The organism is Micromonospora sp. NPDC049662 (genome assembly GCF_040675055.1).
In the GTDB taxonomy this organism is placed as follows: Bacteria; Actinomycetota; Actinomycetes; order Mycobacteriales; family Micromonosporaceae; genus Micromonospora.
This window is the reverse complement of sequence record NZ_JBFAOC010000029.1, coordinates 1-57,671: the sequence shown is the minus strand read 5'-3', so window position 1 is coordinate 57,671 and position 57,671 is coordinate 1. Positions and strand designations below refer to the sequence as shown.

Below are 57,671 nucleotides of genomic sequence, written 5' to 3'. Positions count from 1 at the left end.
CGCCGGTGGGACCCGCGCGCCGGCGAGCTGACCGTCGACGTGGTGCACCACGGCGACGAGGGCCTGGCCGGGCCGTGGGCCGCCGCGCTGCGCCCCGGTGACCCGGTGCACTTCGTCGGCCCCGGCGGGGCGTACGCGCCGGACCCGGACGCGGACTGGCACCTGCTGGTCGGCGACGAGAGCGCCCTGCCGGCGATCGCCGCCGCGCTGGAACGGCTGCCGGTGGGCGCCCCGGCACACGTCTTCGTGGAGATCGCCGACCCGGCGGACGAGCAGAAGTTGCTCAGCCCCGGAGCGGTCACGCTCAGCTGGCTGCACCGTGGCGAACGCCCGGTGGGCGAGGCGCTGGTCGACGCGGTGCGCTCACTGGAGTTCCCGGCCGGCCAGGTGCACGCCTTCGTGCACGGCGAGGCGGCCTTCGTCCGGGAGCTGCGCCGGCTGCTGCGCGGTGAGCGCGGTGTGCCGCTGGACCGGCTCTCCATCTCCGGCTACTGGCGGCGGGGCATGGACGACGAGGGCTGGCGCTCGTCGAAGCAGGAGTGGAACCGGCAGGTCGCCGCCGAGGAGCCGGCCACCGCCTGAGCGCCGGCCAGCTCAGTCCTCGGCCGTCGTGGTGAGTCGTCGGGTGAGCAGCACCGCGTACCCGACGACCGCCACCGAGAGCAGGGACAGCATCAGCTTCGGTCCGTGCACCGCCGCGGTGATCAGGATGGCCGAGCCCACGCCGTAGCCGGCGATGCCCAGCCGACCGATGCTCGGCCGGTTCCACACCCAGTGCAACGCCAGCCCGCAGAGCACCCAGACGGTGAGCGTGGCCGCCAGCAGGAGCCGCAGCTCCATCGGCAGCCGGACCACCTCGTCGTCGGCCAGCCGGACCATCTGCCCGAGTGCCCAGCCGAGCAGCAGTAGCGCGCCGCCGAGCGGAATATGCAGGTAGGCGTACGTCTGGCCGCCGCGCAGCCGGCGCTGTGACTCGCGGGTGGTGACGAAGGTGGTGTAGACCCACCAGACGGCCGCCGGCACCAGGAAGGCCAGTCCCGCCGTGACGATCATGTGTGGCCGCGGATGGTCGGGCACCGCGAAGAGGAGGCTGGCCAGCGCGCTGCCCAGCACGATGATGGTGAACTGCCCGATCCGTTCCGGCAGGTGCTGGTCGTCGACCGGAAACCGGTTCAGCCAGCGCTTGCCGACCCACGGGGTGGCCAGCTCGATGAGCATCGCGACGATCCACAACGTCGGGCGCGTGTCGGTGGGTACGGCCAGCGAGGCCAGCCAGATCAGCCAGCTCGACCCGAAGCCGCACAGGTAGATCGTGGTCACCGTACGGGCCATCGGGCTGGTCGGGCGGGCCCGCAGATACAGCAGGAGCAGCACACCCCGCACGATCAGGTAGCCGACCGGCAGGAGCACGCTCTCCGGCACCTCGTCCACCCCGAGCGTGATCGTTCCCGCGCCGACCAGCGCGACCAGCACCAGGATCCGGTGCGGTACGTCGTCCGGGTCGAAGCGGGTGTCGTAGAACACCTGGCCCAACCAGGCCCACTGGACCACGACGAAGAGCCCCAGCACGGCCAGCACGGCGCTCGGCGACGGTGTGGGGTCGTCGCCCAACCGGCGTGTCACCGCCGCCAGCGCGTACACGAAGATGAGGTCGAGGAACAGCTCCAGCCAGGTGGCGTGCCGTTCGCCGGTCTCACTCGCGCGCGGGCCGGACCCCCGTATCCGCAGCCGGCCGGCCACCCAATCCGGCGGCCGGGGCGTGTTGGCGCGTACCCTGCGCATCTGGTCATGGTCCCCGCGCGGACCCGCCGGCCGGGCCGGAACGGGCGAGTCCGATGGCGGCCCCCGCCACACCGGCGTCCCCCGGACGGCGTCTCGTCGGCCCGGCAGGGCAGGATGTACGGCGAGGGGGTGGCGCATGGCTGGGCGGATCCGGGACGAGGACATCGCGCTGGTCCGGGAACGCACCTCGATCGGGGATGTGATCTCCGAGACGGTCACCCTGAAGTCCGCCGGGGGCGGCAACCTCAAGGGCCTGTGCCCGTTCCACGACGAGAAGAGCCCGTCGTTCAACGTCTCGCCGGCGCGTAACGTTTGGTACTGCTTCGGCTGCGGGGCCGGCGGCGACGCGATCAAGTTCCTGATGGACGCGGAGCACCTGAGCTTCGTCGAGTCCGTCGAGCGGCTGGCCGGGCGCGCCGGCATCCAGCTCCGCTACGTCGAGGACGACCGGGGCGCCCCGCGTCCGCGCCCGCAGCAGGGCCAGCGCCAGCGACTGGTCGCCGCGCACGCCGCCGCCGTCGAGTTCTACCGGGCGCAGCTCAGCACCGCCGGGGCGCGACCGGCGCGCGAGTTCCTGGCCCAACGTGGTTTCGACCGGGCCGCCGCCGAGCGCTACGGGTGCGGGTTCGCGCCGGAGGGCTGGGACCTGCTCACCAAGCACCTGCGTCAGCAGGGCTTCACCCACCAGGAGCTGGTCACCGCCGGGCTGTCCCGGGAGTCCCGCTCGGGCACGCTGATCGACCGGTTCCGTCGTCGGCTGCTCTGGCCGATCCGCGACCTGGCCGGCGACGTGATCGGCTTCGGGGCGCGCAAGCTCTTCGACGACGACGACGGCCCGAAGTACCTGAACACCCCCGAGACGCCGATCTACAAGAAGTCGCACGTGCTCTACGGCCTCGACCAGGCCAAGCGGGAGATCGCCAAGCAGGGCCGGGTGGTCGTCGTCGAGGGCTACACCGACGTGATGGCCTGTCACCTGGCCGACGTGCCGACGGCGGTGGCGACCTGCGGCACGGCGTTCGGCGCGGACCACATCGGGGTGCTGCGCCGGCTCCTGCTGGACACCGACTCGGTGGCCGGCGAGATCATCTTCACCTTCGACGGGGACGCCGCCGGTCAGAAGGCGGCGCTGCGGGCGTTCGGCGACGACCAGCGCTTCGTCGGGCGGACGTTCATCGCGGTCAGCCCCGACAACATGGACCCGTGTGAGCTGCGCCTGGCCAAGGGTGACCTGGCCGTGCGGGACCTGGTCGCCCGCCGTGAACCGCTCGTCGACTTCGCGCTGCGGCACGAGATCAGCCGCTTCGACCTGGACACCGTCGATGGCCGGGTGGAGGCCATGCGCCGGGCCGCGCCGCTGGTCGCGCAACTCAAAGACCGGGAGAAACGCCCAGAGTACGTCCGCAAGCTCGCCATGGACCTCGGGATGGAGATCGAGCCGGTGCAGCGGGCCGTGCTCGCCGCCGCCAACACTCCGCCGTCCGGTGGCCGGGACGCCGCGCCCGCTGCACGGCCCGCCCCGGCCCACCCCGAGCCGGCGGTGGACAGCCCACAGTCGATGGTCGAGCGCGAGGCGTTGAAACTCGCCCTGCAACAGCCCGTGCTGGCCGGGCCCATGTTCGACGCGGTCGAGGCCAGCGAGTACCGCCACCCGTTGCACGTGGCCGTGCGCGCGGCCGTGGCGGCGGCCGGCGGGGCCGCGTCGGCGACCGGCGGCGCGGTCTGGATCGAGAAGGTCCGCGACGCCAGCGAGGATCTGGCCGCCGCCGCGCTGGTCGGCGAGCTGGCCGTGGAGCCGCTCCGTATCGACGGCGAGCCCGACCCGCGCTACGTGTCGATCACCATGGCCCGGGTGCAGTTCGGGTCGGTGACGGCCCGCATCCGCGACCTCAAGTCGCGGATCCAGCGGATCAACCCGGTCAACAACAAGGACGAGTACTTCGCCGCCTTCGGGGAGCTGCTGTCGCTGGAACAGCACGCCCGGGCGCTGCGCGAGCAGGCCGCGGGAGGGCTCTAGATGGGACTGTTCAGCCGCAAGCCGAAGCTGCCCCCGGCCGACCGGCCGCCGTTGGCCGCCGACGAGCGGGTACTCGCGTGGGCGGCGGTGGGCAACGGCGAGGGCGACGGCGTGATCGTGGCCAGCAACCTCGGGCTGTGGCTGCCCGGTCGGGGGCACCGCATCGGCTGGCACGACCTGATCAAGGCGGTCTGGTCCGGTCGGGAGCTGACCGTCACGCCCGCCGAGACCGTCGTCGAGCGTGACGGCTACCTCGTGGTCGCCGACGGGCCGGCGGAGACGTACCTGCTGCTCGACCCCGGTGAGCTGCCACACCAGGTGCGCGCCCGGGTGACCCGCTCCGTCGCGTACACCGAACACCACCCGGTGCCCGGCGGCGCGGCGCGCGTCGCGGCCCGTCGCGCGGCCGGGGCCGACGGTCTGACCTGGACGGTCCGACTCGACCCCGGCACACCGGCGGACGACGAGGCGCTGCTCGCCGAGACCGACCGCCTGGTCGGCGTGGCCCGAGCCGCCACCGCGCCGACCGACCTCTGACCGACGGTCACCTCGCTCCCAGGTCGTTCAGCGCCTTCTCGGCGCCCCGGTGCAGCGGCACCGGCAGGGTCCGGCGGGCCTTCTCCAGCGTGATCCCCTTGGCCGCCGGGTTGGCCTGGGCCAGGGCGTCGCGCTTGTCGAACACCGTCCGGGTGATCACGCAGGCGACGTTGGCGTCCAGGTCCTCGCGAACCAGCAGCACGTTCGGCACGACGATGGTCGGGGTGTCGCTCGCCGTCCGGTACACGTCCCGACCGATCGTGCCGGCCTGATAGCCGGGGCCAAGCGCGGTCAGCTTCGGCAGCAGCGTCGAGATGTCGACGAACGTCACCGTGTCACCGGCGGTGGTGAACAGGTCCGTCAGGCCACTGGTGGGCAGGCCACCGGACCAGAAGAAGCCGTCGATGCTGCCGTCCTTGACGCCGTCGACCGTCTTGGCGAGGTCGAGTCGCTGCGCCCGGACGTCCTTGGCCGGGTCGAGTCCGGCGGCCTCCAGCAGCCGGTTCGCGATCACCTCCGTGCCGGACTTCGGGGAGCCCGTGGAGATCCGCTTACCGCGCATGCCGGCGACCGAGGTGATTCCGGCGTCCTTGCGGACCACCACCTGCGTGTAGTTGTCGTAGAGACGGGCCAAGGCCCGCACCGGCTGTGGGGCGGTGAAGCTGCCCTTGCCCTCGACCGCGTTGACCGCCGTGTCGAACAGCGAGAACGCCACGTCGTACTGGCCGCCGACCAACTGCTCCACGTTCTGCACCGACGCGCCGGTCTCGGCGGCGGTGCCGGTGAGCTTGCCGCCGGTCGCCCCGGACAACTGCCCGGCCAGGGCGTTGCCGACCGAGTAGTAGACGCCCGTCGAGTTGCCGGTGGCGATGCCCACGCGGGTCTCCCGGGTCACCTCGCAGGTGACCGCACTGGCCGTGTCGTCCGTGGCCGCGCCGCCCTGCTGGCCTCCGCAGCCGGTGACGCCCGCCAGGACGAGGGCGAGCGCGCCCACGCCCGCCGCGAGCCGTACGTCGGTTCGTCTCACAGTCTCTCCTCTGTTGGTGTTCGCGGTCGGCCCGCTGTTGGTGTGCGCGGTCGGCTCGTGGATCCGCGTCGGACGAGCACTCCCGCTGCCGCGATGGCGGCCAGCGCCACGCCCACCGCGACCGGCACGGGTTCGAGCCAGAGCAGGGTGACTCCGGCGACGGCGCCGAGCACCCGTTCCGGTACGCCGGCGGGACCCACCCCGGGCAGCCAGCCACCGGCGGCGACAGCCAGCACGGACACGCTGAGCGCCGTCACCACGGCCGCGACGGCGATCCGCGGTACGCCGCCGATGCCGAGCAGGCCCAGCCCGGTCGGGGTGATGACGAAAGCGATCGGGGTGAGGTACGCCGGCAGCGCGTACCGCAGGGTCTGCCACATGGTCGGCACCAGCCGGCCCCCGGTGACAGCGGCCGCGGCCACGGCGGCGAGCGCGGTCGGCGGGGACACCTCGGACAGCACGGCGAAGTAGAAGACGAACATCGCCGCGGCGGGCGCGGTCACGCCCAGGTCGAGCAGGGCCGGGCCGACGATCACCCACCCGATCACGAACGAGGCGGTGACCGGCACGGCCAGGCCCAGCAGGCTGAGCGCGACGGCCGCGAGCAGCGCCGTGAGCACCAGGACCAGCGTCGGGTCGGCGGTGACCGCCTTCGCCCCGCCGATCAGCAGCGCCGCCGTCTGCGGCCCGAGCCCGGTCTTCGTGGTGGTCGCCGTGATGATGCCGGCGGCGGCACACACGGCGGTGACGGCGAGCACCCCGCGTACGCCGCTGACCAGGGCGGTCACCAGCCGGGTCGGGGTGAGCCGGTGGGCGCGGTCCAGCCACGACAGCACGGCGGTGAGGACGATGGCGAACACCACGGCCCTCGTCGCGGAGACGCCGACCGCGAGGAACACGATGATCGCGATCAGCGAGGCGAAGTGGTAGCCGAAGCGGCCCAGCAGCCGCCACGGTGAGCCGACATGGAGCACGACCGGACGTACGCCGGAGCGGCGGGTGTCGATCTCCACGGAGAGCAGGATGCCCAGGTAGTAGAGCACCGTCGGCACCGTCGCCCAACCCAGCACCTGAAGGTACGAAACGCCCAGGTACTCGGCGATGATGAACGCCGCCGCCCCGAGGGTGGGCGGGGACAGGATCGCGCCCACCCCGGCCGCCGCCAGCATGCCGCCGGCCCGCTCCGGTGGATAGCCGGCGCGACGCAGCAGCGGCCAGGTGACCGCGCCGATGCTCACCGTCGTCGCCGCACCCGAGCCGGAGACGGTGCCGAGCAGAAAGCCCGAGGCCACCGCCGTCCGACCGGCGGCGGTCCGGGAGCGGCGGAACGCGGCGGTCGACAGGTCGACGAAGAACCGCCCGGCCCCGGACAGCTCCAACACCGCGCCGTAGATGGTGAACAACACGATGTACGAGGCGGCCACGTCCAACGGGGTGCCGTAGAAACCGCTGTCGGAGTTGTAGAACGCGTCGATGAGTTGACGGAAGTCGAGCCCGGCGTGCGCGACCGGCCACGACTGCGGCAGCAACCCGCCGTAGTAGCCGTACCCGAGGAACAGCAGGCCGACCGCCGGCAGGATCCAACCGGTCGTACGCCGGCACGCCTCCAGCAGCAGGAGCAGCAGCACGGTGCCGAGCACCAGGTCCGTCGGCGCGAGCAGGCCCTGCCGGTCGAGGAACGCGTTGTAGCCGCCGCCACCCGTACCGATCGTGATCGGCAGGACGGGATAGAGGCAGGCCGCCACGGTCAGCGCGGCCAGCAGCCAGTCGACGAGGGTGGGCCGGGTGCTGTCGGTGTGGTCGGGGCGTGCCGTGCTGTCTGCGGGCCGGGTGCTGGCGGTGGCTTGTCGCCGCCGGCGCGGGCGGATCCAGCGCGGCAGGTCGGCCGGGTAGGCGAGGAAGACCAGCGGGAGCACACCGGCCAAGAAGATGATCAGGTAGTACTTGCTGCCCTGTGCGAGCGGGCGGAACACCTGCCAGAGAGCGAGCGTGCCGACCGCCAGCGCGACCGTGCCGAGCAGGAGGGCCGCCGGACCGGCCAACACCCGGCCGGGCCTCTCGTCCTCGAACTGGGCCGCCACGTCCCTTGTGGCCCGCTCGGCGGCGCCGCCCGGCCCGGTCGGTTGTGCGGTCTCGGTTGGCTCTGCGGTGCGGGTCGGCTCTGCGGTCTGGGTCAGTTTCGCGGTCCGGGTCGGTTTCGCGGTCTCGGGCGGTTTCGCGGTGTCGGTCGGTTCTGGGGTCTCGGCGGTCGGCTCTGCCGTGTCGGCTGGTTCCGCGGCCTCGGCCGCTGGGCGCGGTCGAGGCGGCCTGTCGGCCGCAGTCGTGACGGGCTCGTCGGCAGGGCGCGTGTCGGGCCGGTCGGCGGGGCGCGTGTCGGGCCGGTCGGCGGGGCTCGTGTCGGGCCGGTCGGCGGGCGAGTTGGCTGGTCGGGCGGGTGACGGCGGACCATCGGGCGAGCTGGCGGGCGACACAGGGGGACGATACCTGTCGATCGGCCGATGGCGTGGGGCATTGATCGGCGTTTCGCTTCCGGCGGGTCAGGGCGCGCGGGTATTTGCCTGCAGGGATGTCGGACCCGGCGGTTAGGGTCGGGCGGTGACTACCGGGCGACCACTGATTCAGGCTCGTGGGCTGGTGAAGCGGTTCGGTGACTTCACCGCCGTGGACGGCATCGACGTCGAGGTGCAGTCGGGTGAGGCGTTCGGCTTTCTGGGACCGAACGGCGCGGGCAAGTCCTCCACCATGCGCATGGTCGGTTGCACCTCGCCGCCGAGCGCCGGTGAGCTGCGCATCCTCGGCCTGGATCCGGTGGCCGACGGGCCGGCGATCCGCGCCCGCCTCGGGGTGTGCCCGCAGCTCGACAATCTCGATCCGGAGCTGACCGTCCGGGAGAACCTGACCGTCTACGCCCGCTACTTCGGCATCTCGCGCCGGGCGGCACGGGCGCGGGCCGCCGAGTTGCTCGACTTCGTCCAGCTCACCGAGCGGGCCGACAGCAAGGTCGATCCGCTCTCCGGCGGGATGAAACGACGCCTGACCATCGCCCGTGCTCTGGTCAACGACCCGGACATCGTGCTGCTCGACGAGCCGACCACCGGGCTCGACCCGCAGGCGCGGCACCTGGTGTGGGAGCGCCTGTTCCGGCTGAAGCAGCAGGGCGTCACGCTGGTGCTCACCACTCACTACATGGACGAGGCCGAGCAGCTCTGCGACCGGCTGGTGGTGATGGACGGCGGTCGGATCGTCGCCGAGGGTTCGCCCCGGGCGCTGATCGAGCGATACTCCACCCGCGAGGTGGTCGAGCTGCGCTTCGCGGCCGAGTCGCAGGCGCCGTTCGCCGACAAGCTGGCCGGGGTGGGGGAGCGGGTCGAGGTGCTGCCCGACCGCGTTCTGCTCTATGTGCCCGACGGCGACGCGGCGGTCGCCGAGGTGACCGCGTCGGGTTTGCAGCCGGCGAATGTGCTGGTGCGCCGCAGCAGCCTGGAGGACGTCTTCCTGCACCTGACCGGCCGCACCCTCGTCGACTGACCCTGGTGCCGGTTGCCGCCGCCGGCCGATCGGTGGCGGTGCGGGGTGGGCCCGGGGGCGATCGGTGGCTGCTCAGCAACAAACCTGCCGGCGTGTCGTGCTGCTGAGCAGCCAACGACCATCGGGCTCTGGCCCAGGTGCGTGACTCGAAGGACCCGGACGGCCCGGTGCTCGTCTTCGAGCCCGACAGGTGGCGCGCCTTCATCGCGTCCGCCGCTGCCCGTCGAGCATGATCCATCACGCGAGCGGCCCCCGCTGGGGGTGATCCCCTCGATTTCCCGGATGTCGGGGCTTTCCGTGGCCGCCGACACCGCGACTTCCAGGAAGTCGAGTCGATCACGCAATCGCGGCGACGGGCACGGCGTAAACGGCTCGCGGTCTGTCGTACCCCTTGGGTAGACAGGTCGTGGTCGACGCGGGTGGAGGTGGCGCGGTGAGCGTGGCGGAACGGACGCGGGCGAGACCGGGACCGCCGTGGGCGCCGGCGTCCGCGGTGTTCGGCTACTACCTGGTCGGGCTGCGGCGCACCTGGCGGGCCGGGGTGTTCTCGTCGTTCCTGCTGCCGCTGCTGACCGTGCTCGGGTTCGGCGTGGGCGTCGGGGGCTACATCGACCAGGGTGTCGGCGGGGTGCCCTACCTGGAGTGGCTGGTTCCCGGGCTGATCGCCTCGACCGCGCTCCAGGTGACCGTGGGTGACTCGACGTGGCCGGTGTTCAGCAACTTCCAGTGGGTCAAGAGCTACCAGGCGCAGAGCGCGTCGCCGCTGCGCGTGGGCGACATCCTGGCCGGGCACCTGGCCTTCGTGCTGTTCCGGGTGGTCACCACGATCGCGGTGTTCCTGCTGGTCACCGGGTTGTTCGGGGCGCTGCGGTCGCCGTGGGCGGTGGTCACCCTGCCGGTGGTGGCGTTGCTCGGTCTGGCCGTGGCCGCGCCCACCTTCGCGTACGCCGCGGCGGTGTCCAGCGACAACTGGTTGGCCATGCTGTTCCGGTTCGCGGTCATCCCGATGAGCCTGTTCGCCGGGGTGTTCTTCCCGGTCGAGTCGCTGCCCGAGGCGCTGCGCTGGCTGGCGTACGCCACGCCGCTGTGGCACGCCGTCGATCTGTGCCGGGCCGCCACGCTCGGTGTCGCTCCACAGTGGTCGATCGTCGGGCACCTGCTCTACCTGGCCGCCTGGGCGGTCGCCGGGTGGCTGCTCGCGCTGCGCGCCTTCCGCCGCAAGCTCGTCGTCTAGGGGGAACCCGTGGTCACGCTGGTCCTGCCCCGGCTGGTCGACGTCTCCGGCGCGTCCCGCCGGTCGGCGTCGGTGATCGGGCGCAACGTCACGGCCCTGAAGGCGGTCTACTGGCTGCTGTTGCTCTCCGGCTTCGTGGAGCCGCTGCTCTACCTGTTCTCCATCGGCCTGGGGGTGGGGACGCTGGTCGGGGACCTGCCGTTGCCCGACGGACGGCTGGTGTCGTACGCCGAGTTCGTGGCCCCGGCGATGCTGGCCTCCTCCGCGATGACCGGGGCGATCTCGGAGACCACATTCAATCTCTTCGGCAAGATGAAGTACATGAAGCTGTACGACGGGATGATCGCCACCCCGATCCGCCCGTTCGAGATCGCCCTCGGTGAGCTGGGCTGGGCGATGCTGCGCGGCAGTGCGTACTCGGCGGCGTTCCTCGGGGTCATGGTCGCGCTCGACCTGACCACCGTGACCCGGGCCGTCACCGCGCTGCCGGCGGCGGTGCTGGTCGGGTTCGCGTTCGGTGGGCTCGGCATGGCGGTCGCCACCGTCATGCGCAGTTGGCAGGATTTCGACCTGGTGGGGTCGGTCCAGTTCACCCTGTTCTTCTTCTCGGGCACGTTCGTGCCGGCGCAGGCCTACCCGACCCTGCTGCGCTGGCTGGTCGAGGTCACTCCGCTGTACCGGGCGGTGCACCTGCTCCGCGGGCTCACGGTGGGCACCGGCGGCTGGCTCTGGCTGCTCGACGTGCTCTACCTGCTGGCGATGATGGCGGTCGGTCTGCTGGTGGCCTCGCGCCGGATGGGCAGGATGCTCTACAAGTAGGGGGTTATCCAAGGCCGTCGACGGGGCATGTCCGCAGGTGAAACCGCCGACGACGAGGAGGGGCGATGGCCTCGGACGAGTCTTCCGCCCAGCGCGAGCGCCAGCACAGCGCCCGTGACGACACCGCCCACGACAGCCCCGCCCACGACAGCCCCGCCGACGACAGCACCCCGGGCGGCCGCACGGCGCGCGATCGCAAGCACGGCCGGAGCGAGCATGACCCCCGCACGCGCGCCCGCACCGAGCGGGACCGGGCCAGCGCGCCGGTCGGGCCGGTCGGGCCGGACGCGGGCCCGGACAGCCCCACCGACCTGCCCGGCAGCGGCTGGAAGGCGGCGCTGCGTCGTACGGTCCGCGAATTCCAGGACGACAGCCTGACCGACTGGGCGGCGGCGCTGACCTACTACGGGGTGCTGTCGATCTTCCCGGGGCTGCTGGTGCTGATCTCCATCCTCGGCCTGCTGGGCACCAGCGCCACCGAGGGTGTCAAGGACACGGTCAACCAGGCGGTGCCGAACGACAGCATCCAGAAGATCATCGAGGAGGCCATCAAGCAGGCGCAGGGCAACGGTGGGCTGGCCAGCGTCGCGGCGATCATCGGTCTGCTGGCGGCCTTCTGGTCGGCGTCGGGCTACATCGCCGCGTTCATGCGCGCCTCGAACACCATCTACGACGTGCCGGAGGGCCGGCCGATCTGGAAGACCCTGCCGATCCGGGTCGGCGTGACGGCGGTGATCGGCGTACTCCTGCTGGTCAGTGCGGTGATCGTGGTCTTCACGGGCCGCCTCGCGGAGGTGGTCGGTGACGCCATCGGCGTGGGCTCCGAGGCGGTCGCGGTGTGGAACGTGGCCAAGTGGCCGGTGCTGCTGCTCCTGGTCAGCCTGATGTTCGCCATCCTCTACTGGGCCTCGCCGAACGCCCGCCACGGCGGGTTCCGCTGGATCAGCCCGGGTGGCGTGCTGGCCGTGGTGATCTGGCTGGTGATCTCGGGTCTGTTCGCCTTCTACGTGGGCAACTTCGGCTCGTACAACAAGACGTACGGGGCGTTGGCCGGTGTGATCATCTTCCTGGTCTGGCTGTGGCTGAGCAACATCGCGATCCTGCTGGGCGCCGAGTTCGACGCGGAGTTGGAGCGCGGTCGGGCGATCTCGGCCGGGCATCCCGTCGACGAAGAGCCGTACGTCGAGCTGCGCGACGACCGCAAGCTCCGCAAGAAGGACCGCACCGCCTGATCGGCACCACATCGCCGACCTGGCGGCATCCCCCGCACCGGATGGCACCACATCGCCGACCTGGAGTGGATCGAGCGCGCACCGACACGAACCCGCCCCGCCAGCACAGACCCGCTGGCGGGGCGGGTTCGTGTCGGTCGATGAAACTGCACGCGAGCGCCTGCGGGCACGCCGTTATCCTTTTCTTGATCCACTTTTAGCTTTTGTTCCTTCGGACAAAAGTTGGGAACGGAACGGCTGAAGCTCTGGACACGCGGCGCGGAGCGCTCCTACTGTGTCGGACACAACACATCGACATTGCGTCGATGTGAACGAGTCCGATGAAGAGGTGAACCGCGCGTGCGGACCGTCGACCCCCTGCACGTCCGGCTGTTGCGGTTACTCCGCGACGAGGGGGCCGTGTCCCGGGCCGAGCTGGGCGACCGGCTCCAGATGCCGCGCCCGCGACTGCTGGCCGAGCTGGACCGGCTGGTCGCGCTCGGGTACGTCGCCGAGGCCGGTTTCGCCGCCTCCCGGGGCGGGCGTCGCTCGACGCTCGTCGAGCTGAACCCGAAGCTGCGCTTCGCCGCCGTCGACCTGGGCGCCAGCTCGATGGACGTCGAGGTGGTCAACGGTCGCCTCGAACCGGTGGCCCACTACGCCGAGCCGGCCGACATCCGCAGCGGCCCGAAGGTCACCCTGCAACGGGTCAACGAGCTGCTGCACAAGGCCCGGGTCGACGGGGCGTACGAGCGGCTGGACGCGGTGGGCATCGGCGTACCCGGGCCGGTCAGCTTCCGCGACGGCGTGCCGGTGTCGCCGCCGATCATGCCGGGCTGGGACCGGTTCCCCGTCCGCGAGCTGCTCAGCCGGGAGCACGCCTGCCCGGCGGTGGTCGACAACGACGTCAACATCATGGCCATCGGGGAACGTCACGGCGGAGTCGCCCACTCGGTGGACGACTTCCTCTTCGTGAAGATCGGCACCGGTGTCGGCTGCGGCATCTACCTCTCCGGCGAGGTCTACCGGGGCACCGACGGCTGCGCCGGGGACATCGGCCACATCCAGGTCGACGCGCACGGTCCGATGTGCTCCTGCGGCAACGCGGGCTGCCTGGAGGCCCTGTTCAGCGGCGCGGCGCTGGCCAAGGACGCGTTCGTCGCGGCCCGCAGCGGAGCGTCGCCGGCCCTGGCCGAGCGGTTGAGCACGCGGGGCACGGTGACCGCGCTGGACGTCGCCGAGGGCGCCGTCGAGGGCGACGTGACCTGCATCCAGTTGATCCGCGACGGCGGACGCCGGGTCGGCGGCGTGCTCGCCGGCCTGGTCAGCTTCACCAACCCGTCGATGATCGTGATCGGCGGCGGGTTGGCCCAGCTCGGGCACATCCTGCTCGCCGAGATCCGCAGTGTGGTCTACCGCCGGTCACTGCCCCTGGCTACCGGCAACCTGCCCGTCGTGCTGTCCGAGTTGGGTGGCCGGGCCGGTGTCGCCGGCGCGGCCGTGCTCGCCAGCGACGTCGCCTTCGGGGAAGCATCATGAGCGAGGAGGAGACCGTGGCCCTGTCCGACGAGACCGCCACCACCGGGTCGGCCGACGCCGACGCCGCCGCGCCGCTGGTCGAAGCTCCGCCCGACACCGTCGCGGGCGAGGTGGTCCTGCGCCTCACCGACGTGGTCAAGACCTTCCCCGGCGTACGCGCCCTGGACGGGGTCCAGCTCGAGGTACGCGCCGGAGAGGTGCACTGCCTGCTGGGGCAGAACGGCGCTGGCAAGTCCACGCTCATCAAGGTGCTGGCCGGCGTGCACCAGCCGGATTCCGGGCTGGTGGAGTGGCGCGGCGAACCGGTCACCTTCGCCAACCCGCAGGCCGCCATGAAGTCCGGCATCGCCACCATCTACCAGGAACTCGACCTCGTCGAAGACCTCTCGGTCGCGGAGAACGCGTTCCTCGGGCACGAGTACCGCAGTTTCGGCTTCGTCCGGCGCGGCCGGATGGCCCGGCACACCCGGCAGATCCTCAGCCGGCTCGGGCACGGCGAGATCCCGCCCGGTCGGATGGTCCGCTCCCTGCCGGCGGCCGGCAAGCAGATCGTCAGCATGGCGCGGGCGCTGTCGCACGAGGCGCGACTGATCATCATGGACGAGCCGAGCGCGGTGCTGGCCCACGACGAGGTCGGCAACCTGTTCCGGATCATCCGCGAGCTGACCGCGCAGGGCATCGCCGTCATCTATATCTCCCACCGCATGGAGGAGATCCGCGAGATCGGCGACCGGGTCACCGTACTCAAGGACGGCCGGACCACGGCGGCGAACCTGCCGGCGCGCGACACCCCGACCCGCGACCTGGTCAGCCGGATGACCGGCCGGACCATCGAGTACGTCTTCCCGGACCGGCCGACCGACGACACCGCCGGCAACGAGCTGCTCCAGGTCGAGGGGTTGACCCGCACCGGCGAGTTCGCCGACGTGTCGCTGAACGTGCGGGCCGGAGAGATCGTCGGCATCGCCGGTCTGGTTGGCTCCGGCCGCTCCGAGCTGCTGGAGACGATCTACGGCGCCCGGCTGGCGGAGGCCGGCACGGTGCGGATGGACGGCAAGGCGCTGCGCCCCGGCGTCGGGGCGGCGGTACGGGCCGGCATGGGCATGGCCCCGGAGGAGCGCAAGAGTCAGGCGCTGCTGTTGGGCGAGCCGATCTACCGCAACGTCACGCTGGCCACCTTCGGCCGGTACGCGCGGCTCGGCTTCACCAACGCGGCGGCGGAACGCGCCGAGGCGGACCGGATCGCCGAGACCCTGGAGCTGCGTCCCCGGGACGTCGACCGGCCGGTACGCACCCTGTCCGGCGGCAACCAGCAGAAGGTCGTGGTCGGCCGGTGGTTGCTCGGCGGCACCAAGCTGCTGCTGCTCGACGAGCCCACCCGGGGTGTGGACGTGGGCGCTCGGGCCGAGCTGTACCAGGTCATCCGCTCACTGGCCGCGCAGGGCGTCGGCGTGCTGCTGGTCTCCAGCGAGGTACCCGAGGTGCTGGGCCTGGCCGACCGGGTGCTGGTGATGCGCGAAGGCCGGGTCGTCCGCGAGGCCGCGGCCGGCGAACTTGACGAGAACACTGTGCTTGACCTCGTGATGGCGGGGTCCTTGATGGAAGGCGCACCGGCATGAGCGACGCGACTCCCACACCCACCGCGACACCGGAGCGCCCGCAGCTTCCGGCCCAGTCGCCGCCGGTGGACCCGGCGGAGACGGCGGTGGCCAGCGAAAAGACGGCCTCCACCGGCAAGCTCTCCTGGTGGCGGGGCGACGGCGGCGACGGTGCGAAGCGCAACCTCGGCCTGATCGGCGTGCTGGCCGCGCTCGTCGTGGTCGGCGCGATCACCAAGCCGGACCTGTACGGCGACCCGACCTGGGTCTGGAACAACGTCCTGGCGATCCTCCAACTCGCCTCGGTCGTCGGCGTGGTCACGGTCGGCATGACCTTCGTGATCATCGGCGGTGGCATCGACCTGTCGGTGGGAGCGATCGTCGCGCTGGCCGGGGTCTGGTGCACCACGGTGGCCACCCAGAGCTATGGCGCCGGCGGCATGATCTTCACCGCCCTCGTGGTGGGCATCTGCGTCGGCCTGGTCAACGGCGTTCTCATCTCGTACGGCAAATTGGTGCCCTTCATCGCGACCCTGGCGATGCTGGTGGCCGCGCGCGGCCTGGCGGCCTCGATCTCCAACAAGCAGACGCAGGTGTCGAGCAGCACGTTCATCAACGACATCGCCGCCCGCAAGATCATCGGTGTCCCGATCCTGGTCTACATCCTCGGCGCGGTCGTGCTGGCCGGATGGGTCCTGCTCAACCGGACGACCTTCGGCCGGCGGACCATCGCCGTCGGCGGTAACCCGGAGGCGGCCCGACTGGCCGGCATCAACGTCCGCCGGCACACGATGCTGCTCTACGCGCTCTCCGGTCTGTGCTGCGGCATCGCGGCCATCATGCTCACCTCGCAGGCCACCTCGGCGCAGGCGGCGATGGCCAACCTGTACGAGTTGGACGCGATCGCCGCCGCGATCATCGGCGGGACGCTGCTCAGCGGTGGTCGGGGCACGATCGTCGGCTCGCTGCTCGGCGTCATCATCTTCGCCACGATCACGAACCTCTTCGCCATCAACGGCCTCTCCATCGAGGCGCAGAACATGGTCAAGGGCGGCATTATCGTCGCCGCCGTCCTGATCCAGCAGTTCAAGTTCAAGTCAGTCACCCGGCTCCTCGCGCGGAACAGGGTCACCACCACAACCTGACGCACCGCACCGTTGTCCTGGCGACGTCGAGATCTTCGACGGTGGCCGGACCTCGCACACCCTCACCCAGATGAAAACCCGCTCCCAGGAGGTCGTTCATGACCCAGAACAGTCGCGACCTGTCGCGCCGCCGGTTGCTCTTCGGTGGTGCCGCGGTTGGCGCCGCCACCCTGCTGACCGCCTGCACCAGTAACGAGACCCCGGCCGCCAGCACGCAGACCAAGGCCGCCGGCAACGCCGAGGGCAACAACGCTCCGGGCAAGAAGGTCGTCATCGGCTTCTCGGCCCCGGCCGCCGACCACGGCTGGATGGGCGCGATCCACGCCAACGCCAAGGCGCAGGCCGCGGCGTACTCGGACGTGGAGTTCAAGGAGGTCGACGGCGGGTCGAACTCGGAGGCCCAGCGCTCCACGCTCGGCACCCTGATCGCCCAGAAGCCGGACATCATCGTCGTGCTGCCGCACGACGGCAAGGAGGTCAACGCCGTTGCCCTCCAGGCCATGCAGGCCGGCATCCCGATCGTCAACCTCGACCGGGCGTTCCCCGACGCGCTGGCCTCGCGGCTGGTGATCAAGGGTGACAACTACGGCATGGGCGTCTCCGCCGGCCACTTCATCGGCAAGATGCTCAAGGACAAGGGCGTCGCCAACCCGGTCATCGGTGAGATCGCCGGCCTGGAGATCCCGCTGACGGTCGAGCGCAGCGAGGGCTTCAAGGCCGCCCTGGCGACCTACGGGTTCAAGGTGAGCAACCGGCGTTCGGCCGAGTTCACCTCGGACAGCGGCCAGCGCGAGGCGGCCCAGCTCCTCCAGGCGCTGCCGAAGATCGACGCGATCTGGAACCACGACGACGACCAGGGCATCGGTGTGCTCGCGGCCGTCAAGCAGGCCAACCGGTCGGAGTTCTTCATGGTCGGCGGCGCGGGCTCCAAGCTCGCGATCGACGCGATCAAGGCCGACAACTCGGTGCTCAAGGCGACGGTCACCTACAACCCGTCGATGGCGTCCTCGGCGATCTCGCTCGCGCGGCTCATCGCGCAGGGCCGGGGCCTGGGCGACCTGACGGAGCTGCAGGTGCCCAAGGAAGTGACCCTCGCCTCCGAGACGATCACCAAGGAGAACGCGAGCAGCTACGACAAGCTCGGGTTCTGACATACCGGGGGGAGACCCACCTTGTCCACGACAGACAGAGAACTGCGGATCGGCATGGTCGGTTACGCGTTCATGGGCGCCGCGCACTCACAGGCGTGGCGCACCGTGAACCGCGTGTACGACCTGCCGGCGCGGGCCCGGATGGCGCTGGTCTGCGGCCGGGACACCACAGCGGTGTCCGAGGCCGCCGACCGGCTCGGCTGGGACGCGTACACGACCGACTGGCGTGACCTCGTCAACCGGGACGACATCGACGTTGTCGATGTCTGCACCCCGGGCGACAGTCACGCCGAGATCGCCCTCGCCGCGTTGGCCGCCGGCAAGCACGTGCTGTGCGAGAAGCCGCTGGCCAACACGGTGGCCGAGGCACGGGCGATGACCGCCGCGGCGGACACCGCACGCGCCGCCGGGGTGCGGTCGATGTGCGGGTTCAACTACCGCCGGGTCCCCGCGGTCACGATGATGCGCCAGATGGTCGCCGAGGGACGACTCGGGGTGATCCGTCACGTCCGAGCGTCGTACCTGCAGGACTGGATCGTGGATCCGCAGTTCCCGCTGGTCTGGCGGTTGCAGAAGGACAGGGCGGGCTCCGGCGCGCTCGGTGACATCGGTGCGCACATCATCGACCTGACGCAGTTCGTCGTCGGCCAGCAGATCACCGGCGTCAGCGCGATCACCGAGACGTTCGTCAAGGAGCGGCCGTTGCCGGCCGAGTCGAGCGGGCTGGCGGCCACCGTCGACGGCGAGTCGGTCGACGGCAGCGGTCCGGCCACCGGTCCGGTCACCGTCGACGACGCCGCGGTCTTCGTGGCCCGGCTCGACGGCGGCGCCCTGGCCACGTACGAGGCGAGCCGGTTCGCCACGGGCCGCAAGAACGCCCTGCGTGTCGAGATCAACGGCTCGCTGGGCAGCGTGGTCTTCGACCTGGAGCGGCTCAACGAGTTGGAGTTCTACGACGCCACCCGGCCGACGCTGGAGCAGGGCTTCAGCCGGATCCTGGTGACCGAGGGCGACCACCCGTACATGTCGGCGTGGTGGCCTCCGGGTCACATCATCGGCTACGAGCACTCCTTCACCCACCAGATGCGCGATCTCATCGAGGCGATCGCCACCGGCACCGACCCGGCGCCCTCGTTCGCCGACGCGTTGCAGGTCCAGCTCGTGCTGGACGCGGTGACCCGTTCGGCGGAGACCGGTTCCTCGTGGACCGACGTGGAACCGGCGCTGACCGTGGTCGCCGTCTGACCCCTGACCATCCGCGACGGCGGTGCTCGCGCCGCCGTCGCCCGACCGGCTTTCCGGAGCCGACCGGCGAGGGACCGGCCGCGGTTTGCGCCCCGCGGCCGGGACGAGGTCGGCTCCGGAGAGTGTGCAGCCGGGCCCTAACGGCCCGGTGGCGCACGGATAGGACGGTCGTCCGGTGCGACCGGACCGGGATTCCCCGGCCGCACCGGAGGACCGCCACCACCACCCCCGGCGATCCGGAGGACCCGATGACATCGCCCGCCGCTGCCCCCACCCGTACCACTTCCGCCTGCCACCGCACGGCGGACCGCACCCCGGTCGAGGATCCGGTGGGCGCGGCAACCTGAGACGTCCGGTCGGGGCATGCCAACGCCCCGGCCGGCGGATGCGGGGGAGGCAGGGTCGAGACGCCGACCGACCCTGCCTGCCAGCCCCGTCTGCCCGTACCCGTGCCGAGATCCGGTCCGTCGTCGTCGCCGCCGACGCCGACGCCGGGCCGGCGTCGTACCGGTACGGGTCGGGCGGGCGGGGCCCATCCATCCGGCCCGAAACTTTTCCGAAACCGGGCCGTATCTTTCCGAAACATATTCTGATATTCCTATATTTAGCGGTACCGACGGTTCCTCGGAAATGGGGAAGGAGCACCATGCGAACAGGTGTCTGGCTGGTAGGGGCGCGCGGTTCCGTCGCGACCACCAGCATCGTCGGGGGGCTCGCGCTGCGAGCCGGCCTGGCCGGGCCCACCGGCTGTGTGACCGAGCTGCCCGACCTGCGCGGTCCCGCCCTGCCGTCCTTCGCGGACCTGGTCTTCGGCGGGCACGACGTGGCCACCACCCCGCTGTGCAAGCGCGCCGAAGCGCTCGCCGACGCCGGTGTCATTCCCGGGCGGCTGGTCGCCGCGCTCCGCGACGAGTTGGGCGTGGTCGAGCAGGAGTTGCGCCCCGCGCCGGTCGGCGACACCCAGGCCGACCGGGCCGCGGCCGTGGTCCGCGACCTGACCAGCTTCCGGGAGCGCCACGAGCTGGACCGGGTGGTCGTGGTCAACGTCTCCGCCACCGAGGCCGTGCCCCGACCGCACCCCGGGCACGCCGACCCGGCCGCGTTGCGCGCCGCCCTCGACGGTCCCGACGAGGTGCTCCCGCCCAGCTCGCTGTACGCGTACGCGGCGCTGCTGGCCGGCTGCCCCTACGTCGACTTCACGCCGTCCACCGGCCTGCGGCTGCCGGCGCTGGCCGCGCTGGCGCAGGAGCGCCGGCTGCCGTACGCCGGGCACGACGGCAAGACCGGCGAGACCCTGGTCAAGTCGGTGCTCGCGCCGATGTTCGCGATGCGCAACCTCGCCGTCCGCTCCTGGTCGGGGATGAACCTGCTCGGCGGCGGCGACGGCGCCACCCTCGCCGACCCGGCCGCCAACGCGGCCAAGGTGCAGAGCAAGCAACGCGTGCTCGGCGAGACGCTCGGCTACGTGCCGCAGGGCAACACCCGCATCGAGTACGTCGAGGAGCTGGGCGACTTCAAGACCGCCTGGGATCTGATCACGTTCGCCGGCTTCCTCGGCACCGGCATGCGGATGGAGTTCACCTGGCACGGCTGCGACTCGGCGCTGGCCGCGCCGCTGGTGCTCGACCTGGCCCGCCTCACCGCCGCCGCGCACGCCGCCGGGCACGTCGGGCCGCTGGCCGACCTCGGCTTCTTCTTCAAGGACCCGCTCGGCACGCCGACCCACTCGCTGGCCGAGCAGTGGGCCCGGCTGACCGGCTTCGCCCAGCGACTGCACGCCGGCCCGGACGGTGGCCATGACCACGCTGGCTGACCTGGCCGAGCTGGTCCGCGCGCCGGCCGCGCTCTCGGTCCCCGGGGACGTCGTGGCCGGCGCGGCGGCGGCCGGTGCGCTGAGCCCACGTACTCCCGCCCTGGCGGGCGCGTCGGTGCTGCTCTACTGGGCCGGCATGGCCGCCAACGACTGGTCCGACCGGCGGCTCGACGCCGTCGAACGCCCCGAGCGGCCGATCCCCAGCGGCCGGGTCACCCCGAACGCCGCGCTGGGTCTCGCCGCCGGCCTCACCGCCGCCGGCGTGGGCCTGGCCGCCGCCGTGGGCGGTCGCCGCGCCGCCGCGCTCGCGGTGCCGCTGGCCGCCAGCATCTGGGGGTACGACCTGCTGGCCAAGAACACCGCCGCCGGCCCCGCCGTGATGGCCGCCTGCCGAGGGCTGGACGTGCTGCTGGGCGCATCCGGCGGCCGGCTGGCGCGGGCGCTGCCCTCGGCGGCCACCGTGGCGGCACACACCTGGACGGTCACCGCGCTGTCCCGTCGCGAGGTCAGCGGCGCGGACGCCGCCCTGCCGATGCGTACCCTGGCCGGCACCGCCGTGGTCGCCGCGAGCGCCGCCGTGGCCGTACCCCGGCGCGCTGGGATCGCCGCCGCGCTGCCCGCCGTGCTGGCCGGGTGGTACGCCGCCCGCTACGGCGCGGCCCAGGTGCAGGTGGTCCGGGATCCGTCGGCCGGGAAGGTCCGCGCGGCGGTGGGCGCCGGGATCACCGGCCTGCCCGCCCTCCAGGGAGCGCTCGCCGCCCGTGGCGGCGCGGGCCTGCTCGGGCTGGCCGTCGCGGCGGCCGCGCCACTGGGCCGCCGGCTGGCCCGGAAGGTCTCCCCGACATGACCGTGCCCCAGTCGCGCCGGGCCCGGCGCGACACCGCCCAGCCGGACATCGCGCAGGCCGATGCGGTCCGGGCCGACGCGACGACGGTGCGTCTCGGGTACGGCACGAACGGCTTCGCCAACCACCGGCTCGACGACGCGCTCGCCGTCATCGCCGATCTCGGCTACGAGGGGGTGGCGCTCACCCTGGACCACGATCATCTGGACCCGTTCGCGCCCGGCCTCACCCGCCGGATCGCCGCGGTGGGCCGCCGGCTGTCCGAGCTGGGTCTCGCAGTGGTGATCGAGACCGGGGCCCGCTACCTGTTGGACCCGTGGCACAAGCACGCCCCGACGCTGCTGCACGACGACCCCACCCGGCGGATCGAGTTCCTGCGCCGGGCGGTACGGATCGGCGCCGACCTGGGCGCGGAGGCCGTCTCGTTCTGGGCCGGCGTACGGCCGGAGGCGGTGTCGCCGCAGTGCGCCTGGGACCGGCTCGTGTCCGGCTGCGCCACCGTGGTCGACGCCGCCGACAGCGCGGGCGTGACCCTCGGCTTCGAACCGGAACCGGGGATGCTGGTGCAGGACATCGCCGACTGGCGTCGACTGCACGCGGCGCTCGGCGCCCCGGCCCGCCTCGGCATCACCCTCGACATCGGCCACTGCCGCTGCCTGGAGCCTCAGCCGGTGCCGCAGTGCGTCGCCGAGGTCGCCGAGCACCTGGTCAACGTGCAGATCGACGACATGCGCCGGGGCGTGCACGAGCACCTGGAGTTCGGCGCCGGCGAGATCGACTTCCCGCCGGTGCTGGCCGCCCTGGCCGCTGCCGGCTACCGCGGCCTGGTCGCGGTGGAGCTACCCCGCGACTCGCACGCCGCACCCGCCGTGGCCGCCCGGTCGATCGAGTTCCTACGCGCCGCCGCACCGGCCGGCCGTACGGGAGACGAGGTGCCCACAGGCACACCTGGGGTGCCGGCGTAGCAGCAAGGGGAGGAGACGGAATGACACCGGATTCACTGCGGGCCGCGCTGCGGGGCGTACCCGATCCCGACTGGCTGGACACGGCGCTGCGCCGGGTCGCGGCCGAGCCCACCGCGATCGCCCGGCTGTTTCCGGCCGCCGGCCGGCGCTGCGGTCGGGCCGCGCTGCCGGACGCACCCGGCTGGACCGCCGACGACGCGGCCCGGGTGCTGCTGCTCACCAGCCTGCCCGGCGAGCACGCCGCGTACGCCGAGAGCCTCTACCGGCACGGCGACGCCGCCGAACGGCGGGCCGTGCTGCGGGCTCTGCCGCTGCTGCCGATCGGCGCCGAGGCGGTGCCGCTGCTGCACGACGCGATCCGGACCAACGACACCCGGCTGGTCGCCGCCGCGCTCGGCCCGTACGCCCGGCACCTCGACGCGGCCGCCTGGCGGCAGGCGGTGCTCAAGTGCGTGTTCAGCGGAGTGCCCCTCGTCGCGGTGGCCGACCTGGACGGCCGGGCCGACGGCGAGCTGGCCGCGATGCTCGCCGCGCTCGCCGCCGAACGGCATGCCGCCGGCCGGGACCTGCCCGCCGACGCCACCGACCTGCTCCACCGGCTCACCGCCGCACTGCCCCGGGAGGCGTGACATGCGCATCTTCGACCCGCACATCCACATGACCTCGCGCACCACCGACGACTACGAACGGATGGCCGGCGCCGGCGTCCTCGCGGTGGTCGAGCCGGCGTTCTGGCTGGGCCAGCCGCGCACCAGCGCCGCGTCGTTCGTCGACTACTTCGACTCGCTGATCGGCTGGGAGCCGTTCCGGGCCGGGCAGTTCGGGGTGCGCCACTTCGCCACCATCGCGCTCAACCCGAAGGAGGCCAACGACCCGCGCTGCCGCCCGGTGCTCGACCTGTTGCCCCGCTACCTGGACAAGGACGCGGTCGTGGCGGTCGGCGAGATCGGGTACGACTCGATGACCCCCGAGGAGGACGAGGCGTTCGCCGCGCAACTCGCCCTCGCCGTGGCGTACGACCTGCCGGCGCTGGTGCACACCCCGCACCGGGACAAGGCCCGGGGCTGCGAACGCACCCTCGCCGTGGTCGCCGAGTCCGGCATCGACGCGGGTCGCGTGGTGGTCGACCACCTCAACGAGGTGACCGTCAAGCTCGTCAAGGACAGCGGCTGCTGGCTGGGCTTCTCCATCTACCCGGACACCAAGATGACACCGTCGCGGATGGTCGAGCTGCTGCGCGAGTACGGCACCGAACGGATGCTGGTCAACTCGGCCGCCGACTGGGGACGCTCCGATCCGCTGCTGACCCGGGCCACCGGCGAGGCGATGCGTGCGGCCGGCTTCAGCGACGACGACGTCGACAAGGTGCTGTGGCGCAACCCGGTGGAGTTCTACGGGCAGTCGGGTCGGCTCGACCTCGGCGACGTGGAGGCGCCCGCCGCCGTGGACCCGCAGACCGGCAACTCGATCCTGCGCGGTGGTAGCTGATGCGGCTGCGACATTCCGGCGGCGAGACGGTCCACCTCGGCTACTGCACCAACGTGCACCCCGCCGAGGACCTGGCCGGCATCCTCGCCCAACTGGACACCTACGCCGTGCCGGTGCGTCAGGCGCTCGGCAGCGACCTGCTCGGGCTCGGCCTGTGGCTGGCCGCCCCGGTCGCCGCCGAACTGGCCGCCGACCCGGCGCTGCGCCGCCGGCTCCGCGCCGAACTGGACGCGCGCGGTCTGGAGGTGGTCACCCTCAACGGCTTCCCGTACGCGGCCTTCCAGGCCCCCGTCGTGAAGCAGGACGTGTACCACCCGGACTGGACCACCGAGCAACGACTGACGTACACCCTGGATCTGGCCCGGGTGCTCGCCGACCTGCTGCCCGACGACGCGGCCCGGGGCTCGATCTCCACCCTGCCGTTGGCCTGGCGGCGGCCGTGGAGCACCGACCTGGCCGACGCCGCCCGGCGGCGGCTCGATGCGCTCGCGGCCGGCCTGGCCGACGTGCAGCGGGACACCGGCCGTGAGGTGCGGGTGGCGTTCGAGCCGGAGCCCGGTTGCGTGGTGGAGAGCACCGGGCAGGCCGCCGCGCTGCTGTCCGGCATGGACACCGACCGGATGGGGGTCTGCCTCGACCTCGCGCACCTGGCCTGCGCGTGGGAGGAGCCGGCGGCGGCGCTGGACCGGCTGCGGGCGGCCGGACTGCCCGTGGTGAAGGTGCAGGTCTCCGCCGCCGTCGAGGCGGCCGACCCGGCCGGTGGGGCCGACGCGCTGCGCCGCTGGGTGGAGCCGCGCTTCCTGCACCAGACCCGCAGCGCCGGCTGCGCGGGCGTGGCCGACCCGGCCGACGAGGCGTACGCCGCCGACGATCTCGACGAGGCCCTGGACCGGGAGCTTCCCGGCCCGTGGCGGGTGCACTACCACGTGCCCCTGCACGCCCCGCCCGAGCAACCGCTCGGCTCGACCCTGCCGGTCCTCCGCGCGGCCCTGAGAGCGCTCTTCGAGGGGCCGGTCGCCGGCTGCGACCACCTCGACGTCGAGACGTACACCTGGGGTGTCCTGCCGGCCGCACGGCGGCCCGGCACCGACGCGGAGCTGGCCGCCGGCATCGCCGCCGAGTTGGCCTTCGCCCGCGACGAACTGGTCGGCCTCGGGCTGACCGCAGACCGAACCGTGAGCATGGAGGTGACGCGATGAGCCGGCGACTGGTGGTCCTCGACGTGGTGGGGTTGACCCCGCGACTGCTGAAGCACATGCCCCGACTGCGCGGCGTCGCCGACGGTGGCTTCCGGGCCGAGCTGGGCACGGTGCTGCCGGCGGTGACCTGCTCGGTGCAGTCCACGTTCCTCACCGGCGAGCAGCCCAGCGGGCACGGCATCGTCGGCAACGGGTGGTACTTCCGGGAGCTGGGCGAGGTGCTGCTGTGGCGGCAGCACAACGCGCTGGTCGGTGGGGACAAGCTCTGGCACGCGGCCCGCCGGGCCGAGCCGGGCTACACCGTCGCCAACGTCTGCTGGTGGTACGCCATGGGCGCCGACGTGAACTGGACCGTCACGCCCCGCCCGGTCTACTACGCCGACGGCCGCAAGGAGCCGGACTGCTACACCGACCCGCCGGAGCTGCACGACGCGCTGACCGGGCGGCTCGGCACCTTCCCGCTGTTCACCTACTGGGGGCCGACGGCCGCGCTGCCGTCGTCGAAGTGGATCTGCCAGGCGGCCGAGCAGATCCTGGCCGACGTGTCACCCGATCTGACCCTGGTCTACGTGCCCCACCTGGACTACGACCTGCAACGGTACGGCCCCTCGTCGCCGCAGGCAGCCACGGCGGCGGCCGAGCTGGACGCCGTTCTCGGGCCGCTGCTGGACGCCGCCCGCGCCCGGGACGCCACCGTGGTGGTGCTGTCGGAGTACGGCATCACCGACGTGTCCCGGCCGGTCGACGTCAACCGGCTGCTGCGCAGCGAGGGTTTGCTGCGGGTGCACACCCAGGCCGGCATGGAGTACCTCGACCCCTGGACGTCGAAGGCGTTCGCCGTCGCCGACCACCAGATCGCGCACGTCTACGTCAAGGACCCGGCCGACGTGCCGGCGGTGGCGAAGCTCTGCGCCGGCCTGCCCGGGGTGGCCGAGGTGCTCGACGCCGACGGCAAGGCCGCGCACGGGCTGGACCATCCGCGCGCCGGGGAACTGGTGCTGGTGGCCGAGCCGGACTCCTGGTTCACCTACTACTACTGGCTCGACGACGCCAACGCGCCCGATTTCGCCCGGCTGGTCGAGATCCACCGCAAGCCCGGGTACGACCCCGCCGAGCTGTTCTTCGACCCGGCCAATCCCGGTGCCGCCAAGGCCCGCGCCGGCGTGGCGCTGGCCCGCAAGAAGCTCGGCATGCGCTACCTGATGAGCGCCGTCGGCCTGGACGCCGGCGCGCGGGCGATCCGCGGCTCGCACGGGCGGCTTCCCACCGACCCGGCGGACGCCCCGGTGCTGCTCTGCTCCGACGCGTCCGCGGCCCGGGACCGGATCGCCGCCACCGAGGTCAAGGGCTTGTTACTGGAGCTGGCCGGGTTAAGCGCCGCTGGTGCGCAGGGTCCGGGAGATCGGACGTGACCGTCACCGTCGCGCCCACCGACACCAGCGGTCTGCGGGCGCGCTTCGACGCGGAGCTGGCCGCCTTCCTCGACCGGCAGGGGCCGGACTGGCCCGACGGCGCGCCCCGGGGGGTGTTCACCGCGCTGCAACGGTTCGTGCTGGCCGGGGGGAAGCGGCTGCGGCCACTGTTCTGCTACTGGGGCTGGCGCGGCGCCGGGGCGGCCGACGCCACCCCGATCGTGGTGGCCGCGGCGGCGTTGGAGCTGTTCCACGCGTTCGCGCTGATCCACGACGACATCCTGGACGGCAGCGACCGCCGCCGGGGTGAGCCGTCGGTGCACCGGCTCTTCGCCGACCTGCACGCCCGGTCGTCGTGGCGCGGCGACCCGGAGGCGTACGGGCGCAACACCGCCCTGCTCTGCGGCGACCTCTGCGCGGCCTGGTCGGATCAGATGTTCCATGAGTGTGGGCTCGGGACCGAGCAGGTGCACCGGGGGTACGCGGTGTTCGCGCTGATGCGTACCGAGGTGATCGCGGGGGAGTACCTGGACCTGGTGTCCGGCGTGGGCGACGGCTCGGTCGCCAGCGCGCTCACCGTGATACGGATGAAGGCGGCCCGGTACACGGTCACCCGGCCGTTGCAGATCGGCGCGGCGCTCGCCGGTGGGGGACCGGAGCTGATCGCCGCTCTCGGCGAGTTCGGCGACCCGTTGGGGGACGCGTTCCAGCTCCGCGACGACGTGTTGGGCGTCTTCGGTGATCCGGCGGTCACCGGCAAGTCGATCCTGGACGACCTGCGCGAGGGCAAGCCGACGGTGATGATGGCGCTGGCCCGCAGCTCTGCGGACCGGTCGCAGACCGCGCGGCTGAAGGAGCTGTTCGGCAACCCCACGCTGGACGCCGACGGCGCGGCGGAGCTGCGCGAGATCATCCAGGCCACCGGCGCGCGGGACCGGATCGAGCAGATGATCCGCGTCCGCACCGAGGCCGCGCTGACCGCGTTGCGGAGCGCGGCGGTGAACGAGGAGGCCCGGGCCGCGCTTGTCGCGTTGGCCGCGCAGGCCATCGACCGCCGCGCCTGACCGGCCGACTTTCGATCAAATCGACGAAAGTTCATGCCGGTTCACCGGAAGGTATGGACACATCGACACTTGCGACTTAGTGTCGGGGCCAACACGACAATGTTTCGTCGAGGTGAACCGGCGGCGCGGTAACCCATCGACCCCACCACCCGCTACGGCATCCGGCGCGACGGCGCGCGCCCCGCCCTGGCCTCTCGTCAGGAAGGGACAGCACAGATGTCCATGAAGGACAGACCCAACCAACGGTCCCGACGATGGTTCTCCGCCGGATCGGCCCTGCTCCTCGTGGCCGCGGCCGGCACGGTCACCCTCACGGCCAGCGCGACACCGGCCCAGGCGCACACCATCAACGCCAGCGACTTCCAGCAGGTCGAACTCGCCCGCGGCGTAACCGACATGGGCGAGCCGATGTCGCTGGCCGTCCTGCCGGACCGTTCGGTCCTGCACACCGCCCGCAACGGCACCCTGCGCCGCACCGACGCGAACGGCACCACCTCGGTGATCGGCACCCTGTCGGTCTACAACCACGACGAGGAGGGCCTACAGGGCGTCGGCGTCGACCCGAACTTCGCCAGCAACCGGCAGATCTTCCTCTACTACGCGCCGCCGCTGTCCACCCCCGCCGGCGACGCCCCGGCGACCGGCACCGACTTCTCGGCCTGGCAGGGAGTGAACCGCCTCTCCCGGTTCACCCTCAACAGCGACTTCACCGTCAACCAGGCCAGCAAGGTCGACGTCCTCGACGTACCGGCCGATCGCGGCCTGTGCTGCCACGTCGGTGGTGACATCGACTTCGACGCCGCCGGCAACCTCTACCTGTCCACCGGCGACGACACCAACCCGTTCGAGTCCGCCGGCTACTCGCCGCTGGACGAGCGGACCAACCGCAACCCGGCGTACGACGCGCAGCGCAGCGCCGGCAACACCAACGACCTGCGGGGCAAGATCCTGCGGATCAAGGTGAACACCAACGGGACGTACTCCATCCCGTCGGGCAACCTGTTCGCGCCCGGCACCGCAAAGACGCGGCCGGAGATCTACGCGATGGGGTTCCGCAACCCGTTCCGGATCAGCGTCGACAAGGGAACCGGGGTCGTCTACGTCGGCGACTACGGGCCGGACGCCGGCTCCACCAGCGCCACCCGTGGCCCGTCCGGCCAGGTGGAGTTCAACCGGGTCGCGGCTCCGGGCAACTACGGCTGGCCGTACTGCACCGGCACCAACACCAGCACCGAGACGTACAACGAGTGGGACTTCGCCACCAACGCCAGCGGCGCGAAGTACAACTGCACCGGCGGGCCGACCAACAACTCGTTCCGCAACACCGGCCTGACCACCCTGCCGCCGGCCCAGCCGGCCTGGATCCGGTACGCCGGTGACGCCGGCACCCCGACCGAGTTCGGCGGCGGCTCCGAGTCGCCGATGGGCGGCCCGGTCTACCGGTACAACGCCTCGTCGACCTCCACCACGAAGTTCCCGCAGTCCTTCGACGGGCAGTTCTTCGCCACCGAGTTCGGCCGCGGCTGGATCAAGCCCATCCACGTCAACTCCGACGGCTCCCGGGGCACCATCGACACGTTCCCGTGGGTCGGCAAGCAGGTGATGGACTCGGCCTTCGGCCCGGACGGCTCGTACTACGTGCTCGACTACGGCACCGGCTACTTCAACGGTGACGCCAACTCGGCGCTGTACCGCTTCGACTACGTCGCCGGTGGCAACCGCGCGCCCAGCGCCGCGGCGAGCGCCAACAAGACGTCCGGCGCTGCCCCGCTGGCCGTGACGTTCTCCTCGGCCGGCTCGTCCGACCCCGAGGGCGGGACGCTCACCTACTCGTGGAGCTTCGGCGACGGCACCACCTCCACGGCGGCGAACCCGACGAAGACCTACAGCACCAACGGCACGTACACGGCGACGCTGACCGTACGGGACCCGCAGGGCGCCACCGGCAGCGCCAGCGTGCAGATCAACGTCGGCAACACCGCGCCCACGGTGACCATCAACAACCCCGGCAACGGGCAGCTTTTCAGCTTCGGTGACACCGTGCCGTACAGCATCACGGTGACCGACCCCGAGGACGGCACGATCGACTGCACCAAGGTCAAGATGACCTACGTGCTCGGTCACGACCAGCACGGGCACCAGATCACCTCGAAGAACGGCTGCTCCGGCTCGATCACCATCCCGGTCGACGGCGAGCACGACGACGCGGCGAACATCTTCGCCATCTTCGACGCCGAGTACACCGACGCCGGTGGCCTGACCACGCACACCCAGCACACCCTGCCGCCGCGGCACCGCCAGGCCGAGTTCTTCGGCAGCTCCTCCGGGATCAACGTGTTCAGCAAGACCCCGGCCGAGGGCGGCAAGACCGTCGGCGACATCAACAACGGCGACTGGATCGCGTTCCAGCCGTACCGGCTCGGCAACGTCACCTCGTTCACCGCCCGGGTCTCCTCGGCGGGCAGCGGCGGCACCCTCCAGGTGCGGGCCGGCTCGGCCACCGGCACGGTCCTCGGCTCCGCGACCGTACCGGTGACCGGCGGCTGGGAGACGTTCACCACCGTCACGGGGGCGATCACCAACCCGCCGACCGGCACCACCACGCTCTACCTGACCTTCGCGGGTACGGGCACCGGCGCGCTCTACGACCTGGACGCGTTCACCTTCGTCACCGGCTCGGCCCCGACCGGTGGGACCGGCCCCATCACGGGCCTGGGCGGCAAGTGCCTGGACGTCCGTAGCGCCGCCACCGCCGACGGCACGCAGATCCAGATCTACACCTGCAACGGCAGCGCGGCCCAGACCTGGGCGGTCACGCCGAACTCCACCATCAAGTCGTTGGGCAAGTGTCTCGACGTCTCCGGTGCCGGCACCGCCGACGGCACCAAGATCCAGCTCTACACCTGCAACGGCACCGGGGCGCAGAACTGGGCCGCGCAGGCCGACGGCACGCTGCGCAACGTGGCGTCCGGCAAGTGCCTGAACGTCTCCGGAAGCAGCTCCGCGGACAGCACCGTGGTGAACCTCTGGACCTGCACCGCCGCCGCGAACCAAAAGTGGACCCTGCCCTGAGTTGAAAGGAAGGGCCCCTTGTTACCGCCTAGTGTTGTACAAGGGGCCCTTCCTAACAGGTTTTAGGAGAGCGACATGCGCAGACTCCTGCGATCCACGGTCGGCCTGAGCGCCGCCGTCCTCGCCGTCATCGCCTGCACCACCCCGGCCACCCCGGCCAGCGCCGCCGACGCCCCGTACGACGTGCTGGTCTTCTCCAAGACCGCCGGCTTCCGGCACGACGCGATCCCGGTCGGCATCCAGACCATCCGTGACCTGGGCGCGGCCAACAACTTCACGGTCACCGCCACCGAGGACGCCGCCGCGTTCACCACCAGCAACCTCGCCCAGTACGAGGCGGTCGTCTTTCTCAACACCACCGGCGACGTGCTCAACGCCACCCAGCAGACCGCCTTCGAGTCGTACATCGGCTCGGGCCGCGGGTACGTGGGTGTGCACGCCGCCGCCGACACCGAGTACGACTGGCCGTTCTACGGCAACCTGGTCGGCGCGTGGTTCGCCTCGCACCCGGCCATCCAACAGGCCAACGTCAAGGTGGAGGACCGGGGGCACGCCGCGACCGGGCACCTGCCGCAGACCTGGACCCGCACCGACGAGTGGTACAACTACCGCACCAACGCCCGGTCCACCGCGCACGTGCTCGCCACGCTGGACGAGTCGTCGTACTCCGGCGGCGGGATGGGCGCCGATCACCCGCACTCCTGGTGCAAGAGCTACAGCGGGGGCCGCTCCTTCTACACCGGAAGCGGGCACACCCAGGCGTCGTACGCCGAGCCGGCGTTCCGCAACCACCTGCTCGGCGGCATCCGGTACGCGGCCGGCCGGAGCAAGGCCGACTGCCGGCCCGAGACCGGCTACACCCCGCTCTACAACGGCTCCACCACCGGCTGGTCGCAGGCCGGGCCGGGCAACTTCACCAACTCCGACGCCACCCTCACCTCGGTCGGCGGCATGGGCCTGTACTGGTACAGCGCGAAGCAGTTCACCAACTACTCGCTGAAGCTGGACTGGAAGCTGGCCGGCGACGACAACTCCGGCATCTTCATCGGCTTCCCGCCGTCGAGTAGCCCGCAGTCGGCGATCGACAACGGCTACGAGGTCCAGATCGACGCCACCGACGCGGTCGACCGCACCACCGGCGCGGTCTACACGTACAAGGCCGCCGACATCGCCGCCCGGGACGCGGCGCTGAACGCGCCGGGGGAGTGGAACACCTACGAGCTGCTGGTCGAGGGGGAGCGGTTGCAGGTCTTCCTCAACGGAGTGAAGATCAACGACTTCACCAACACCGATCCGGTACGGTCGCTGGCCGGCCACATCGGCATCCAGAACCACGGTACGGGCGACGACGCCTACTTCCGCAACATCCGGATCAAGGAGCTGGGCGGCAGCAACCCGCCGACCGGCAACACCACGGTCCAGGCGGAGGCGTTCAGCTCGGCCAACGGCGTCAGCGCGTTCACCAAGGCCGGCGCCAACGGCGGGCAGACGCTCGGCTACATCGAACCGGGCGACTGGGCCGCGTACAACGGCGTGGACCTGACCGGCGTCACCTCGTTCACCTCCCGGGTCGTCTCGGGTGGCACGGGCGGCACCATCGGAGTCCGTACCGGCTCGGCCACCGGGCCGCTGCTGGGCACGGTCACGGTGCCGAACACCGGTAGCTGGAGCACGTACGCCAACGTCACCACGACGCTGTCGAACGTCCCGTCCGGCGCCCAGAACCTGTACCTCACGTTCAACGGCAGCGGCACCGGCCTCTTCGACGTGGACGACTTCACCCTCGTCAAGGGCACCGGCGGCGGTTCCGGCGTCGGGCCGGTCAAGGGGCTCGCCGGCAAGTGCCTGGACGTCCGCAGCGGCGCCACCGCCGACGGTACCCAGATCCAGATCTACACCTGCAACGGCAGTACGGCGCAGACCTGGACCGTGACGCCGAACTCGACCATCAAGGCGCTCGGCAAGTGCCTCGACGTCTCCGGCGGCGGCACCGCCGACGGCACCAAGATCCAGCTCTGGACCTGCAACGGCAGCGGCGCGCAGAACTGGGCGGCCCAGTCCGACGGCAGCCTGCGCAACACGTCCTCGAGCAAGTGCCTCGACGTGTCCGGCAACAACTCCGCCGACAGCACCGTCGTCCACCTCTGGACCTGCAACGGCGCGGCCAACCAGAAGTGGACCCTGCCCTGACCCACCGAGCCCGCTGGGGCCGTCGGACATGACCGGCGGCCCCGGCGTACCACCCGATGACGCCGTCGGCGCGGCGGTACCTCACCGCCGCCGCGCCGACGGCGTCCCGCGCGTCGGACCGATGCCGCGGATCGACTGCCAGTCGGCTGCCGTACCTTGACCGGCATGGGGCGTTACGCGCGATGGCGCCGGATGGTCCAGGCGCAGGGACGCCGGCTGCACAACGCGCTGCGCCCGGCCGACGAGCCCGACCCGCTGACCGGGCCGGCGCCCAGCCTGAACCGCCTCGATGCCCTGGTCGAGGGCTTCGCCGCAGGCCAGCCCGTGCGCTGGAGCCTGGCCGGGGCGCCCCGGCCACTGCCCGAGGCGGTGGACGTGGCGGCGTACCGGGTCATCGAAGAGGCCCTGACCAACGCGTGCCGGCACGCGCCGGGCGCGGCCGTCGCGGTCCGCCTGCGCTACGACGACGAGGGCATCACCATCGAGGTACGCGACGACGGCGCGCCAGCGGTGCGCAGCCCGGCGCGGGTCGGTGGCGGCCTGGTCGCGGTACGCCGCCGGGTCGAGCGGGTCGGCGGCACCCTGAGCGCCGGCCCGAACCCGGGCGGTGGCTTCACCGTCCGGGCGGTCCTGCCGGCCCCCGAAGAAATGGCCGGGTGACGATCCGGGGCTTTCGCGATGCGCCCGGCGGAAATAGGGTGGGGGCGGCGACCGTGACGGTTGCCGGTGGCCCGGTGGGAGGCGCAACCCGCCGGGTTCAGGTGCGCTCGGCACCCACCGGCGTTCCGCCCCGATGCCACGTACCGATCTGACCGGTCACCCTCGCCCCGGTCCGCACAACGGAATCCCCATCACATCAGGGGAGAAGGACAATGGCGCGACCCATCACGCTCTTCACCGGCCAGTGGGCCGACCTGCCGTTCGAAGAGGTCTGCCGGCTCGCCTCCGAGTGGGGCTACGACGGTCTGGAGATCGCCTGCTGGGGCGACCACTTCGAGGTCGACAAGGCGCTCGCCGACGACTCGTACATCGAGCGCAAGAAGGAGACCCTGGCCAAGCACAACCTCCAGGTCTTCACGATCTCCAACCACCTGGTCGGTCAGGCGGTCTGCGACCACCCGATCGACGAGCGGCACCAGGACATCCTGCCCGGCCGCATCTGGGGTGACGGGGAGCCCGAGGGCGTACGCCAGCGGGCCGCCGAGGAGATCAAGGACACCGCGCGGGCGGCGGCGAAGCTCGGTGTGAACACCGTCGTCGGCTTCACCGGCTCGTCCATCTGGCACACCCTCGCGATGTTCCCGCCGGTGCCGCCGGCGATGATCGAGCGCGGCTACCAGGACTTCGCCGACCGGTGGAACCCGATCCTCGACGTCTTCGACGAGGTGGGCGTGCGGTTCGCGCACGAGGTGCACCCCAGCGAGATCGCGTACGACTACTGGACGACGAAGCGGACGCTTGAGGCGATCGGCAACCGGCCCGCGTTCGGGCTCAACTGGGACCCGTCGCACTTCGTCTGGCAGGAGCTGGACCCGGTGAACTTCATCTTCGACTTCGCCGACCGCATCTACCACGTCGACTGCAAGGACGCGAAGGTGCGTACCGGCGACGGCCGTCGCGGCCGGCTCGCCTCGCACCTGCCCTGGGCCGACCTGCGCCGCGGCTGGGACTTCGTCTCCACCGGCCACGGCGACGTGCCCTGGGAGGACTGCTTCCGGGCGTTGAACGCGATCGGCTACGACGGCCCGATCTCGGTCGAGTGGGAGGACGCCGGCATGGACCGCCTGGTCGGTGCCCCCGAGGCGCTGCAGTTCGTCCGCCGGCTCGCCTTCGACGCGCCGAGCGCCGCCTTCGACGCCGCGTTCAGCAGCAAGGACTGACGAGCCACCGCCCGGCCCGACGACCACCGCCGGGCCGGGCCGGGTTCGTCTGGCCTGGTGGCCTGGTGGCCTGGTGGCCTGGTGGCCTGGTGGCCTGGTGGCCTGGTGGCCTGGTGGCCCGGTGCCCCGGTGCCCCGGTGCCGGCGGCTAGGTGGTCTGGTGGCGGGGCAGCTAGGTGGCTCGGTTAGCGGGTGGCTAGGTGGTCCGGCGGCCGGATGGCTCAGTCGCCCGGTGGCTGGTCGGCCGGAGCACGGTCTGGACAGACCACGGGCCGGTCGCCTCGCGGCGGCCGGCCCGTCGACGTACGGGTGGGTCAGAGCGTGCTTGCGTTGGTGCCCGAGCCGGACGGCTTGGTGCGGGGGGTGGTGGCCGACGGCGACCCGGAGGTCGTGCCGACCGGGCTGCTGCCCGCCTTGGCGCCCACGGTGGCGGGCGTGCCAGCGAACGCGTCGTCGGCGGCGGTCAGCTCCTGCTTGCCGGTGCTGCCGTTGCCCAGCTTCTCGCCCAGCTTGGTCTGGCCGAGCTTGTCCTTGCCCTCGCTGTAGAGCCGGTTGGCCTGGGCCTGCGCGACCCCGGCCGCCTCCTGGACGGTCGGGTGGTCGAGCACCTTGCGGCCCCGGACCACGAGCTCTTCGTACTTCTCCCGGCCGGCACGGGCGCCCAGGACGAATCCCGCAGCCAGCCCGCCAAGAAACATGATCTTTCCGCGCATGGCGGCTCCTTCCGTACCTGACGCGCCGTCGCCCCGTCGGGTCGCCCCGCCGGACGCGACCAATTCGCGCCTGCGTCCTCTGTCCGCAGCTAACTACCCATCCTGCTCTCCGCTCAAGCCTGCTTGTGCCCGGATGGCGATTTGCCCTGATTGTGAACGCCCTCCCAGCCCTGACCTGCGAATCTGGATCATGGTGGGTTACGGGCGGGCTGCGGGTGTGCTGTGGGTGTGCTGCGGGTGGAACCCACTGGACCACCACCCGGGGATGTCCTGTACTCTTGTCCCCGTCGCACGGTGCCGGCGAGATCCGGTTACCAAGCGGTGCACGATCCCCTGTAGCTCAATTGGCAGAGCAGCCGGCTGTTAACCGGCAGGTTATTGGTTCGAGTCCAATCGGGGGAGCTTCTCCACCCAAACGCCCGTCGGCCCACGCCGACGGGCGTTCCCGTATCCAGATCCTCCCAGCCCCTCGGCCGTCCCTGCCCCCGGGCCGTCCCCGGCCCCGGCTCTCCCGGCCCCGGCTCTCCCGGCCCTGGTCCCTGAAGGCGCTCCCGCCCCGGGGCCCCTCCCCACCCTCGGCCCTGCTCCGACCCCACCCTGGGCACTGCCTCGGCCTCGCCTTGCCCCGGCCCAACCTCTGCCTCGGCCTCGCGGCCCACCCCTGCGCGCCGATCTTGCACTTGGTGCGGTGGCATATCGGGATGTAGCGCGCCTTTCGACAACCGAAAGCGCAAGATCGACGTGATCATGCCGGCAAGCGCGGAGGCGCGCGGGTGTGTGGGGCAGGAGGTCGGCGTTCGGGGCAGCAACTTCACCGATGTTGCTGTTTCCCGCGTGGCGGAGGCAGCAGCATCGGGGAAGTTGTGAGGATCTTGGGCGCGGGGCGCGGGGCGCGGGGCGCGGGGCGCGGGGCGCGGGGCGCGGGGCGCGGGGCACGACGGCGCGGGGCACGACGGCGCGGGGCACGACGGCGCGGGGCGCGGGGGCGCGGGGCACGAGAGCACGAGAGCACGGAATGAGAGGTTCGGCCCGCTTGGGGCTCGTGGGCCCGGCAGGATGGCGATGTCGACTTAGACTCCCGCTGCGTCGATTTATGCGTCGATTCTTGGAGTGAGCGCGAATGTCCGGACGACGGGGCTTCGGCCGGGCCACGCTGGTCGCGGTGGTGGTCGTGCTGGCCTGGTTGGTGATCGGCGCGGTGGCCGGCCCGTACGCCGGGCGGCTTGGTGAGGTCTCCACCAACGACAATGCCGCCTTCCTGCCCACCGACGCCGAGGCGACCCGCGCCCAGGATCTCGCCGGTGGGTTCGTCGACCGGCAGACCACTCCGGCGCTGGTCGTCTACGAGCGGTCGTCGGGGATCACCGACGCCGACCGGCAGCGGGTCGCCGCCGACGCGGCCCGCTTCGCCCGGGTGCCGGGCGTCGTCACTCCGCTGCCGCCGCCGATTCCCAGCGAGGACGGTCAGGCATTACAGGTCGTCGTGCCGGTGGACGATGCCGAGGGTGAGCAGATCGGCGCGGTCGTCCGACAGGTGCGCGACATCGCCGGGGGCGACCGGGACGGGCTCACCGTGGACGTCGCGGGCCCGGCCGGTCTGCTCGCCGACCTGATCGAGGTGTTCTCCGCCATCGACGGGCCGCTGCTGCTCGTCACGCTTGTCGTGGTGCTGGTTATCCTGCTGATCGTCTACCGCAGCCCGGTCCTGTGGGTCTTCCCCCTGCTCGCCGCGGGGATGTCGTACGCCCTCGCCGCGGTCTTCGTCTACCTGCTCGCCGACGCCGACATCGTCAAGCTCAACGGGCAGGCGCAGGGCATCCTCACCGTGCTGGTCTTCGGCGCGGGCACCGACTACGCGCTGCTGCTGATCGCCCGTTATCGGGAGGAGTTGCACCGGCACGACCGGCCGTGGGGCGCGATGCGTGCCGCGTGGCGGGGTGCCGCGCCGGCCATCATCGCGTCCGGCGGCACGGTCATCGTCAGCCTGCTGTGCCTGCTGCTGTCCAGCCTGAACTCCAACCGGGCGCTCGGCCCGGTCGCCGCCATCGGCATCGCCGCCACGCTGCTGGTGATGCTCACCTTCCTGCCCGCGCTGCTGGTGCTGGGCGGTCGGTGGGCGTTCTGGCCCCGGCGTCCCCGGGTGGACCAGGCCGACCCGCAGGCCGAGCATGGCATCTGGAGCCGGATCGCCGGCTTCGTGGCCCGGCACGCCCGCCCGATCTGGTTGAGCACGGCTGTCGTGCTGGCGGTGCTCACGCTCGGCCTCACCCAGCTCGGCGCGACCATTCTCGGTCAGTCCGACCTGTTCACTCAGCGCACCGACTCGGTGGACGGTCAGGAGGTGATCGCCCGGCACTACCCGGCCGGTACCGGCAGCCCGGCGGCCATCTTCACCACCGAGCAGTCCGCGCAGCGGGTGGCCGCAGTAGCGCAGGGTGTGCCCGGGGTGGCTGCCGTCCGCCCGTTCAGCGGCGGCCAGCAGGGCGGGCCGCCGGACGGCAACGCCGCCCCGAAGGTCGTCGACGGTCGGGTGCAACTGGAGGCGACCCTGACCGACCCACCGGACAGTGACGGTGCCGAGCGGACCATCCGTGACCTGCGGGAGGCCGTACACCGGGTGCCCGACGCGGACGCCGTGGTGGGCGGCTTCACCGCGATCAACGTGGACACCTCGGACGCCGCGAAGCGCGACCAGAACGTCATCATCCCGGTGGTGCTGGTGGTCATCGCGGTGATCCTGGCCCTGCTGCTGCGTGCCCTCCTCGCGCCGCTGCTGCTCATCGGCACGGTGCTGCTCAGCTTCGCGGCCACCCTCGGCCTGTGCGCGCTGCTGTTCCGCCACGTCTTCGGCTTTCCTGGCGTGGACTCGTCGTTTCCGCTGTTCGCGTTCGTCTTCCTGGTCGCGCTCGGCATCGACTACAACATCTTCCTGACGAGCCGGGTGCGCGAGGAGTCGGTCAAGCGGGGTACCCGGGCCGGTGTGCTCGCCGGTCTCTCGGTCACCGGCGGGGTGATCACGTCCGCCGGCATCGTGCTCGCGGCGACGTTCTCCGCCCTCGCCGTCCTGCCGCTGGTGGTGCTCGTCGAGTTGGGTACGGCGGTCGCGATCGGGGTACTGATCGACACGATCATCGTCCGGTCGCTGCTGGTGCCCGCGCTCGCGTACGACATCGGGCCGAAGATCTGGTGGCCGGGCCGGTTGTCCCGGACGAACGGCGAGCGGGAGGCGCGCGATGCTGGCTGAGACCGACGTGGTGGTCGTCGGCGGTGGCCTGGCGGGTCTCGCCGCCGCCCGCCGGCTGCACCGCGCGGGCGTGCCCTGGCGGCTGCTGGAGGCGGGTGGCCGGCTGGGGGGTCGGGTCGCCACCGACGTCGTCGACGGGTACCTGATCGACCGCGGTTTCCAGGTGCTCAACACCGCCTACCCGAAGCTCGGCACGCTGCTCGACACGGACCGCCTGAACCTCGGATACTTCACCTCCGGCGTGCTGGTCCGTCGGGGCGACGACCTGCTGCGGCTGGTCAACCCGCTGCGCGAGCCGACCGGCGGCCCGCGTACCGCCCTCGCCGGCGTCGGTTCGTTGCTCGACCGGATCCGCTTCGCCGCGCTCGCCACCGGCGCCGCCACCCTGCCGGCGTCCCGCCTGCTCGCCGCGTCGGAGACCACCACGGAGACGGCGCTGCGCCGGGCCGGTCTCTCCGACGCGATCATCGAGGAGTTGCTGCGGCCGTTCCTGTCCGGTGTGTTCATCGACCGGGAGTTGGCGACCTCCAGCCACGTGTTCGCGATGGTGCTGCGCTCGTTCGCCCGGGGGCGCATCGGCCTGCCCGCCGAGGGGATGGCCGCGCTGCCCCGGGCCATCGCCGAGCCGCTCCCGGTCGACCTGCTCGACCTGGACACGCCGGTAGCGCAGGTCGCGCCCGGCCTGGTCCGCACGCAGGCCGGCGACATCAGCTGCCGGGCCGTCGTGGTCGCCGTCGACCCGCCCGCCGCGGCCGCGCTGCTGCCGGCTCTGACGAGGGTACGGATGCACAGCTACACGACGTACTACCACAGCGCTCCCGAACCGCCGCTTCGCGAGCCGATCCTGCTTGTCGACGGTGACCGTCGGGAGATCGTGGCGAACACGGTGGTGCTCAGCAACGCCGTGCCGACCTACGCCCCGGCCGGCCGGCACCTCGTGGCCACCTCGGTGGTCGGCCCGACGGCCCCGCCCGAACCGACCATCCGGGCCGAGTTGACCCGGCTGTACGGACGATCCACCGCCGACTGGACGCACCTCACCACCGTGTCCGTACCGGACGCGCTGCCCGCCGCCCCACCCCCGCAGGGACGGCTGCGCAAGCCGGTCGCGCTCGGGCAGGGGCTGTTCGTGGCCGGTGACCACCGGGACAGCCCGTCGATCCAGGGCGCTCTCGCCAGCGGTTGGCGTGCCGCCGGCGCGGTCCTCGAGGCCCTGCGCGCCGGCTGACCTCGCGCCTCGAAAGGGGACACCGCAGCCGTAGTTGATCACCTATGATCGCCGCCATGCCCGCCACCCTCCCGGCGCCCACCTTCGACGTCGCCGACGCGTACCCCGAGGTCAGCGACCTGCACAAGGCGCTCGACGCCGCCGACTGGCCCGCGGTGCGGGCGGTGTTCGCGGACCGCGACCCGGACGGCCGCACGCTGCTCGTCGCCGCGGCCGGCGACAAGCCCGGGACCGAGCCGTTCCTACGCCAGGTGTACGACGCGGACCCCACCGACCCGCTCGCCGGGACCCTGCTCGGCAACCACCTCATCCGCGCCGGCTGGCGGATCCGCAGCGGCTACCGGGCCCGGTACGTCAGCCGGGAGCAGTTCGACCAGTTCCACGACCATCTGCGTCGCGCCGAGCGGGTGCTCATCGACGTCACCGCCCGGCACCCCGACGACGCGGCCGCCTGGACCCAGCGCATCACCATCGCCCGAGGTCTGCAACTGGGCCAGAACGAGGCGCGTCGCCGCTACGACCGACTCGCCCAGCACTACCCCCACCACGCGCCCGCCCAGGCGACGCTGCTTCAGCAGCTCTGCCCGAAGTGGAGCGGCGACTGGGACCGCGCCTTCGCCTTCGCCCGCGAGTGCGCGCAGACCGCGCCCGTCGGCGCGCCCAACGCCGTGGTGCTCGCCGAGGCGCACCTGGAACGCTGGCTCGACTTCGACACCGAGCGGGAACGCGCCGCGTACGTGCGCAGCGCCCCCGTCGTGGACGAGATCATGCAGGCCGGGCAGCGGTCCGTGCTGCACCCGGACTTCGTCGACCGGCCCGGCTGGGTCTGGGTCCGCTCGTCGTTCGCGCTGGTGTTCAGCCTCACCGAGCAGTGGTCCGCGGCGGCCAGCCAGTTCAGAGCGCTCGGCAACCTCGGCTCGGAATTCCCCTGGACGTACGCGGACGACGCCGAGGGCTACACGAAGTACCGCGCGAAGGCGTACGCGAAGGGTGGCCAGTCGTGATCCAGCACCTGAACGTGGACGGGGTGCCCACGCTGCTCGCCCCCACCGGTGGACCGATGCGCGCCGGGCTGACCTTCCGGGTCGGCACCGCCGACGAGACCCTCGCCCGCGCCGGCACCACCCACCTCATCGAGCACCTCGCGCTCGCGCCGCTCGGCCTGGCCGACTACCACGTCAACGGCGTGACCGCGCCAGCGTTCACCATGTTCCACACGCAGGGCTCCGAGACCGACATCGCGGCGTTCCTGACCGCCGTCTGCGGGCACCTGTCCGACCTGCCGCTCGCGCGACTCGACGTCGAGAAGGACATCCTGCGCACCGAGTGGAGCAGCCGGGGCGCCGCCGCGATCGACGACATCCCGCTGTGGCGGCACGGGGCCCGCGACTTCGGGCTCAGCAGCTACCCGGAGTGGGGCCTGGGCGCGCTGACCGCCGACGACCTGCGCGAGTGGACGGCCCGCTGGTTCACCCGGGAGAACGCGGTGCTGTGGATCTGCGGCGACCGGGTGCCCGCCGGGCTCCGGCTGCCGCTGCCGACCGGGGTACGCCAGCCGGTCCCGGCGGTCTCGTCGGCGCTGCCGCAGACCCCCGCGTACTTCGTGCACGGCGCCCGAGCCGTGGTGCTCGACGCCGTGGTGCGGCGCAGCGCCGCCGCGGCCGTCTTCGCCGGCGTGCTGGAACGGGAGCTGTACCGGTCGCTGCGCCAGGAATCCGGTCTCTCCTACACCGCCACCACCGGGTACGACCCGCGCGGCGACGGCAACGCCACGCTGCGGGCGCTCGCCGACGCGCTGGCGGAGAAGCAGGACGCCGTTCTCGGCGGCTTCGTCGACGTGCTCGCCAAGCTGCGGGTAGGCCGGATCGAGCAGGCCGACCTGGACGCCACCGTGGCCAAGCGCGAGGACCTGCTCGGCACCGCCGAGGTCGATGCCGCGCGACTTCCCGGGTACGCCCTGAACGTGCTCACCGGGGAACCCAACCTCACCATCGACGAGCACCGGGCCGAGTTGAAGGCCATCAACCTCGCCGACCTGCACGAGGTCGCCGGCGAGGTGATGGGCTCCGCGCTGCTCATGGTGCCGCGAGGGCTCACCGCCGACTGGGCCGGCTTCGTCGCCGCGCCCACCCACTCGACGGAGATCCTGGAAGGCACCGGCTACTCGGCGAAGGAGGGCAACGCCGCCCTGCGGATCGGCGTCGACGGGGTGACCCTGCTCCAGAGCGACAAGCCGCTGACCGTCCGCTACGCCGACTGCGCCGCCATGCTCACCTGGCCCGACGGAGCACGGCAACTGATCGGCGCGGACGCCATCGTGCTGCACATCGAGCCGACGATGTTCCACCTGCACCCGGCGGCGCTCCCGGTCATCGACGCCCAGGTGCCGGCCGACCGGCACATCAGCATGCCGGCACGTACGCCGGACGAGATCCCGCAGCCCTCCGCGCCGGAGAAGCCGGCCCGCGCGCCCGGCGACCGCCCCTGGTGGGAGGTCGCGATGATCGTGGTCAGCGGCGTCGCCGTTCTCGTGGCGGGCGCCGTGAGCCTGCTGGTGACGTACGTCATGGTCGCCGCCGGCACCGAGCCGGGCGAAGAGTGGCTCTGGGGCGTCGTCGTGGCAGGCTGGCTGCTCACTGTTATCCTCGCGTTGCCCATCGTGCTGCTGTGGCGACGGCGGCGGTGATGGGACGGGGCCGCATCGGCGCTGGCCCGTGATCCACCGGGCGGGATAAGATCCGCGCGGTTCCGGGGCGGTAGCTCAGCCGGTTAGAGCAGGGGACTCATAATCCCTCGGTCGCGGGTTCGAGTCCCGCCCGCCCCACCATCAGGAAGGGGCTTGACCTGCTTCTTCTTGCTCTTCTTGCGATCTTTCTCATTCGTCGACTTCGATGAAGATGGCAGCTGTGAGCCCGAGGTGAGCCCGACAGGACGCTTGTCGCCCTGACGGGGCACCAGACGGGCGGCAGCTTCGGCCGCGTCGCGTGCCAGTTCCGGTAGGACCGAGGTGTAGGTGTCGGACGTCAGCGAGATTGACGAGTGGCCCAGCATGTCCTGAACCACCTTCATCTCGGTGCCCGCCGCGAGCGCGATCGTGGCAGCGCCGTGGCGAAGGTCGTGAAGGCGGATCGGCGGCAAGGCGGCCTTGCGTACCAGCCGATCGAAATGGTCGGACAGCCAGTCGGGCTCGATCCACCCGCCGGTCGGACGGCAGAAGAGGCGTCCGCTTTCCACCCACGCCCCACCGGCTTCGTCCCGGGCCTTCTGCTGTCGCTTGAGGTGCCGTTTGATCACTTTGATGCTGGCGGCATCGAGGGCGACGATGCGGTTGCCCGCCTCGCTCTTGGGCTCGCTCTCCTCGATCTCCCCGCGGATCTCGACGAGTTGCGTGGCAACGGTGAGGGTCCTGCCCTTGAGGTCCAGGTCTTCCGGTCGTAGGCCGCACGACTCGCCCCTGCGCAGGCCGCGGAATGTGATCAGGTGGAAGAGCGCGTACAGCTCGTCGTCAGCGATGAAGTCGAGGAACGAGCCCGTCTGCGCAGGGGTCCACACCATCACCGGGGACGGCCGTTCGCCGGTAGCCCGCCAACGCGCGACGCGCTCGTCCGTCCAGACGAGCGCCTTCGGCCGGCGAACCGGGTCGAGCTCCACATGGGCGGCCGGGTTGAAGGAGATCAGCTCCTGCGTGATGGCGTCGTTCAGGGCGGCTCGCAGCGTCGCCTTGATGTGCCGTCGCGTCGAGGGCCCAGTGGTGCGGCGGAACGGTGGCATCTCTGCGATGGCGTCACGAGCCGCGCGGCGACGCTCACGTCCCGTAAACGTCCTCAGCTCCTCGGTCGCGGCCCGCCGTAGGGCGTTCGCTTCCTCGATCTCGATGTTCCGCTCGACGATCGCGTTGAACATCTCGGTCAGGTGAGACACGCGTAGCCGGTCAAGGCGGACGTTACCGATGCGCGGCTTGAGATGGATCCGGATATCCCGTCCATACCGTTCGACGGTATTGCGCCGAATCTTCCGGCCAGCAAGCCACGTGTCGAGCCACTCACCGACGGTGATGCGGACGGTCAACGACTGGCCGCTGCGGAATTTGCGACGCGTCTCATCCAGGTCTGGCAGCGGTCCCCGCTCGGAGGCAACGCTTTCTAGCAGGTCGCCCATCCGCTGGCGACCGTCAAGATCGTCGGCCTCGGGCACGGCCAACAGGGCCCGAATCGCATCCAATTCCGTGTGAGCCTGGGTGGCTGACGCGAAGCCGGACCGGCGGAGGGTTCGCCGGCAGCCGGCGGCATCTGGCGGCAACTCCTGACGGACGCCCCAGGTGCCGTGTCGGCGCTGGCCGAGCTTCGGGCAGGATTGCCCGTACTGCTTGCCGGTCTCCGGATCCCGACAGGCACAGCGACGAAATACTGATCCTCTCAAGGTTCCTCCTTAAGAGAGCGAGGGAAGTGGTACCTATAATGGTACCGCTTCCCTCGGATGGTCTATGGAAGGCGAGCTATGCGACGACGTCGAGCAGTCGAGGCCGCTCAGGGATTGCCGGCGCTCCCAGGCGAGGAGAGGCGCGAGCAACAGGTCAAGATCAGGCTTACCCGCGGTGAGCTCGACCGCCTTGTGGGGATGCGGCCTGATCTCAGCGCTTCGGGGATCGTTGCTCTCCTGGTCGATGACGTGCTTTCCGGACGGCATGCACCCCCGTGGATGCTGAGGTCAGACGACCGGGACGCCGAGTAGTTCGAGGATGCCCGGTACGGGTACGACGTAGCTTCGTCCGACGCGGAGCAGCCGCGCCGGGAACTGTCCGCGCTTCGCGAGGGCGTACGCCTTGCTCCGCCCGATACCGAGGATCGCTCCGGCTGTTTCCACATCCGTCGTCAGGCCGAGAGCGCGGACCGCTTCGACGGTCCATGGGTTCTCAATGGTGCTGTTCATTGCATGTCTCCTGAGGGGTTTCAACGCTCATGCGGTCTGCGGGGCGGCTGCGCGGGAGGCGAAGGTCCAGCAGGTGCGGATGGGGTTGCGGGCGTATTCAATGACGCATCGTCCGCGCCCGCGCTGTGCTTGATACACCGCTGGTCATGCCTCGACCGGTCCACCGTTGACATCCAGGTGGCCGAGAATGTCGGCGTACCACGTTGACGGTGTCGTTCGCCGGTTCGTCGGGCGGAGCGAGTGGTAGGCGCTCCACGCGGCGAAGTCGGCGATCTGGACCCACTGACTGACGCTCGCGTGCCGGAAGTGCGGGTCCTCGATCAGCCGCCGACCACCAGTGGTGAGCGCGCGATGGCTGCGGGCGTAGGCAAGGTTGCTGCCATCGCCGTCCATGACGATCATCCCGAAGCTGTCGCGTACGTCGAGGTCCCGGTTAAGGATCTCCACCAGGCGTCCGTAGAGGTCCAGCTTGTTGTTGTGGAAGCTGCTACCCCGGGCACTTGTCCGGCGGTAGACCGTCCCGACTCCAATGCCTGGTAGGGCGGCAATTGCCCGCAGCCCTTCGCGGATGACCACGAGCCCGTCGCTTCGCTTCCACGTCGGATCCACCGACGGGTGACCGCGACCACCGGCAAGGTCAGTCGCGTGGAGCCGCACTGAGGCTGGGATCCCGTGACGGCGATAGGTCTGGGAGCGGAACCCGAGCCACCGCTTGTCCGCCTCGCTCCAACGAGCTGGGTCGACCGCTATCCAGCTGTATGACGTGTAGCCGCTGGCTTCGCTGCCGGAGTCGTCGACGTAGAAGAGGGCGAAGTTGCAGGTGGTTGGCATGAGAGGGCTCCGTGTACGAGGGCTCAGGGGTGAGGAGGCTTACTAGGAGCCGATGCGGCGGGTCTCTAGCCAGTCGTCGATGTCGCGTTGGCGATAGCGTCGGTACCGCCCGACCTTGTACGACTTCGGTCCCCTGCCCTTGTGGTTGATGAAGTGCAGGGTTTGCTGGGTGATGCCGAGGTAGGTGGCCGCCTCCTGATGGCTCCACAGCCTCGTCCGGCGGTCTACTGCCTCGAAGTCGCTTACCGAATCCATAACTTCCCTTTCGTAAAGTTGTTCTGGCGGCAAGCAACCCTTGATCAACGACTTGCTAGTTGTCAAGTGAGCGAGTAAAACTTACGAACATGACAAGTTCCGAGGCTGCAGCGGATGCAATGCCGGGTGAGATCGTCCGACGCCGGCTGCGCGAGGTGCGGCGCCGACGGAAGCTGAACGCGACTGAGGCGGCCGAGAGGTTCGGCGACCCAACGATGTCCGCGACGGTGTTGATGAATATCGAGGCAGGGCGGCGCCAGACCGAGCCAACTGTCGATGAGCTGATCCGCTTCGCCTACATCCTGGATGTGCCGCCCGCAGCGCTGCTGATGGCCGAAGGCGGCCAGGTGCAGGTCGTCCCCGGCGTTACGGCGGACCCTGGCCGGTTCCGCCGTTGGGTCCTCGGCCAGGAACCCCTCGACGGGGTCGACGAGACTCGCTATCGCGCGGCGGCCAAGCTGCTCAACGACGACGATCACTCGGTAGCGCCGGAGCTCCGCGAGGAGTTCCTGTCGAAGGCTCAGGTGGCCTTCGACGCATTCTTCGCCGACAGCGAGGAGATCCGGCGCAAAACCCGCCAACAGGTCCGAGGCGTGCTGGGTGAGATCCGTGAGGCTGTCGTCTCCGGCACGGACCCAGCCGAGCTCGTGGCAAAAATCGACGAATTCCTGAACCGGCTGGGGTAGCTACGCGTGGCGGGAGGGCACGACGGCGGGACAAGCGCGGCGGACCTGCCGATCCGCAAGCGCGGGACAGGTCCGCGCCGCCGACGCTACCAGTAGCTGTATGCCCTGGCGTAGCTCGTCGGGGGTACTCGTTCGGTGCTGCCGCGGACGACGCCCCCAGCGGCGTCGGCACCGACAGTCACACAGGGTGGCGAGATCTTAACGCGCTCCGCTAGCGTCTCATGTGGAACACCGTCGGTGAGTTGTTGGCCTTGCTGCGGGGGAGGGGGCGGCAGCTGCCGCCCCCTCAACATGACGGAAGGGTGTGAAGCATGGCGTTCGAGGTCGAAGCAAGGACTTTGCACACCGTCGTGAGCGAAGTGCGGGCCATGCGCACCGAGGTCTCCACCGAGATGAGCAATGCCGAGGTGTGTGGCTGAGACGATTTGTCCGTCGCGGCGCCGGTCTGGCAAGGCGGACCGTAGCCGCACCGCGTAGCGAGTCATCAAGGTTCGGGGAGTGCAGTGCGTAGGGGTGAAGGTCGTTGGTCAGTGCTGAGGTCTGCCGTCGCCGCAACGATGGTTGGCACGGTGGTTGCGTCCGGGGTGATGGGCGTGCAGGCACCGGCGCGAGCCGCCGACACGGTACGCGGCCTGCAGTGGTATCTCGACACGCTGAAGATCCCGCAGGCCCACGAGATTACCAAGGGTCGCGGGGTGACCGTCGCCGTCATCGACAGCGGCGTCGACGCGAAGCATCCGGCACTCGCCGGCCAGTTGGCCGGCAGCGCGAGCGTCGTTCCGGCGGGGTCACCGACTGGCTGGGCTGATCGGGACACGAAGGATGGGCACGGCACGTCAATGGCCGGCCTGATCGTGGGGCGAGGCGGCGACCGGAACCGGCAGCTCGGCATCGCACCGGAGGCGAAGGTGCTGCCGATCGCACTGAGTGGCAGCGAGGGCGACGGCGACGACGGCGAGGTAGCGCAGGACATCCGTTGGGCCGCCGACGCCGGAGCCGACGTGATCAGCCTGTCCATCGGCTTCGAGCAGCCGGCCAGCACCCGGATCGTCGAGGCGGTCCAGTACGCCCTGAGTAAGAACGTCGTACTCGTGGCGGCGACTGGCGAGGGCGGTCGGACGGTTGACTCCCCGGCAAACGCGCCTGGGGTGATCGCGGTGAACGCGACAACTCGTTCGGGAGGACTATCCCGCGCCTCGGTCGCTGGATCCGAGGTGGCCCTCGCCGCCCCGGGCGACGACATCATCGCCCCTGTGCCGACGGCGGTCGAGGATAACGGGTATGCGCTTGCCTCGGGCACTAGTCAGGCGACCGCGATCATCGCTGGGCTGGTTGCCCTGGTGCGGGCACGCTACCCGGATCTCGACGGGGCCAATGTGATCAACCGGCTGATCCGGACAGCCAAGGACGCGGGGACGCCGGGTCGGGATCCGGAGTTCGGCTTCGGCGTGGTGGATGTGGTGGCTGCGTTGCAGCGGCCGGTACCCGCCGTGGACGTTAATCCACTGCTGGGCGTCGGTACGCAGTCAGATGGGGCCGCGGCCTCGCCTGAGGGCGAGGAGGACGATCGGCCGGCCGTCGCCATCAAGGTTGAGAACAAGACCGGCCTCATGGTCGTGGGCGTGCTGTGCCTGGCCGTGGTGGTCGGCGCGGTCGTGTTGGCCGTGGTCGCCGCCCGCCGCCGGGGTCGTCGCCGCCGAACCGCGCCGCCGTTCGGCCCGGGGCAGTTCGGGGCGCTGATGGGTGGTCCGGGCTTCCCACCGCCCGGATACGGCCCGCCGGCCGTCCCGCCGCCTGGGTATGGTCCGCCGCCAGCGCGGCCGGGCGCTGCGCAGCATCCCCATCCCTATCAGCCCGGGCCGTATGCCCAACCGGTGCCGCCATACCAGCCGCCTGCGCCGTCACCCGGGCAGCCCGGTGCCGCGCCGCCCGGGCCGGGAGCGGCCCCGCACCAACGCTGACGCACCACTGACCGACCAACGGGGAGGACAGAGATGAGCGACGACAATAACGGCCCGCCGCAGGTGGACGCTTGGACGCGGGTGCCGCCCGGCGCTGCCGACGTGATGCCGGTGGGCAGCCCGCTGCGGCCTATCGCTGAGGTGGCAGCGCACGGGCCGGCCCTGGGCTTGCGTCAGGACGACGTCCGTGCCGGTGCGGGATCGACGCCATCGCAGCTTGTGGGTGGACCGGGTCAGCGGGACGTCACCGAGTGGGAGGCGGACCGTCTGGAGGCGGCCGCTGACAACCTCGAGCAGCATGCCGGCTACCTGCGTCGGCTCGCCGTCCACATGGAGGAGATCAAGGATCTGCTTGGTGGCGCGGCCGCGCTGGCCGAGCCAGGCGGTGCCTTGGGCGGCTTTCCCAAGGCGCTGAGCCTGGCTACCGCCCATCACGGTCTGCACGAGACGACCTCGGAGTCGCTGAAAGCCCTCTCCACCGACCTGTACAGCGCGGCCGATGCGCTACGCGAGGTGAAGCGGAAGTACGACAACGCCGAGGGCGCGAACAAGATGTCGGCGCAGGAGATGCAGCGGGCCTTTGCGGCGGGTCGGCAGTCTGAGCAGGGGAGAGGGGACTGATGTGAGTGCTCTGAGCTGGGAGGACATGGCGCGGCAGGTGCTGGTCGCCGGTCGGCCCGCCGACGTTACCAGCGCCGCGTTGGGCTGGCAGGCGTTGCTGGGCAACATCGACGAGGTGAAACGGTTAGTAGAGGCCGACGTCCGAGGCCTCGGCGAGAGCTGGAAGGGCCCGGCGTACGAGGCGTTTCGCACGCACATGGAAGGTCTGACCAGGCAGGCCGAGGCGATCGCGGACGGTGCCCGGGAACCGGGCAACGGCCGGCAGAGCATCGTGACCGTGCTACAAACCGCCGCGAGCGATCTGGAGCGGGCGCAGACCGCAATGCCGATCCCCCAGGGCTGCGTCGGTGACGTGATGGCGGCCCGCAACGGTGACCTGGTCATCGACGCAGGGCTGTTCGAAGCGAGCGTTCGGGCCGACTTCGCGGGCAGTTGGCCGATGGAGAAGGTCGGCCAGTTCAACGACTGGGTCGGCGAGTTCTTCAACAACAACACCGAGGACGCACGGAAGGCCTACAACCAGGTCAGCGACGAGTACGGGAATCGGGAGCGGGAGGTTCCCGGAAGCGCCGGATCGGACAAGCTCGCTCGGGGCGAACACAGCGGGGTGGATCTGGAAGGTACGACGGGCACCGGCGGTGCAGGTAGGGCACCGGGCCTCGGCGATGGGTCGTCAACTGGCCGCCTTGGCGGTGGACCTTCCCTGGGGGCCGGTGACACCGGCTTCGACGGGGCGGGTTTCGGCTCGGGCGCCCACCCGGACCTCTCCTCCGGCGTCGGCGGCTACGACGGCAGCGCCGGCAATGCCCCTGGCGGCGGCTACGACGGCGGCAGCCACCCCGGTGCCGGCGGTCGGGCCGACGACACTGGCACACGCTTGGCCGGAGCGGGCGGGGGTACGGGCACCCTCACGGGCGTGAGCTCCGGTTTCGGTGGAGGTGGAGGTGGCCTGCCCAGCGCGACCGGCCTGGGCACGGGGGGCGGTGGCCCTGGTGGCTCGGCGGGACTGAACGGGGCCGGCATGGTTCCCGGCGGTGGTGCCCTGGGCCGCCCGGTCAGCCCAGTGCTGCCGCCGATGATGGGCGGCGGGGCTGGTGCCGGTGGTCGGGGTGGATCCGGCGGGGGCAGGGGCGGCAGCACGGGCGCCCGGGCGGCCGGCGGTGGCGTTCGGGGCGGGCTGGCCGGGATGGGCCACGGGCCTGCCGACGGTGAGGAGGAGTCCGCGCACAGCAGTTGGCTGAAGGAAGACGAGGACGTTTGGGGTGTGGACGACGACGGCGGCCCGGACGGCGTCTTGCGCTAAGCCCAGCATCCACGATCGCTACCCACACCGGTGGACGGCACGGCCGTCCGAGGGCTGAGTCCGACGATGGCTGTGCCGGCCTTCGGGCTGACCGCGTTGACGATGAGCCTGCGAATGCGAGGGATCTACTCAGGGCTGACGGACGACCATACTCAATTGTCGCGGCGTGCCCTTCGTTGACTGTGCCCGTGGCTCTTTGCTGTGCGCAAAACTGCTTCGACAACGGGATGATCAACAATGACCCACGGGTACCTACCGCTGGATCATGCGGCTCCAAGGTCCTGCGACACCGAACCCGCTAAAGTTCGAAAGGCCCGAAACGTCGCAACCCCTTTACCGAAGCTGTCATGACAAATTCGGCCGCCAGGCATGTTCCCCGACCAGCCGCTGAATCACCATCGCAGGCAGTAGGTCGACAAAAGTGGATTCATGATGGTGGCGTCGAGATGGGATAGACCTGGTGGGTTGCGTCCATTAGGCTCCCGCCGAGACATGACTTTGGGGGTGCGGCGGTGCGGGACGAGCACGGGGGTGCGTCCGATATCGGCTGGTTACAGGCCGAGGCCAATGATCTGGCAAGGCGGATGGGTCAGGCCCAGGATCCGGCGGCGAGCTACAAGGGCGTCGACTCGCGCGGCGTGGTCACCGTGGCGGTAGACGGCAACGGCTTGGTTCGGGATGTCATCGTTGCGCAGGGCTGGAAGCGCGTCGGTGGAGCGGCCCAGTTGGCGGTCGCAGTGCAGGAAGCGCGCGAAGCGGCCGCGCTGGAGCGGCTGCGGCGGCTCGACGAGAGCCTCGAGGAACAGTTGGACGCCGAGGAAGTCCCGCCTGCTGAATCGGCCGATTCGCCGATCGGGGTCGGTGCCAGCGACGGGTCGATCGACGAGTTGGTTGAATCGTTGTCCACGCAGGCAAGTAGCGCTTCCACGGTGGCGGCACTGCGGGAACTGGTGACCATGTTGGAGGGCGTCGACGCCGACTTGGATGAGCTGGCTCGGCAAGTCTCCGGTCAGCAGAGTCAGCCATACGAGGGGCGCAGCACCGGTGGCCACGTCACCGTCCGTGTTGCCGGTGACGGGGCCGTCCTCGGCGTCGATTACGAATCGCGGTGGCTACGCGGGGCACATGAGTTCAACATCGCTCGGGAGACGCGTGACGCGTTCGAAGCGGCCTATCGAATCGCGGGCACGCAGACGGTGCAGGGACTGTTGCCGGACAGCCGGATAGCTGCGCTGGGACGCCTCGCCGGCGACCCGGTGGAGTTAGCCCGCCGTCTGGGCCTGCACGGCCGATAGACGACGTACTTATTGACGGGGGGTGACGTGGCAACACCGAGCAAGGAAGAGCTTGAAGTCGCGATCGAGGCATTGCGGCAGGGCGGCATGACGTGGCAGCAGAACGCCGAGGTCATGCAAGCCGCCTCGTCGGCGGTGACGGCGCAGAGCCTGGGCTCCTTCGAGTTGTCGGCGCACGCCTCGATCACCGGGCTGGTGGAGACGTACGGGTTGCTGCAGGAAAAGGTGGCGACTCTGTTACGGCAGGGAGCCGACAATTTTGAGGCAATCGGTGCCGCGCTGAAGACTGCGGCCGACGGCTACGAGCAGGACGAGATTGACGAGGTGCACCGCCAGCGCGGCATCTACTGACAATCCCCGACGAGCAGAAGGGCGGTGGGCGATGGTGCCGGGTCCCGGCGAGCAGGAGTTCCGTGAGCTGATCGCGAAGGCCGAGGGCCTACTAAAAAGGGTTCACGACAAGGCGACCGAGATTGTCAACAACGTCAACCGGATCCTCGGTATGGTGCCTGGCTTTGTGGGCAATGGCATCCGCAGCGGAACTGAACGTTTGCTCGGGCTGCTGAACGACATCTACCGCGAACTGGACAAGTACCTCGGCAAGCCTGGGTGGCCACCGGCGCTGCTGAGTAGTGGCAATGAATGGGCAGACCGGGTCGGGGCCCCGGTAAGTGCCACGGCAGGGGCAGCCGACGCAGACCTGTCCCCCATATTGGACGAGTGGAAGGGCGCAGCCGCCGACGCTTACAAACGGATCCTGGGTCCGCAGCAAAAGGCCATTCTGGCTATCAAGAAAGAGTTCAGCGATGTCATCCACAGCGCGCTGACGGCGACAGCTGCCGCCATCGTCATCTGGTGGGGGTCGATCATCGTTGCGCTGGTAGCCCTGGTCGGCGGCCTGATCGCAGCTGCGGGGTCTACCGCAACCGTGTTTGGCGCGCCCGCCGGACCGGTAATCGGAGTCGCCGCTTGCCTGGCCTTCCTGGCGGCCCTGGCTGCCGGTCATGCCACATTACTGGGGGTGACCGCCGTCCAAGACGGCAACCTGCGCGACAAACTCGCCGAATGGGGGGCCTTTGGGGGACAGAGCTGGCCGATCTCCACCGCCAGCAAACTGCAAGACGGCACGCTCAGCGACCCCGGGGTTCCAGACGACACCGACTGGCGGCTGCGGCCATGACAGGAACAAGCGGGCCGACCGGCGTACCGCGGGGGACGAGAGCGCTGACCGTGATCGCGGGGCTGGGCGCCGTCGCGTACTTCCTGTTGCTGGTGTTTGTGGCCTACCTGGCCACGATTCAGGCGGCCAGCGTGCTGGTTCCTCTCGTCGCCGGGAGCGGTCTCGGGCTCGTGGGCTCGCTCGCCGTATTCGCGGCGAACGCGAGGCTGGCAGCCGGGCGGGGCGGTGGGCCAACCCGCGGTCTGTTGTGGGGCTCTGTCGCCTTGACCGCGGTGGGCGCGGCTGCCCTGGTCGCGGTGGGGATCTTCTATCTGATGAGCTCTGACTCGACGGTCGGGCTCATCACGCTCGCTTCGGTCATCCTGCTGCTCGGGCCGCCGATCCTGGCGGCCCTGTCCCTGCCTGCTGCCCGGCGCCGCTGACTCGTATGGAAGGCGTAGCAGTCATCGCGGTGCTCGGCTGCGTCCCCGCTCTCGCGCTCGTGGGGTTGCTCGTCGGGTTGATCGCGTACTCCCGCAGACGCGAACGAGACCGGCGCGATGTGCTCCAACAGTGGGCCATGCAGCATGGGTGGACCGTCGTTCCGGCACCGAACGTCGACTGGGGCAGCCGACTACCGGGCCGTAATCGACGTGGTGTCTCCCTAGCCCTGTTCGGTGCGATTGGCGGCTACCGGGTCAGCGTTGCCGAATACTCCTACACCGAGACCCACACCTCCACCAGCGGCGACGGAATGGGCGGCACGACCACAACCACGTCCAGTCACAGCCATCCCTACGTCGTAATTGTGGTCCACCTCGACGAGCCTCATCCCGCGATCTCTGTACAGCCACGCACCGCCGTCTCCCGAATTGGTCAAGTCCTGTTCGGCGACGCCGGGCCCATGACCGGCGACCAGAACTTTGACAAGCACTACCGGGTGGCTGGCGATCCGGTAGCCGTGGGGCAGTTTATCGGGCCTGCCTTACGAGCCGAACACCTCGCTGGCACCGTGCCACTCTGGGCCCTGCACCAGACAGAGTTGATGACCTACCGGCCTGGCCGAATCGACAGCCCGCACCAGATCCCCAACTTGGCCGCATCCTTGATCCGCGTAGCTGCCCTGCTGAGGGTGAAAGATCAGCGGAAGTTGTGAGGCGGTCCTCCCCAGCGACGATGGACGACCCCACAAGCTGCGTCGAAGGCCGCCGCAAAGTTCCTATCTCGATCGCGGAGCAGGAACCGGTGTAGGGGTGAGTATCTGCTGTTCCCCCATGCCCGCCAAGCCGCGCGGATCCGCCGTAAACGCCACCGCCCAGGTACGAAGACCTGGGCAACCGAGATCGTCTACGCGATCACCGACCTACCCACCCACCGAGCCCGACCCGCCGAGATCGCCACCTGGGCCCGCGAACACTGGAACAGCGTGCACTGGATCCGCGACGCCACCTTCGGCGAGGACGCCAGCCAGATCCGCACCCGCAACACCCCCGCCGTCATGGCCGCCCTACGCGACATCGTCCGCAGCACCATCCGCCTCGCAGGCTGAGCGAACACCACCAGCGCACCCCGCGCCCACACCATCCCCGACACAGCCTTCAACCTTCACGGCATTTCATGATCATCCGGATATTTAAGGACTACTGCGGAGCCCTGCCTCGACCGAAGCCTGGCCGGGCCACGGTCGCAGGTCAATGAAACAAGTAGCCGATGGGGGACGCTCGGACTGGGCTGGCGGCCCGGATTGCTCAGACTTCCTGTTTACGCCTGACCGAAAGGAGTTTCGCGCCTCGCCGGTCCAGCCGATCTATGAGATCATGCATATCGTGAACGAAGAGGAGCGCCGCTTCCATGATCACAGTTCGACCCAGATTGCTCAGGTGGTGCGCCGGCTTCTGCCTCTAGTCGACGCGATCACTCGGCGCAAATCACCATCGATGGACGAAGTTCACGCGGACTATCGCCTTATTGCCTGCATGGTCGCGCTTGCGCGTCAACGCGAGTCGCTACTTGCTGCGATTAAATTGTCCGAGGATACTTTGGGGCATCTTGCTGTCGGCTTCATCCGTCCTGCTTGCGAAGAATATCTTTGGCTGAAGTATCTCACGTCGCTTGAATGCAAGGATTCGAATGACGTCCTTTTGGTTCTGGCTAGCTCAGACGCATTGCGGTCCTTGTCGGCGGCACGTGGATACATCGGCGACCCCATGCTCAACAAGCTAGGATTTCCAACAAGCTTTCTGTCAACGACACAAGCGGGGCTCGATTCGGCGCGCGAACGGCTAGCGGCACTGAGGCAACGCTTGGCCTGGGACGGCAAGAGTGGTCCAACGGCCAGGTGGCTTGCAGCAAGAGTTGGTGAGGTCCGACTGTATGACTATCTCTATGCCGCCTCCAGCAGGGCCGTGCATTTTTCTGCCGGTGAAGTGTTTCGTCGGACTTGGTTTGATATCGATGGTACGGTTTCGGTTGAGGATGCCGATCACAGGATATATTTGAGCGACTTCGCGCTGTATCAGCTCGTAGACTTGGCAATAAGGACGTTTGTCGTTGCGGCAGACTGGCTAGCGAATTCCTCGAACGACGAATCTGGTGACCAAGAATTCAGCGAAGAAATTCTTAAGCCGCTGGAGGAATTCAATCGACTTCCCCAGGTGCCGCTAATTATTGCGAAGGAGTACGAGATCGCTTGGGGTGCTGGCCTGCAAGGATGGGGCCCAAAAGGGCGGCGTCTATAATCGTGCGGCAGGTTCGTATCTCATTTTCGAGAATTGCCGCAGTCTGATTTTTATGTGGCTTGCCTACTGTCTAATCCGGGCGCTGCGGCGGGTGCGTCGTCGCCTTGATCCATGACAAGCGGTGGTCAGCCGCGCGCGGGTCACGGTCGATCAGCAGATTTCGCGCTTGCCCGCGGTCAGCCCCCGCGTCGCTGGGCGTGCCACCACGTGCCGGTCGGTCGGATGCCGTCGAGACCGCCTCGCCCTACGCCAGCCTGGCCAGCCGCCTCACCTAACTGGCTCCGCCGCCAGTGAGCCGCAGCCGGGTGAGAACATCGGCGATCTCCTGGGTCTCCTCGTGGTCCGGTCCGTTGACCAGACAGAGATCCTCGTGTAGCGGTACCAACTCGGCCACCGCCTGCTCGACGTTGCCCTCGGAGAGCAGCAGCCTGCAGATGTTGCGGCGCAGCTCCAGTGCGTCAGATGACACGTCCCCCTCAGAGGCCCGAACGTGGGTGAGCACCTGCCGGAATTGTCGCAGCGCCGTGGTGGCCTGGCCCAGCTCCGCCCGGCAGTGCGCTGCCTGCCGGAGGCAAGCCAGCGCATCGTCACCGGTCGGCCCTCCGGTGCGCGCGAAGGCCGAATACAGCGCATCAAACTCCGGCAGAGCCTGACGGAAGTCGCCACCGATGACGAGGATGGCCGCTCGGCGCTGGCGCAGGGCAAGGACACGAGAGTTTTCGACGCCAAGTGCGGCTGCCGCGGGTTCGATAACCTGCTGCAGCGCTTCCGCTGCCTGGGCGTAGCGCTCATCGGCGAGCAGGTCGTTGGAGTGCGACACCGCTCCGTTGATCGCTCCCCGTAGGTCCGTGGCCGGCACCGCGTCCGCCAGCGGCTGATGCGGGATGGGGCGGTCGTGCGGACCGGCCTCAGGTGGGGTCTTCGGTCGCGGTCGTGGCGGGTTGGGGCGGCGGTACAGGAGCGTAGGGTCCGGCACGCCGACCGGTCCGAGTCCGACCGTTGAAGGGCGTGGCCCCGGCTCAGGAAGGAACGGCAGCAACCGCTCGTAGACGTCGTACGCGTCCCGGGGACGCTGCTCGGGAACCTTGGCGGTGAGCGCCAGAACCAACTGTTCCAGAGCTTCGGGTACTTCCGGGCGTACCTTGCGCAGCGGCATTGGCGCTTCGTAGACGTGCTGCTGCATCAGCTCGAACTCGTTACCACCGTCGAAGACCGTCTTGCCGATGAGCAGCTCGTGCAGCACGCAGCCAAGGGCGTACAGATCGCTCTGCGGGGTGATCTGCGCGCCCTGGATCTGTTCTGGGGGCATGTAGTGGTGCGTGCCAATGACACTGCCGGTGACGGTGAGACGGGTGACATCGGTGCGGAGGATGGCGGCGATCCCAAAGTCGAGCACCTTGACCGCGCCGGTGTCGGACACGAGGACGTTGTCGGGCTTCAGATCCCGGTGAACGACCGGGATGGCGTGGGCGTGGGAGAGGACGGTGCAGATCTGCGCGGCTACCGCGACCGCCCAGTCGACGGGCAACGGGCGGAGGGGGTTGATGTAGGCGCGTAGCGAGGTGCCGCGGACGTATTCCATGACGAGGTAGACGCGGTCGTAGGAGCTGTCGAGCACCGCGTCGTACACCTGGGGGACGCCGTGGTGTTGGATGCGGGCGGTGACGCGCGCCTCGCGCCGGAAGCGCTTGGCGAACTCCTCGGCCTGCTCGGGGGAGGCGACGACGTCCGCGCGGATCAGCTTGATGGCGACCTCACGGTCGAGGACCCCGTCGTAGCCGCGCCAGACCTGCCCCATCCCGCCGGAATTGATTTCGTCGACCAGCTCGTACCGGCCGGCGATCGGCTCTGCCCGCACTGTCACCTCCCGCACCGTGGCTGCCCTGCGCGGCCAGTGTCCCGGTTGGACCATGACTCGTCCAGGGGCGGGGGGGGGGGGGGGCCCCCCC

General features: G+C 70.5%; 47 protein-coding genes, 2 tRNA genes and 2 pseudogenes (1 of these 51 running past the window's edge). 42 read left to right on the top strand and 9 right to left on the bottom strand.

Features of this window, described 5'->3' with window-relative positions; translation table 11 throughout:
- Positions 1-582: the 3' portion of a siderophore-interacting protein gene (locus AB0J36_RS21495; protein ID WP_357133315.1), read on the top strand. 249 nt of this gene lie to the left of the window's left edge; the window shows 582 of its 831 coding nt (coding positions 250-831); its start codon lies off the left edge, out of view; its stop codon occupies positions 580-582.
- Between the two features lie 12 nt (positions 583-594).
- Here AB0J36_RS21495 and AB0J36_RS21490 read toward each other — a convergent pair whose 3' ends face one another.
- The gene (locus AB0J36_RS21490) at positions 595-1,782 is read right to left on the bottom strand and encodes a low temperature requirement protein A (protein WP_357397166.1); all 1,188 of its coding nucleotides are present in this window, start codon (positions 1,780-1,782) and stop codon (positions 595-597) included.
- Between the two features lie 114 nt (positions 1,783-1,896).
- Between AB0J36_RS21490 and dnaG the strand changes: the two are divergent.
- Both dnaG and AB0J36_RS21480 read left to right on the top strand, forming a co-directional pair.
- A pseudogene (gene dnaG / locus AB0J36_RS21485) lies at positions 1,897-3,799 on the top strand (DNA primase).
- Positions 3,800-4,336, top strand: a complete 537-nt coding sequence (locus tag AB0J36_RS21480; RefSeq protein ID WP_357397168.1) for a hypothetical protein — start codon at positions 3,800-3,802, stop codon at positions 4,334-4,336.
- 7 nt (positions 4,337-4,343) lie between these two features.
- On the opposite strand, the gene AB0J36_RS21475 is transcribed toward AB0J36_RS21480, so the two are convergent.
- Positions 4,344-5,363 (bottom strand): TAXI family TRAP transporter solute-binding subunit, encoded by a 1,020-nt coding sequence (locus tag AB0J36_RS21475; protein ID WP_357133321.1) that lies wholly within the window; start codon positions 5,361-5,363, stop codon positions 4,344-4,346.
- Positions 5,360-7,444 carry a TRAP transporter fused permease subunit gene (locus tag AB0J36_RS21470; RefSeq protein WP_363661039.1) on the bottom strand — a complete coding sequence of 695 codons (2,085 nt, stop codon included), beginning with the start codon at positions 7,442-7,444 and terminating at the stop codon, positions 5,360-5,362. The genes AB0J36_RS21475 and AB0J36_RS21470 overlap by 4 nt, the downstream gene beginning before the upstream one ends.
- Positions 7,445-7,958: 514 nt before the next feature.
- Between AB0J36_RS21470 and AB0J36_RS21465 the strand changes: the two genes are divergently transcribed.
- From AB0J36_RS21465 to AB0J36_RS21360, 22 genes are all read left to right on the top strand, one after another.
- Positions 7,959-8,891: an ABC transporter ATP-binding protein gene (locus tag AB0J36_RS21465; RefSeq protein ID WP_357133326.1), complete on the top strand. Its 933-nt coding sequence runs from the start codon at positions 7,959-7,961 to the stop codon at positions 8,889-8,891.
- 128 nt (positions 8,892-9,019) lie between these two features.
- Positions 9,020-9,124 carry a DUF397 domain-containing protein gene (locus tag AB0J36_RS21460; RefSeq protein WP_357133381.1) on the top strand — a complete coding sequence of 35 codons (105 nt, stop codon included), beginning with the start codon at positions 9,020-9,022 and terminating at the stop codon, positions 9,122-9,124.
- A gap of 200 nt (positions 9,125-9,324) precedes the next feature.
- A complete protein-coding gene (locus tag AB0J36_RS21455; RefSeq protein WP_357133328.1) occupies positions 9,325-10,125 on the top strand; it encodes an ABC transporter permease in 801 nt (266 codons plus the stop codon).
- Positions 10,126-10,134: 9 nt separating this feature from the next.
- On the top strand, positions 10,135-10,944 hold the full coding sequence (locus AB0J36_RS21450) for an ABC transporter permease (RefSeq protein WP_363661038.1): 810 nt from the start codon (positions 10,135-10,137) through the stop codon (positions 10,942-10,944).
- A gap of 65 nt (positions 10,945-11,009) precedes the next feature.
- Positions 11,010-12,176 (top strand): YhjD/YihY/BrkB family envelope integrity protein, encoded by a 1,167-nt coding sequence (locus AB0J36_RS21445; RefSeq protein ID WP_363661037.1) that lies wholly within the window; start codon positions 11,010-11,012, stop codon positions 12,174-12,176.
- A gap of 339 nt (positions 12,177-12,515) precedes the next feature.
- A complete protein-coding gene (locus AB0J36_RS21440) occupies positions 12,516-13,694 on the top strand; it encodes an ROK family protein (protein ID WP_355051303.1) in 1,179 nt (392 codons plus the stop codon).
- Positions 13,691-15,313 carry a sugar ABC transporter ATP-binding protein gene (locus tag AB0J36_RS21435; protein WP_357133335.1) on the top strand — a complete coding sequence of 541 codons (1,623 nt, stop codon included), beginning with the start codon at positions 13,691-13,693 and terminating at the stop codon, positions 15,311-15,313. The genes AB0J36_RS21440 and AB0J36_RS21435 overlap by 4 nt, the downstream gene beginning before the upstream one ends.
- A complete protein-coding gene (locus AB0J36_RS21430) occupies positions 15,310-16,437 on the top strand; it encodes an ABC transporter permease (RefSeq protein WP_357397184.1) in 1,128 nt (375 codons plus the stop codon). Before AB0J36_RS21435 ends, AB0J36_RS21430 begins: the two co-directional genes overlap by 4 nt.
- Positions 16,438-16,535: 98 nt before the next feature.
- Positions 16,536-17,588 (top strand): substrate-binding domain-containing protein, encoded by a 1,053-nt coding sequence (locus tag AB0J36_RS21425; RefSeq protein WP_357175797.1) that lies wholly within the window; start codon positions 16,536-16,538, stop codon positions 17,586-17,588.
- A gap of 21 nt (positions 17,589-17,609) precedes the next feature.
- A complete protein-coding gene (locus tag AB0J36_RS21420; protein WP_357133341.1) occupies positions 17,610-18,833 on the top strand; it encodes a Gfo/Idh/MocA family oxidoreductase in 1,224 nt (407 codons plus the stop codon).
- A 646-nt stretch (positions 18,834-19,479) separates the two neighbouring features.
- Positions 19,480-20,646, top strand: a complete 1,167-nt coding sequence (locus AB0J36_RS21415; RefSeq protein ID WP_357133343.1) for an inositol-3-phosphate synthase — start codon at positions 19,480-19,482, stop codon at positions 20,644-20,646.
- Positions 20,630-21,493, top strand: a complete 864-nt coding sequence (locus AB0J36_RS21410) for an SCO3242 family prenyltransferase (RefSeq protein ID WP_363661036.1) — start codon at positions 20,630-20,632, stop codon at positions 21,491-21,493. The genes AB0J36_RS21415 and AB0J36_RS21410 overlap by 17 nt, the downstream gene beginning before the upstream one ends.
- Positions 21,490-22,455, top strand: a complete 966-nt coding sequence (locus AB0J36_RS21405) for a sugar phosphate isomerase/epimerase family protein (protein ID WP_357133347.1) — start codon at positions 21,490-21,492, stop codon at positions 22,453-22,455. Before AB0J36_RS21410 ends, AB0J36_RS21405 begins: the two co-directional genes overlap by 4 nt.
- A gap of 20 nt (positions 22,456-22,475) precedes the next feature.
- Positions 22,476-23,084 (top strand): EboA domain-containing protein, encoded by a 609-nt coding sequence (locus AB0J36_RS21400; RefSeq protein WP_357133349.1) that lies wholly within the window; start codon positions 22,476-22,478, stop codon positions 23,082-23,084.
- A 1-nt stretch (position 23,085) separates the two neighbouring features.
- The gene (locus AB0J36_RS21395; RefSeq protein ID WP_357133351.1) at positions 23,086-23,943 is read left to right on the top strand and encodes a TatD family hydrolase; all 858 of its coding nucleotides are present in this window, start codon (positions 23,086-23,088) and stop codon (positions 23,941-23,943) included.
- On the top strand, positions 23,943-25,142 hold the full coding sequence (gene eboE / locus AB0J36_RS21390) for a metabolite traffic protein EboE (protein WP_357133353.1): 1,200 nt from the start codon (positions 23,943-23,945) through the stop codon (positions 25,140-25,142). Before AB0J36_RS21395 ends, eboE begins: the two co-directional genes overlap by 1 nt.
- On the top strand, positions 25,139-26,554 hold the full coding sequence (locus AB0J36_RS21385; protein WP_357133355.1) for a nucleotide pyrophosphatase/phosphodiesterase family protein: 1,416 nt from the start codon (positions 25,139-25,141) through the stop codon (positions 26,552-26,554). The genes eboE and AB0J36_RS21385 overlap by 4 nt, the downstream gene beginning before the upstream one ends.
- Positions 26,551-27,618 carry a polyprenyl synthetase family protein gene (locus AB0J36_RS21380; RefSeq protein WP_357133357.1) on the top strand — a complete coding sequence of 356 codons (1,068 nt, stop codon included), beginning with the start codon at positions 26,551-26,553 and terminating at the stop codon, positions 27,616-27,618. Before AB0J36_RS21385 ends, AB0J36_RS21380 begins: the two co-directional genes overlap by 4 nt.
- A 216-nt stretch (positions 27,619-27,834) precedes the next feature.
- Positions 27,835-30,690 (top strand): PQQ-dependent sugar dehydrogenase, encoded by a 2,856-nt coding sequence (locus tag AB0J36_RS21375; protein WP_357398858.1) that lies wholly within the window; start codon positions 27,835-27,837, stop codon positions 30,688-30,690.
- Positions 30,691-30,765: 75 nt separating this feature from the next.
- Positions 30,766-32,880: a ThuA domain-containing protein gene (locus tag AB0J36_RS21370; protein WP_357398854.1), complete on the top strand. Its 2,115-nt coding sequence runs from the start codon at positions 30,766-30,768 to the stop codon at positions 32,878-32,880.
- A gap of 165 nt (positions 32,881-33,045) precedes the next feature.
- Positions 33,046-33,540 carry an ATP-binding protein gene (locus AB0J36_RS21365; RefSeq protein WP_357398852.1) on the top strand — a complete coding sequence of 165 codons (495 nt, stop codon included), beginning with the start codon at positions 33,046-33,048 and terminating at the stop codon, positions 33,538-33,540.
- Between the two features lie 212 nt (positions 33,541-33,752).
- On the top strand, positions 33,753-34,760 hold the full coding sequence (locus AB0J36_RS21360) for a sugar phosphate isomerase/epimerase family protein (protein WP_355051319.1): 1,008 nt from the start codon (positions 33,753-33,755) through the stop codon (positions 34,758-34,760).
- Positions 34,761-35,073: 313 nt separating this feature from the next.
- Here the strand turns inward: AB0J36_RS21360 and AB0J36_RS21355 are convergent, their stop codons facing one another.
- Positions 35,074-35,472 (bottom strand): hypothetical protein, encoded by a 399-nt coding sequence (locus AB0J36_RS21355; protein WP_355051320.1) that lies wholly within the window; start codon positions 35,470-35,472, stop codon positions 35,074-35,076.
- A gap of 329 nt (positions 35,473-35,801) precedes the next feature.
- Here AB0J36_RS21355 and AB0J36_RS21350 point away from each other — a divergent pair.
- From AB0J36_RS21350 to AB0J36_RS21325, 6 genes are all read left to right on the top strand, one after another.
- Positions 35,802-35,874: transfer RNA gene (locus tag AB0J36_RS21350), tRNA-Asn, on the top strand.
- A gap of 718 nt (positions 35,875-36,592) precedes the next feature.
- Complete coding sequence (locus AB0J36_RS21345) at positions 36,593-38,716, top strand: MMPL family transporter (protein WP_357132286.1); 2,124 nt, start codon at positions 36,593-36,595, stop codon at positions 38,714-38,716.
- Complete coding sequence (locus tag AB0J36_RS21340) at positions 38,706-39,944, top strand: FAD-dependent oxidoreductase (RefSeq protein ID WP_357132289.1); 1,239 nt, start codon at positions 38,706-38,708, stop codon at positions 39,942-39,944. The genes AB0J36_RS21345 and AB0J36_RS21340 overlap by 11 nt, the downstream gene beginning before the upstream one ends.
- 56 nt (positions 39,945-40,000) lie before the next feature.
- Positions 40,001-40,948, top strand: coding sequence for a hypothetical protein (locus tag AB0J36_RS21335; RefSeq protein WP_363661035.1), 948 nt, complete (start codon positions 40,001-40,003; stop codon positions 40,946-40,948).
- On the top strand, positions 40,945-42,630 hold the full coding sequence (locus tag AB0J36_RS21330) for an insulinase family protein (RefSeq protein WP_363661034.1): 1,686 nt from the start codon (positions 40,945-40,947) through the stop codon (positions 42,628-42,630). Before AB0J36_RS21335 ends, AB0J36_RS21330 begins: the two co-directional genes overlap by 4 nt.
- A 64-nt stretch (positions 42,631-42,694) precedes the next feature.
- Positions 42,695-42,771 (top strand) — tRNA-Ile (locus AB0J36_RS21325).
- A gap of 230 nt (positions 42,772-43,001) precedes the next feature.
- Here AB0J36_RS21325 and AB0J36_RS21320 read toward each other — a convergent pair.
- The 4 genes and pseudogenes from AB0J36_RS21320 to AB0J36_RS21305 form a co-directional block, all read right to left on the bottom strand.
- A pseudogene (locus tag AB0J36_RS21320) lies at positions 43,002-44,102 on the bottom strand (site-specific integrase); the annotation flags it as partial.
- Between the two features lie 549 nt (positions 44,103-44,651).
- On the bottom strand, positions 44,652-44,873 hold the full coding sequence (locus AB0J36_RS21315) for a helix-turn-helix domain-containing protein (protein ID WP_124778306.1): 222 nt from the start codon (positions 44,871-44,873) through the stop codon (positions 44,652-44,654).
- Positions 44,874-45,017: 144 nt separating this feature from the next.
- Positions 45,018-45,704, bottom strand: coding sequence for a DUF3800 domain-containing protein (locus AB0J36_RS21310; protein ID WP_357398470.1), 687 nt, complete (start codon positions 45,702-45,704; stop codon positions 45,018-45,020).
- Between the two features lie 42 nt (positions 45,705-45,746).
- Positions 45,747-45,959 carry a helix-turn-helix domain-containing protein gene (locus tag AB0J36_RS21305; RefSeq protein WP_124778304.1) on the bottom strand — a complete coding sequence of 71 codons (213 nt, stop codon included), beginning with the start codon at positions 45,957-45,959 and terminating at the stop codon, positions 45,747-45,749.
- A gap of 89 nt (positions 45,960-46,048) precedes the next feature.
- Here AB0J36_RS21305 and AB0J36_RS21300 point away from each other — a divergent pair, with 89 nt between their 5' ends.
- The 11 genes from AB0J36_RS21300 (at position 46,049) to AB0J36_RS21250 (ending at position 55,722) form a co-directional block, all read left to right on the top strand.
- Positions 46,049-46,645 (top strand): helix-turn-helix domain-containing protein, encoded by a 597-nt coding sequence (locus AB0J36_RS21300; protein WP_363661033.1) that lies wholly within the window; start codon positions 46,049-46,051, stop codon positions 46,643-46,645.
- 593 nt (positions 46,646-47,238) lie between these two features.
- Positions 47,239-48,606, top strand: coding sequence for a S8 family serine peptidase (locus tag AB0J36_RS21295; protein WP_363661032.1), 1,368 nt, complete (start codon positions 47,239-47,241; stop codon positions 48,604-48,606).
- A gap of 33 nt (positions 48,607-48,639) precedes the next feature.
- The gene (locus AB0J36_RS21290) at positions 48,640-49,227 is read left to right on the top strand and encodes a hypothetical protein (protein WP_357398479.1); all 588 of its coding nucleotides are present in this window, start codon (positions 48,640-48,642) and stop codon (positions 49,225-49,227) included.
- A gap of 1 nt (position 49,228) precedes the next feature.
- Entirely contained in the window at positions 49,229-50,530 is a 1,302-nt protein-coding gene (locus AB0J36_RS21285) for a hypothetical protein (RefSeq protein ID WP_363661031.1), read from the top strand.
- Positions 50,531-51,042: 512 nt separating this feature from the next.
- Positions 51,043-51,825 carry a hypothetical protein gene (locus AB0J36_RS21280; RefSeq protein WP_357398483.1) on the top strand — a complete coding sequence of 261 codons (783 nt, stop codon included), beginning with the start codon at positions 51,043-51,045 and terminating at the stop codon, positions 51,823-51,825.
- Positions 51,826-51,852: 27 nt separating this feature from the next.
- Positions 51,853-52,176, top strand: coding sequence for a hypothetical protein (locus AB0J36_RS21275; RefSeq protein WP_357398485.1), 324 nt, complete (start codon positions 51,853-51,855; stop codon positions 52,174-52,176).
- A 31-nt stretch (positions 52,177-52,207) separates the two neighbouring features.
- Positions 52,208-53,005, top strand: coding sequence for a hypothetical protein (locus AB0J36_RS21270; RefSeq protein ID WP_363661030.1), 798 nt, complete (start codon positions 52,208-52,210; stop codon positions 53,003-53,005).
- Positions 53,006-53,055: 50 nt separating this feature from the next.
- Positions 53,056-53,427, top strand: a complete 372-nt coding sequence (locus tag AB0J36_RS21265; RefSeq protein ID WP_363661029.1) for a hypothetical protein — start codon at positions 53,056-53,058, stop codon at positions 53,425-53,427.
- Between the two features lie 5 nt (positions 53,428-53,432).
- Positions 53,433-54,140, top strand: coding sequence for a hypothetical protein (locus AB0J36_RS21260; protein WP_363661028.1), 708 nt, complete (start codon positions 53,433-53,435; stop codon positions 54,138-54,140).
- A 270-nt stretch (positions 54,141-54,410) separates the two neighbouring features.
- The gene (locus AB0J36_RS21255) at positions 54,411-54,533 is read left to right on the top strand and encodes a hypothetical protein (protein WP_363661027.1); all 123 of its coding nucleotides are present in this window, start codon (positions 54,411-54,413) and stop codon (positions 54,531-54,533) included.
- Positions 54,534-54,810: 277 nt separating this feature from the next.
- Complete coding sequence (locus tag AB0J36_RS21250) at positions 54,811-55,722, top strand: DUF5677 domain-containing protein (protein ID WP_363661026.1); 912 nt, start codon at positions 54,811-54,813, stop codon at positions 55,720-55,722.
- Between the two features lie 271 nt (positions 55,723-55,993).
- Here AB0J36_RS21250 and AB0J36_RS21245 read toward each other — a convergent pair whose 3' ends face one another.
- Positions 55,994-57,586 (bottom strand): serine/threonine-protein kinase, encoded by a 1,593-nt coding sequence (locus tag AB0J36_RS21245; protein WP_363661025.1) that lies wholly within the window; start codon positions 57,584-57,586, stop codon positions 55,994-55,996.
- Positions 57,587-57,671: the final 85 nt, after the last annotated feature.

Bases quoted from the DNA above. Each gene is read 5' to 3' on its own strand.
- AB0J36_RS21490 (WP_357397166.1), bottom strand. From the start codon at position 1,782: ATGCGCAGGGTACGCGCCAACACGCCCCGGCCGCCGGATTGGGTGGCC.
- AB0J36_RS21480 (WP_357397168.1), top strand. From the start codon at position 3,800: ATGGGACTGTTCAGCCGCAAGCCGAAGCTGCCCCCGGCCGACCGGCCG.
- AB0J36_RS21445 (WP_363661037.1), top strand. From the start codon at position 11,010: ATGGCCTCGGACGAGTCTTCCGCCCAGCGCGAGCGCCAGCACAGCGCC.
- AB0J36_RS21435 (WP_357133335.1), top strand. From the start codon at position 13,691: ATGAGCGAGGAGGAGACCGTGGCCCTGTCCGACGAGACCGCCACCACC.
- AB0J36_RS21430 (WP_357397184.1), top strand. From the start codon at position 15,310: ATGAGCGACGCGACTCCCACACCCACCGCGACACCGGAGCGCCCGCAG.
- AB0J36_RS21425 (WP_357175797.1), top strand. From the start codon at position 16,536: ATGACCCAGAACAGTCGCGACCTGTCGCGCCGCCGGTTGCTCTTCGGT.
- AB0J36_RS21415 (WP_357133343.1), top strand. From the start codon at position 19,480: ATGCGAACAGGTGTCTGGCTGGTAGGGGCGCGCGGTTCCGTCGCGACC.
- AB0J36_RS21410 (WP_363661036.1), top strand. From the start codon at position 20,630: ATGACCACGCTGGCTGACCTGGCCGAGCTGGTCCGCGCGCCGGCCGCG.
- AB0J36_RS21405 (WP_357133347.1), top strand. From the start codon at position 21,490: ATGACCGTGCCCCAGTCGCGCCGGGCCCGGCGCGACACCGCCCAGCCG.
- AB0J36_RS21400 (WP_357133349.1), top strand. From the start codon at position 22,476: ATGACACCGGATTCACTGCGGGCCGCGCTGCGGGGCGTACCCGATCCC.
- AB0J36_RS21395 (WP_357133351.1), top strand. From the start codon at position 23,086: ATGCGCATCTTCGACCCGCACATCCACATGACCTCGCGCACCACCGAC.
- eboE (WP_357133353.1), top strand. From the start codon at position 23,943: ATGCGGCTGCGACATTCCGGCGGCGAGACGGTCCACCTCGGCTACTGC.
- AB0J36_RS21385 (WP_357133355.1), top strand. From the start codon at position 25,139: ATGAGCCGGCGACTGGTGGTCCTCGACGTGGTGGGGTTGACCCCGCGA.
- AB0J36_RS21375 (WP_357398858.1), top strand. From the start codon at position 27,835: ATGTCCATGAAGGACAGACCCAACCAACGGTCCCGACGATGGTTCTCC.
- AB0J36_RS21370 (WP_357398854.1), top strand. From the start codon at position 30,766: ATGCGCAGACTCCTGCGATCCACGGTCGGCCTGAGCGCCGCCGTCCTC.
- AB0J36_RS21365 (WP_357398852.1), top strand. From the start codon at position 33,046: ATGGGGCGTTACGCGCGATGGCGCCGGATGGTCCAGGCGCAGGGACGC.
- AB0J36_RS21360 (WP_355051319.1), top strand. From the start codon at position 33,753: ATGGCGCGACCCATCACGCTCTTCACCGGCCAGTGGGCCGACCTGCCG.
- AB0J36_RS21355 (WP_355051320.1), bottom strand. From the start codon at position 35,472: ATGCGCGGAAAGATCATGTTTCTTGGCGGGCTGGCTGCGGGATTCGTC.
- AB0J36_RS21345 (WP_357132286.1), top strand. From the start codon at position 36,593: ATGTCCGGACGACGGGGCTTCGGCCGGGCCACGCTGGTCGCGGTGGTG.
- AB0J36_RS21340 (WP_357132289.1), top strand. From the start codon at position 38,706: ATGCTGGCTGAGACCGACGTGGTGGTCGTCGGCGGTGGCCTGGCGGGT.
- AB0J36_RS21335 (WP_363661035.1), top strand. From the start codon at position 40,001: ATGCCCGCCACCCTCCCGGCGCCCACCTTCGACGTCGCCGACGCGTAC.
- AB0J36_RS21315 (WP_124778306.1), bottom strand. From the start codon at position 44,873: ATGAACAGCACCATTGAGAACCCATGGACCGTCGAAGCGGTCCGCGCT.
- AB0J36_RS21310 (WP_357398470.1), bottom strand. From the start codon at position 45,704: ATGCCAACCACCTGCAACTTCGCCCTCTTCTACGTCGACGACTCCGGC.
- AB0J36_RS21305 (WP_124778304.1), bottom strand. From the start codon at position 45,959: ATGGATTCGGTAAGCGACTTCGAGGCAGTAGACCGCCGGACGAGGCTG.
- AB0J36_RS21300 (WP_363661033.1), top strand. From the start codon at position 46,049: ATGACAAGTTCCGAGGCTGCAGCGGATGCAATGCCGGGTGAGATCGTC.
- AB0J36_RS21290 (WP_357398479.1), top strand. From the start codon at position 48,640: ATGAGCGACGACAATAACGGCCCGCCGCAGGTGGACGCTTGGACGCGG.
- AB0J36_RS21270 (WP_363661030.1), top strand. From the start codon at position 52,208: ATGGTGCCGGGTCCCGGCGAGCAGGAGTTCCGTGAGCTGATCGCGAAG.
- AB0J36_RS21260 (WP_363661028.1), top strand. From the start codon at position 53,433: ATGGAAGGCGTAGCAGTCATCGCGGTGCTCGGCTGCGTCCCCGCTCTC.